At 58.7% G+C, this 57,671-nt stretch carries 49 protein-coding genes and 2 tRNA genes (1 of these 51 running past the window's edge); 22 read left to right on the plus strand and 29 right to left on the minus strand.

The annotated features are described in order from the left end of the window. The 6 genes from OXE05_13590 to OXE05_13615 all read right to left on the minus strand — a co-directional run. A partial coding sequence (locus tag OXE05_13590) for a Uma2 family endonuclease (GenBank protein ID MCY4438349.1) occupies positions 1–461 on the minus strand: 461 nt, incomplete at its 3' end. Between the two features lie 104 nt (positions 462–565). Then, positions 566–1,315, minus strand: a complete 750-nt coding sequence (locus OXE05_13595) for a regulatory protein RecX (GenBank protein ID MCY4438350.1) — start codon at positions 1,313–1,315, stop codon at positions 566–568. Positions 1,316–1,340: 25 nt separating this feature from the next. Then, positions 1,341–1,967: a glycerol-3-phosphate 1-O-acyltransferase PlsY gene (gene plsY, locus OXE05_13600; protein MCY4438351.1), complete on the minus strand. Its 627-nt coding sequence runs from the start codon at positions 1,965–1,967 to the stop codon at positions 1,341–1,343. After that, positions 1,960–3,318 carry a ribosome biogenesis GTPase Der gene (gene der / locus OXE05_13605; GenBank protein MCY4438352.1) on the minus strand — a complete coding sequence of 453 codons (1,359 nt, stop codon included), beginning with the start codon at positions 3,316–3,318 and terminating at the stop codon, positions 1,960–1,962. The genes plsY and der overlap by 8 nt, the downstream gene beginning before the upstream one ends. Positions 3,319–3,652: 334 nt before the next feature. Further along, positions 3,653–4,513, minus strand: a complete 861-nt coding sequence (gene ispH / locus OXE05_13610; GenBank protein ID MCY4438353.1) for a 4-hydroxy-3-methylbut-2-enyl diphosphate reductase — start codon at positions 4,511–4,513, stop codon at positions 3,653–3,655. A 320-nt stretch (positions 4,514–4,833) separates the two neighbouring features. Then, complete coding sequence (locus OXE05_13615) at positions 4,834–5,553, minus strand: lysophospholipid acyltransferase family protein (GenBank protein MCY4438354.1); 720 nt, start codon at positions 5,551–5,553, stop codon at positions 4,834–4,836. Positions 5,554–6,033: 480 nt separating this feature from the next. Here OXE05_13615 and OXE05_13620 point away from each other — a divergent pair, with 480 nt between their 5' ends. The 3 genes from OXE05_13620 (at position 6,034) to OXE05_13630 (ending at position 7,105) form a co-directional block, all read left to right on the plus strand. Then, on the plus strand, positions 6,034–6,333 hold the full coding sequence (locus OXE05_13620) for an iron-sulfur cluster assembly accessory protein (GenBank protein MCY4438355.1): 300 nt from the start codon (positions 6,034–6,036) through the stop codon (positions 6,331–6,333). Positions 6,334–6,473: 140 nt separating this feature from the next. Continuing rightward, positions 6,474–6,556, plus strand: a tRNA-Ser gene (locus OXE05_13625). 455 nt (positions 6,557–7,011) lie between these two features. After that, positions 7,012–7,105 (plus strand) — tRNA-Ser (locus OXE05_13630). Positions 7,106–7,602: 497 nt separating this feature from the next. Here the strand turns inward: OXE05_13630 and OXE05_13635 are convergent. Further along, positions 7,603–9,033 carry an extracellular solute-binding protein gene (locus OXE05_13635; GenBank protein ID MCY4438356.1) on the minus strand — a complete coding sequence of 477 codons (1,431 nt, stop codon included), beginning with the start codon at positions 9,031–9,033 and terminating at the stop codon, positions 7,603–7,605. 268 nt (positions 9,034–9,301) lie between these two features. Between OXE05_13635 and OXE05_13640 the strand changes: the two genes are divergently transcribed. The 3 genes from OXE05_13640 (at position 9,302) to OXE05_13650 (ending at position 13,739) form a co-directional block, all read left to right on the plus strand. Next, positions 9,302–10,921, plus strand: coding sequence for a molybdopterin-dependent oxidoreductase (locus OXE05_13640; protein ID MCY4438357.1), 1,620 nt, complete (start codon positions 9,302–9,304; stop codon positions 10,919–10,921). 635 nt (positions 10,922–11,556) lie between these two features. Further along, positions 11,557–12,798: a site-specific DNA-methyltransferase gene (locus OXE05_13645; protein ID MCY4438358.1), complete on the plus strand. Its 1,242-nt coding sequence runs from the start codon at positions 11,557–11,559 to the stop codon at positions 12,796–12,798. Between the two features lie 35 nt (positions 12,799–12,833). Next, positions 12,834–13,739, plus strand: coding sequence for an XcyI family restriction endonuclease (locus OXE05_13650; protein ID MCY4438359.1), 906 nt, complete (start codon positions 12,834–12,836; stop codon positions 13,737–13,739). Between the two features lie 110 nt (positions 13,740–13,849). On the opposite strand, the gene OXE05_13655 is transcribed toward OXE05_13650, so the two are convergent. The 6 genes from OXE05_13655 to OXE05_13680 all read right to left on the minus strand — a co-directional run bounded on the left by OXE05_13655 (position 13,850) and on the right by OXE05_13680 (position 19,971). Next, entirely contained in the window at positions 13,850–14,911 is a 1,062-nt protein-coding gene (locus tag OXE05_13655; protein MCY4438360.1) for an Ldh family oxidoreductase, read from the minus strand. A gap of 265 nt (positions 14,912–15,176) precedes the next feature. Then, positions 15,177–16,235: a sulfite exporter TauE/SafE family protein gene (locus OXE05_13660; GenBank protein MCY4438361.1), complete on the minus strand. Its 1,059-nt coding sequence runs from the start codon at positions 16,233–16,235 to the stop codon at positions 15,177–15,179. Positions 16,236–16,237: 2 nt separating this feature from the next. Further along, entirely contained in the window at positions 16,238–16,441 is a 204-nt protein-coding gene (locus tag OXE05_13665; GenBank protein MCY4438362.1) for a hypothetical protein, read from the minus strand. 23 nt (positions 16,442–16,464) lie between these two features. Beyond that, positions 16,465–17,628: a transporter substrate-binding domain-containing protein gene (locus tag OXE05_13670; protein ID MCY4438363.1), complete on the minus strand. Its 1,164-nt coding sequence runs from the start codon at positions 17,626–17,628 to the stop codon at positions 16,465–16,467. Positions 17,629–17,732: 104 nt separating this feature from the next. Beyond that, on the minus strand, positions 17,733–18,929 hold the full coding sequence (locus tag OXE05_13675; protein MCY4438364.1) for a DNA recombination protein RmuC: 1,197 nt from the start codon (positions 18,927–18,929) through the stop codon (positions 17,733–17,735). Between the two features lie 247 nt (positions 18,930–19,176). Continuing rightward, positions 19,177–19,971, minus strand: coding sequence for an SDR family oxidoreductase (locus tag OXE05_13680; GenBank protein ID MCY4438365.1), 795 nt, complete (start codon positions 19,969–19,971; stop codon positions 19,177–19,179). A 423-nt stretch (positions 19,972–20,394) separates the two neighbouring features. Here OXE05_13680 and OXE05_13685 point away from each other — a divergent pair, with 423 nt between their 5' ends. The 4 genes from OXE05_13685 (at position 20,395) to OXE05_13700 (ending at position 25,428) form a co-directional block, all read left to right on the plus strand. Further along, positions 20,395–22,335 (plus strand): efflux RND transporter periplasmic adaptor subunit, encoded by a 1,941-nt coding sequence (locus tag OXE05_13685; protein MCY4438366.1) that lies wholly within the window; start codon positions 20,395–20,397, stop codon positions 22,333–22,335. 221 nt (positions 22,336–22,556) lie between these two features. Then, a complete protein-coding gene (locus tag OXE05_13690) occupies positions 22,557–23,465 on the plus strand; it encodes an ABC transporter ATP-binding protein (GenBank protein ID MCY4438367.1) in 909 nt (302 codons plus the stop codon). Beyond that, positions 23,462–24,718 (plus strand): ABC transporter permease, encoded by a 1,257-nt coding sequence (locus OXE05_13695; protein ID MCY4438368.1) that lies wholly within the window; start codon positions 23,462–23,464, stop codon positions 24,716–24,718. Before OXE05_13690 ends, OXE05_13695 begins: the two co-directional genes overlap by 4 nt. 98 nt (positions 24,719–24,816) lie before the next feature. Continuing rightward, positions 24,817–25,428, plus strand: coding sequence for a methyltransferase domain-containing protein (locus OXE05_13700; GenBank protein MCY4438369.1), 612 nt, complete (start codon positions 24,817–24,819; stop codon positions 25,426–25,428). Between the two features lie 98 nt (positions 25,429–25,526). Here OXE05_13700 and OXE05_13705 read toward each other — a convergent pair whose 3' ends face one another. The 3 genes from OXE05_13705 to OXE05_13715 all read right to left on the minus strand — a co-directional run bounded on the left by OXE05_13705 (position 25,527) and on the right by OXE05_13715 (position 28,315). Beyond that, a complete protein-coding gene (locus tag OXE05_13705) occupies positions 25,527–26,369 on the minus strand; it encodes an ABC transporter permease (protein ID MCY4438370.1) in 843 nt (280 codons plus the stop codon). A 240-nt stretch (positions 26,370–26,609) separates the two neighbouring features. After that, on the minus strand, positions 26,610–27,524 hold the full coding sequence (locus OXE05_13710; protein MCY4438371.1) for an ABC transporter ATP-binding protein: 915 nt from the start codon (positions 27,522–27,524) through the stop codon (positions 26,610–26,612). A gap of 14 nt (positions 27,525–27,538) precedes the next feature. Beyond that, on the minus strand, positions 27,539–28,315 hold the full coding sequence (locus tag OXE05_13715; GenBank protein MCY4438372.1) for an amidohydrolase family protein: 777 nt from the start codon (positions 28,313–28,315) through the stop codon (positions 27,539–27,541). Between the two features lie 444 nt (positions 28,316–28,759). Here OXE05_13715 and rlmB point away from each other — a divergent pair, with 444 nt between their 5' ends. After that, a complete protein-coding gene (rlmB, locus tag OXE05_13720; GenBank protein ID MCY4438373.1) occupies positions 28,760–29,506 on the plus strand; it encodes a 23S rRNA (guanosine(2251)-2'-O)-methyltransferase RlmB in 747 nt (248 codons plus the stop codon). A gap of 323 nt (positions 29,507–29,829) precedes the next feature. On the opposite strand, the gene OXE05_13725 is transcribed toward rlmB, so the two are convergent. The 3 genes from OXE05_13725 to OXE05_13735 all read right to left on the minus strand — a co-directional run bounded on the left by OXE05_13725 (position 29,830) and on the right by OXE05_13735 (position 35,789). After that, the gene (locus OXE05_13725) at positions 29,830–31,116 is read right to left on the minus strand and encodes an extracellular solute-binding protein (protein MCY4438374.1); all 1,287 of its coding nucleotides are present in this window, start codon (positions 31,114–31,116) and stop codon (positions 29,830–29,832) included. A gap of 646 nt (positions 31,117–31,762) precedes the next feature. Continuing rightward, entirely contained in the window at positions 31,763–34,885 is a 3,123-nt protein-coding gene (locus tag OXE05_13730; GenBank protein MCY4438375.1) for a YfhO family protein, read from the minus strand. A 283-nt stretch (positions 34,886–35,168) separates the two neighbouring features. Further along, positions 35,169–35,789: a response regulator gene (locus tag OXE05_13735; GenBank protein ID MCY4438376.1), complete on the minus strand. Its 621-nt coding sequence runs from the start codon at positions 35,787–35,789 to the stop codon at positions 35,169–35,171. A gap of 318 nt (positions 35,790–36,107) precedes the next feature. On the opposite strand from OXE05_13735, the gene dprA reads away from it, so the two are divergent. The 4 genes from dprA to OXE05_13755 all read left to right on the plus strand — a co-directional run bounded on the left by dprA (position 36,108) and on the right by OXE05_13755 (position 39,364). Further along, a complete protein-coding gene (dprA, locus tag OXE05_13740) occupies positions 36,108–37,208 on the plus strand; it encodes a DNA-processing protein DprA (protein ID MCY4438377.1) in 1,101 nt (366 codons plus the stop codon). A gap of 3 nt (positions 37,209–37,211) precedes the next feature. After that, positions 37,212–37,523 carry a hypothetical protein gene (locus OXE05_13745; protein ID MCY4438378.1) on the plus strand — a complete coding sequence of 104 codons (312 nt, stop codon included), beginning with the start codon at positions 37,212–37,214 and terminating at the stop codon, positions 37,521–37,523. Between the two features lie 132 nt (positions 37,524–37,655). Continuing rightward, complete coding sequence (locus OXE05_13750; protein ID MCY4438379.1) at positions 37,656–37,904, plus strand: hypothetical protein; 249 nt, start codon at positions 37,656–37,658, stop codon at positions 37,902–37,904. A 452-nt stretch (positions 37,905–38,356) separates the two neighbouring features. Beyond that, positions 38,357–39,364 carry a zinc-binding alcohol dehydrogenase gene (locus tag OXE05_13755; protein MCY4438380.1) on the plus strand — a complete coding sequence of 336 codons (1,008 nt, stop codon included), beginning with the start codon at positions 38,357–38,359 and terminating at the stop codon, positions 39,362–39,364. Positions 39,365–39,394: 30 nt separating this feature from the next. Here OXE05_13755 and OXE05_13760 read toward each other — a convergent pair whose 3' ends face one another. Further along, positions 39,395–40,402 (minus strand): zinc-binding alcohol dehydrogenase, encoded by a 1,008-nt coding sequence (locus tag OXE05_13760; GenBank protein ID MCY4438381.1) that lies wholly within the window; start codon positions 40,400–40,402, stop codon positions 39,395–39,397. Between the two features lie 140 nt (positions 40,403–40,542). After that, complete coding sequence (gene proB, locus OXE05_13765; GenBank protein MCY4438382.1) at positions 40,543–41,655, minus strand: glutamate 5-kinase; 1,113 nt, start codon at positions 41,653–41,655, stop codon at positions 40,543–40,545. A gap of 173 nt (positions 41,656–41,828) precedes the next feature. On the opposite strand from proB, the gene OXE05_13770 reads away from it, so the two are divergent. Continuing rightward, complete coding sequence (locus OXE05_13770; GenBank protein MCY4438383.1) at positions 41,829–42,521, plus strand: glycerol-3-phosphate acyltransferase; 693 nt, start codon at positions 41,829–41,831, stop codon at positions 42,519–42,521. A gap of 24 nt (positions 42,522–42,545) precedes the next feature. On the opposite strand, the gene ggt is transcribed toward OXE05_13770, so the two are convergent. Then, positions 42,546–44,267 (minus strand): gamma-glutamyltransferase, encoded by a 1,722-nt coding sequence (ggt, locus tag OXE05_13775; GenBank protein ID MCY4438384.1) that lies wholly within the window; start codon positions 44,265–44,267, stop codon positions 42,546–42,548. A 231-nt stretch (positions 44,268–44,498) separates the two neighbouring features. Then, positions 44,499–44,786, minus strand: coding sequence for a hypothetical protein (locus OXE05_13780; protein ID MCY4438385.1), 288 nt, complete (start codon positions 44,784–44,786; stop codon positions 44,499–44,501). Between the two features lie 268 nt (positions 44,787–45,054). On the opposite strand from OXE05_13780, the gene OXE05_13785 reads away from it, so the two are divergent. Then, positions 45,055–45,834 (plus strand): enoyl-ACP reductase, encoded by a 780-nt coding sequence (locus tag OXE05_13785; protein MCY4438386.1) that lies wholly within the window; start codon positions 45,055–45,057, stop codon positions 45,832–45,834. Between the two features lie 87 nt (positions 45,835–45,921). Here the strand turns inward: OXE05_13785 and OXE05_13790 are convergent, their stop codons facing one another. The 3 genes from OXE05_13790 to OXE05_13800 all read right to left on the minus strand — a co-directional run bounded on the left by OXE05_13790 (position 45,922) and on the right by OXE05_13800 (position 47,854). After that, positions 45,922–46,314 (minus strand): hypothetical protein, encoded by a 393-nt coding sequence (locus tag OXE05_13790; GenBank protein MCY4438387.1) that lies wholly within the window; start codon positions 46,312–46,314, stop codon positions 45,922–45,924. Positions 46,315–46,460: 146 nt separating this feature from the next. Further along, entirely contained in the window at positions 46,461–47,018 is a 558-nt protein-coding gene (locus OXE05_13795; GenBank protein MCY4438388.1) for a YIP1 family protein, read from the minus strand. A gap of 251 nt (positions 47,019–47,269) precedes the next feature. Continuing rightward, positions 47,270–47,854 carry a YIP1 family protein gene (locus OXE05_13800; protein ID MCY4438389.1) on the minus strand — a complete coding sequence of 195 codons (585 nt, stop codon included), beginning with the start codon at positions 47,852–47,854 and terminating at the stop codon, positions 47,270–47,272. 479 nt (positions 47,855–48,333) lie between these two features. On the opposite strand from OXE05_13800, the gene OXE05_13805 reads away from it, so the two are divergent. The 5 genes from OXE05_13805 (at position 48,334) to OXE05_13825 (ending at position 54,156) form a co-directional block, all read left to right on the plus strand. After that, complete coding sequence (locus OXE05_13805) at positions 48,334–49,173, plus strand: phytanoyl-CoA dioxygenase family protein (GenBank protein ID MCY4438390.1); 840 nt, start codon at positions 48,334–48,336, stop codon at positions 49,171–49,173. 241 nt (positions 49,174–49,414) lie between these two features. Continuing rightward, positions 49,415–50,185: a sugar phosphate isomerase/epimerase gene (locus OXE05_13810; GenBank protein MCY4438391.1), complete on the plus strand. Its 771-nt coding sequence runs from the start codon at positions 49,415–49,417 to the stop codon at positions 50,183–50,185. Between the two features lie 221 nt (positions 50,186–50,406). Next, positions 50,407–51,246 (plus strand): mechanosensitive ion channel family protein, encoded by an 840-nt coding sequence (locus OXE05_13815; protein MCY4438392.1) that lies wholly within the window; start codon positions 50,407–50,409, stop codon positions 51,244–51,246. Beyond that, on the plus strand, positions 51,219–52,685 hold the full coding sequence (locus OXE05_13820) for an ATPase, T2SS/T4P/T4SS family (protein MCY4438393.1): 1,467 nt from the start codon (positions 51,219–51,221) through the stop codon (positions 52,683–52,685). The genes OXE05_13815 and OXE05_13820 overlap by 28 nt, the downstream gene beginning before the upstream one ends. Before the next feature lie 157 nt (positions 52,686–52,842). Further along, on the plus strand, positions 52,843–54,156 hold the full coding sequence (locus OXE05_13825; protein ID MCY4438394.1) for an MFS transporter: 1,314 nt from the start codon (positions 52,843–52,845) through the stop codon (positions 54,154–54,156). Between the two features lie 223 nt (positions 54,157–54,379). On the opposite strand, the gene OXE05_13830 is transcribed toward OXE05_13825, so the two are convergent. The 3 genes from OXE05_13830 to OXE05_13840 all read right to left on the minus strand — a co-directional run. Beyond that, positions 54,380–55,267, minus strand: coding sequence for an aldo/keto reductase (locus OXE05_13830; protein MCY4438395.1), 888 nt, complete (start codon positions 55,265–55,267; stop codon positions 54,380–54,382). 496 nt (positions 55,268–55,763) lie between these two features. Then, a complete protein-coding gene (locus tag OXE05_13835; GenBank protein MCY4438396.1) occupies positions 55,764–56,717 on the minus strand; it encodes a hypothetical protein in 954 nt (317 codons plus the stop codon). Positions 56,718–57,161: 444 nt separating this feature from the next. Further along, positions 57,162–57,671, minus strand: the 3' portion of a protein-coding gene (locus OXE05_13840) for an amidohydrolase family protein (GenBank protein MCY4438397.1). The gene runs 375 nt beyond the window's last position; only the last 510 of its 885 coding nucleotides appear in the window; the start codon falls outside the window, past its right edge — the gene reads right to left on this strand; its stop codon occupies positions 57,162–57,164.

Here is a 57,671-nt window from a genome sequence, read left to right on the forward strand (position 1 = left end):
AAGCCTTGGGGATTCCGCAGGAGGACCGTCACCGTCTTGGCATCGGTGTCCACCAGCCAGTATTCCTTCACGCCGTGTTTGGCGTAAAGCGAGCGTTTGAAGGTCTGGTCTCGCTCTGCTGTGGAAGGAGAGAGGATTTCAACAACCAAGTCGGGCGCGCCTTGGATGTTCTCGTCAGTAATGATGTGTTCCCGCTCGTTGGAGATGAACAGCAAATCGGGCTGGACTACATCTGTGTCTGAGAGCACTACGTCGAAAGGAGCAGCATAGACGTGGCCAACACCGGTACGTTCAACCGACAGCCCTAGCAGCATGGTAAGTTTTCTGGAAGTCCTTTGGTGGGCCTCTCCGGGCGCTGGCGCCATAACTAAGTCTCCATCCAACAACTCGTAGCGCTTATCATCCGGCGTGTTGCGGTAGTCTTGGTACGTGAATTTGAATGTGGGTGTAGAGCTGGCCATGATTGCTCTCCTGGTTGAATCCGTTCGTGGTGAGCCTGTCGAACCATGAACGGATTCCTGTCTTGCATCCCCTGTTGTATACATCATAAGCCGCTGCGCAGTCATCATTCAACCGGTTCCGACCAACGAGATTCAGCGATACCCGGTTCTTCCCAGAGTTCATCCACAACCTGCTCGATCACCTCGTAGCTGAAACCCCGGCGGGCAAGAAACGCGCCAAGCTGCTGGCGAAACTTGCCGGGATCGGCGGTCTTGAGTGTGGCTGCGCGCTTGCGTGCGGCCTGGCGCGCCAAAGTCGCCTCGTCGCTCCCAAATCGCGCCAGAGCGTCTTCAATGACTTCCTCAGCAACGCCCTTCTTTCGCAGTTCCCATGCGAGCGCCCTTCTCCCCCTGGGGCGATGCGTGTCACGGCTCTCTATCCAGAAGCGGGCGAATGCCGTGTCGTCCAGGTACCCCAATTCTTGCAGGCGGCTGATTGCGTGTTCGCGCGCCGGCCCATCGAATGACTTCTTGCGCAAGTGGTCGGCCACCTCTTTGGAGCTGCGAGGGCGATAGGAGACGAAGTTCAAGCTGGCTTCCACGGCGCGACGGTTACTGTCATCACGTTGCCAGGCAAGAATGGCAGCGGGATCGACGAAGTCGCCAACGCTTAGTCCGCGTGATGCAACGGTCTCCGAGCGCAATCGCAGGCGCTCGCCGCTGCTCAGTTCTACCTTGATGTAGGCTTGCTTAGCTCCCTGGGGACGGAGAGCGGTGATGGAAACGACTGGAGCGGACTCTCGATTCGCATCGGACGCGCGGTCAAACTCGTGCGGGACTTCGCCGGGATCGTCTACTGATAGCACGGATTGCATTCCTGAACGCCTGTGGGCGCTGGGGTCATGAGCCCCGGCGTCCCAGTGAGATGCGGCGCTCGGTGCCTGCGAGCAACCGCGCTATATTGTCACGGTGCTGCACGATGATGACGATGCCGCCAATGATTGCGTAGACCAAATACACCACGGGTACGTGGAACCATTGCATTGCAATTGCGATAAGAATCGGAGCGGCGGCAACTGTTGTAAGAGAAGCGAGGGAGACATGCCGGCTTATCAACATGACCGGCAAGAACACCACCCAAAGTAACGCCACAATTAGCGGCACCATGAAGGCAAGGCCCGCGGCTCCCGGCACGATGCCCCTGCCGCCGCGAAAACCGATGAACAGGGGCCAATTGTGCCCGATGATTGCCGCGAAGGCGACTATGGCTTCGCCTTCCGAATTGCCTTCGAAGAGTAAGCGGATGGCGACCAGCGGCAATATCACCTTGAGCGTATCGCCAAGCAAAGACACAATTCCCGCGGCTACGCCGAACGTGCGCCACACGTTGGTAGAACCTGTGCGCCCGCTGCCGTGCTCACGAATGTCCGTTTCGTGAAAGAGGCGGGCAACGAGCCACCCGCTGGGGATAGACCCGGCGAGGTAGCCAACAATGAAGTAGAGGGCGTATGAAAGGAGGTCAGCCATGATGGTCGTGAAAGACAAGCCGCAATGGCGTCCCGTCGAAACCAAAGTGCCGCCGGATTCTGTTTTCCAAGAACCGGCGGTGCGAGAAGTGAGCGAGAGTAGGATCGTTTACGGAGAAGATGAACGTCGGTGGATGTGTACTCGCTTGGGTCACATAGTAGATACTAAGTCGCCGTCTTTTCGATGAGAGGGTACGGTTGGCCAACCACTCGCGCAAGGCGCGGTTGAGTGTGCCGGTCGTGATGCGTTTGCCGCGTTCGATAAAGACCCGCATGGCAGCCGGCAGCACACGGTTAAGATGATAGCCGGTCTTGGCAGACAAGACTACTAGCGGCGCGTGCGGCATCCAGCGCAACCGGCTCTGTACCATTCGTTTCACTTCTCCGGCATCGGCGTCAACAAGGTCCCATTTGTTAATTAGCACGACCAGACCCTTGTAGGCTTCATTGACATAACCAGCAATATGCAAATCCTGCGCAGTCAGTCCTTCAGCGGCGTCAATGAGAAGGAGTGCGACGTTGCAGCGCTCCAGAGCGCGCAGTGTGCGGAGCACACTATGGGATTCTACGCCGTGCTGCACCTTGCCCCGCCGCCGTATACCGGCGGTATCGATGAGTACCGCCGTATCGTCGCCGTAGTTGACAACGCTGTCGATGGCGTCGCGGGTGGTGCCGGGCACATCGCTGACGATCGTGCGCTCGTGTCCGAGCAGCGCGTTGAGCAGCGCCGATTTTCCCACGTTCGGCCGCCCCACTATTGCGAACCGGGGAAGCATTAGATCAGATTCTTCTGCCTCGTCTTTGGGAAGATGTGAGCAGACCGCATCCAGCAGGTCACCCGTGCCAAGTCCGTGCAGCGCCGAGAGCGAAATCACGTCACCTATCCCTAAAGAGTAGAACTCATACGTTTGCAGATGGGTGTTTTCGTTGTCGGCTTTGTTCGCGGCAATCACAACGGGCTTCTTCGTGGTGCGCAGGAGCGCGGCGATTTCATGGTCCTGTGGTGTGATGCCGGCCGGTGAATCCACGACGAAGATGATGACGGAAGCCTCTTCTATGGCTGCCTGCACCTGCTCGTACACGGACTCAGCGAGCTTATCACGCTCTTCGGCTATGCCCCCGGTGTCGGTGACGGTGAAAGCGCGGTCTTGCCATTGCACTACGCCGTAGACGCGGTCGCGGGTCGTACCGGGTATGTCTTCAACGACGGCCTGTCGTTGCCCGAGGAGCCGATTGAAGATGCTGGACTTGCCCACGTTCGGGCGTCCTATGAGTGCGACGATTCCGCTTGGGGCGGTAGTGGCACCTGCAAATGGAGTCTCAAAGTCAGCTTGATTTGTTGTCGCGCTCATAGTGACGATCCGCCGAAATGTGACAGGGCACACATTGTGCCCCTTTTGCATTGATAGGTGAAGATCCCGTGTTTGATGGCACGCGTGCTCGCTTCCAATGTGCGGGATTTCCAGGAAGCTAAGCAAATTATACACCAGTTAGACGGTGCAAATTGCCGCCACTGCGTACCGCTCGGGCGGTGAAGAAAGTAGGTGGAGGCGCCACAGACTCATGGTACAGGGGGTCGCCACGCAGAATTGCAACTCAAATGGAGCGGCTGCGCCTGTCTTAATCACTTTGGGCTTGGGCATTGCTCACCCGAGGGACAGCGCGCAAGCCGGTTACAGGCTCCGGCTAGGACGCAACTGCGTCAAGCTCTTTGAGCCAGGCCACGACTTCCTGCACCGACCAATCCGGTGTCGAAGCGCCTGCGGTGATGCCCACGCTCTCCATGTGCTTAAACCAGGCAGGATCGAGTTCGGCCGCTGATTCAATGTGGTAGGTGGGCGTTTCTTCCTCGCGGGAGATCTCCGCAAGGTGGGTGGTATTGGCACTATTGCGGCCGCCGACTACGACCATCACGTCCACCTGGGGGAGAATGTCGCGTGCGGCTGCCTGTTGCTTGGTGGTTGCGAAGCAGAGCGTGTTGACGACATGCACTTCAAGCGCGTCTTCAAGCGCCAGGTCCATGAGACGACGGGCGACTGCTTGAAACCGCTCTACCGTCTGTGTGGTTTGAGAGACCAAACAGATTTTGCGGCGCAAGCGCACGGAGTCCAGCGCCTCGGCGCTCGCCACGGCTTCTCCGCGGCCATCCGACCAGCCGAGAATGCCGCGCACTTCCTTATGGGTGGGGTCGCCGAAGATGAGAATTTGATAGCCGCGCTCGGCATGCTCCTGCACGATGCGGTGCACTTTCGAAACGATGGGACAGGTAGCATCCAAGAGCTCGAGATTGTGTTCCGCTATTTGAGCGGTGACCGCTTTGCCGGTGCCATGGGCAGTGATGGTGGCGATGCCGTCCTGCGGAATAGCCTCCATGTCGCCAACGACGTTAATGCCATCATCTTGAAGTTTCTCTATCACTGAGGGGTTGTGGACAAGCTGCCCCAGCGTATGAATCTCGCCCTTCTCTTTCGCTACGGCCTGGGTCATCTCGATGGCCCGCTTGACGCCGTAGCAAAACCCCATTTCTTTTGCCAGGATGATGTTCATAGAGTGCTTTCTGCTATCCGCATGCCTGCTCTCATTGTACCGGAGAAGAGTCGGCTGAAACAATCATCTGCTTCTGCCGGCCGAGTGGGAGTAACGCGCGTAGACTTTGGCTTGTGAATGGAATGCTTCCATGTGGCGAGTTATAAAATCTGCGGCGCTTAAACATTTGCGTGACCGCTCGATGTGAGCTTGGCCGTATCGCGGTCTTCAACCTGCGCTCCCAAGACCTTCCGTCAAGACGATATGGCGCTAATATTCTGCAATCTCGTCCACGGCTTCAGCAACCGTGGCAAAGAATTCCAATATAAAGTCGACTTGCATTAGGCGGGCACACGCTCATCAAGCAATGCAATGAGCCGCTGCCGCAGAGACTCGGCAACGGCGTCTGCCTCGTCTCCCGTGAGTTTCTTGCCATAGTGCTCGTCGAGTTCAAGCGGCTCAGCGAACGTCACGGTAACGCCCACCCGTGGGATGGGGTACCGGCTGCCCCTCGGCAACGCCTTTTCGGTGTTCCGAATAGCGGCGAGGACTATGGGCACCCGCTGGCGCACCGCAATGCGCACAAAGCCGGAGTTGAACGGTCCGACCTCGCCGGTGCGGCTGCGCGTGCCTTCCGGGAAGAGTACGACGGCTTCGTCTTGTTTGAGCAATTGCATGAGAATACGCACGCTGCGCACGTCATTGGTTTGGCGGATGATTGGATATGTTCCCCAACGGGGCAGCATGAAGCGCAATATTGAGTTGCGGAAGAGCTCCACCTTGGCCATGAATGTGAGCGCGCGGTGGGGACACGCTACGCCCATGGCAAACGGGTCAAGGTTGTTCCGGTGGTTGCAGATGATGAGCAGCGGCCCTGATCGCGGCGGCTGGCGCCCGCTGACGCGCAGTCCCAAATAGAGATGGAAGAGCGGCAAGAGGATAAGGCCGCCGACAATGAAGTACCAGAACCAGTTGCGCATGTTCTGATGATTACGCTGGTACTCGATGTCGGCCTCGGTGATCTGAGAGCGATCAAAGCGCGGTTCTATGTCGGTGCTCATTGCGTCTTTCCCAACTCGCGGCAGACTGCTGGCTGACCCGGCACTTCACAATTCGATGCGCAGCGGATAGCGTATGCGAGGCTTTGGGCTCGCGCAACACCATTGCCCGAGAGCCTTTTCGTCTATACCTGTAAAGAATACCTAAGCGCAAGGCCATGTGCCACTACCGGGTGCCTGCCATCGCAACGGCGGGGGTACTCACTCGCGGACGAGTCGGTGCTCGGGGGCGCTCGACCGGAAGCGGCCCGGTATTCTGCGTTCCTCGATGAGTTTTCCAGCTTGCCGTCTGCTCCTGGAATTGCGTTCCAGGTCATTGCTTAGAGCTACTTCGCTGGTTAGCCGGCCGGTTGAAGCAAGCCAACCCTAACGCTCACGCGCGGATGGGACATTGTCTATCGCATTTACGGCGTATCAGCCGCGTGCTACGCTTTAGCCTGAATTCGAAAGCCACCACAGAATCCCACACCTGGGAGAGGATGTATGTTCACGATTACGGAAGCTGCGGCGCAACTCATCAAGTCGCAAATGGAATCGGAAGGCGAGGGCGAAATGTACCTGCGGGTGTTCATACGCCCTGGCGCGGACGGCATGCAATTCGGCATGTCGAGCGAGGAGAATCCCGGCAAGAATGACGAGGTCAGCGAACAGCACGGCCTGAAGGTGTTGGTCGATAAGCTAAGTATGCGCACTCTCGACGGCGTGGTTCTGAGTTTCACGGAAGCAGGCGGCTTCAACCTCGGCAAACCGGCGGACGCAGAAGAGGAAACTGCTGAGGCGTGACAGATTTCATCGTTCTTGGTTGTCATCGGATCGTCACGTATCCCTCCATGCACATGCTGTTCGCCATGCTCTTGCGCAGTGGCATCGAGACCTCATTTGGATGGATGATTCTGCGGTATAATTCAATAGAACCATGACTTGGAGGGGTGTCCGAGTGGTTTATGGAGATGGTCTTGAAAACCATTGACCGAAAGGTCCGGGGGTTCGAATCCCTCCCCCTCCGCCGTTGATGTTGAGCTACCGCAATGGTTTGAGACGGCGCAAGAGCCGAGTCGTCAGTCCCACAATAAGCCTAAGATTGGAATCGTCATTCCGGCGAAAGCCGGAATCCAGGGGAGTGTGGGCGGTCCACTGTTGCCGGATGTCGAGGCATGCTTGGTTCTGATCTTCTTTCACCACTTAGCAAGGTGGGAAGGGGAAGCGCGACTGATTCCAAGAACCAGAGTTCAGCGGCTAGGCTTCAAGTAAGATTTGCGATAACCGCCCCAATTCCTTGCCCCTGGCCTGCAATATAGGAATCAAAGCCAAAGCTCCCATGAACTGCTCGCGACGCCGTGCTGTCGAAAGAGCCGGCATTGACGGTCGATGGGCAAGTTGCCCGATAGGCTATAATGAGAGTAGCTCCGCGCAACTTCGGGGACCGACCTTAAGGTCTTCGGATTACGCACAGGAGCGCATGGAGGGGTCGCATAGTTGGTCTAGTGCGGTCGCCTGCTAAGCGACAGTGGGGTTAATAGCTCCACCGAGGGTTCGAATCCCTCCCCCTCCGCCAAGCGACAAACTAAAGAGAGCAGCGTCCACCAGAGTGTTGACGCTGCTCTCTTTGTATTACACATGCCGCGCTGCTGTGTTGGTATGCTCAGCCGGACCGACGGAGGGATGGTGGTGGCTGTGACACGCGGCGGCTTCTTGCCAGAAGCCGGTGCCAAAGTGGATCAACACTATTGTGACGTTGGGCAATTGCTCGTTTAACCTTGTTCGGCAAGGCAACAAGCGGACGCAGGTTGCGTGCACGTCTCTGTGCGGACCTACGCTACCGGAAGGTACACGGCTGCGCGCAGATCCCGTGCAAACCTACGATACCGGCAGGCGCAGGTTGCAAACCTACGCTACCGGATCATACACGGCAGCGGGCACAGGTCGCGCGCATGTCTCCGAGCGAGCCTACGCTACTGGCGCCCATGCACGGCAAGGTAAGAAGCAGACGCAGGTTGCGAACCTGCGCTACCGGCAGTCCTTCTCGTCAATGCAGACTTCTCGAACCGCTTGCTACGAGACTGCCGTGCGCACGGCTCGTTCGATCGCAGGCATGGCATCCGCGACGGACACCTGACCGGAGATTGCTTGGCGCAGCGGCAGGGCCAGATTGCGCCCCAGGGCTTGGCGGCCCTGCACCGGCGAGGGGCTTTCCTGATCGAGCAGGTCCAGGTACTCCGTATAGGTGGGCGTAAAGTTTGTCACCAGCTTGGCCATGGGATATTTCCACTGGGGTTTGAACGGCAGGGTCATGCTGGTGTTGCCCAGGTAGTCCTGGAGCGTTTCTCTGGTATAGAGGAACGTCAGGAGGTCCCACCCGGACGTTGGATTGCCGGCGACTTCCGGAATGGCAATCTGGTGCGACCACACCTGAGTCGCGCCCGCGCTGCCACTCGGACCCTTGGGCAGCGGCAGCCAGTGGAATTGCAATTCCGGATCGTCGGATTGTTCTTCCGACTGCACACGCACCGCGTGATTGATCGCGTCCGCATTCACCACCGCCATCGAGGTGCGCCCGCGCACGAAAAGGTTTGCCGTGTCCACGAATGGCGACGGATCGCCGCTGACCTTATCCTCAGAGACCATGTCAGCCAGGAACTGAAGCGCTGCTTGCGCATCGGCATTGTTCACCACCACCGACCCGCCATCGGCGTTATTCTGGAAGAACCCGGTGTTATTGCTGTAGAGCCAGGTCAGGACTTGGAGCCAGTTGGAGCTCACGTGCATCCCAGGACGCGTGACGGTGTCGCCTTGCCGCTGGGTAAGCTGTGCGGCAGCTTCCCGCAGGTTTCCCCAACCCCACTGCTTGAAGGCTTCCACGTCTACGGTCATGCCGGCATCTTCCAGGTGCTTCACGTTTAGCGCCAGTCCGATAGCCTGGGGATCATCGTAGGGGACAGCGTACACACTGCCGTTCACAGTAGCGTACGGGAGCACGCCTTTCACGAATTGCTGCAGGTTTACGGTGCGCGGCCACTCGAGGTAAGGGGTGAGGTCTCGCACCAGCGATGCCTCCGCCCAGCTTGGAAGCGCTCCCATGGGCACGTGCACAGCGTCCGGACCGCCTGTGCCCGCTGCCGTAGCTTGTGCAAGCCTATTCTCCACCTCGCGTTGGCTACCGAGAAATACCGGCTCGAGTGTGTTGCCCGTGCGGGCAGCAAACAGGTTGTGTACGTCAGTGAGCCACTGCTGGGTGGGTCCTGTGGCCCAGGTCCAAAATGTCACCAGCCCCGGACTGCGGATGATGGGTTTGGGACCTTCCACCGGAGTCGGCGTGATTGGGATAAACGGCGTAGGCGTGGGAACGCACGGGCCGTCGCAGCGGCGGCGGTTTATGCCGGAGCACGCAGAGAAGAGCGTTGCCGCGCCGCCAAGGCCAAATGCGCCCAGCGTGCGTAGCACAGTTCGACGCGAGTGTTCAGATGGGACCAATCCATTCTTCATGAGGCGGTTACCTCCGTCCTGCGGGCGCCTGCAAGCGTTTTGCGAATCAAGTATGCGCTGCAATGAGCGCATGACTACTTTAGCGAATAGCATACTCTACCTATTCCTCACAAGTCTACGCTGTTTGTCACCGTTTTGCCACCCGGCGGCTATTCTTCTTAAAAGGAGCTTTTCTTAAGAACTTCTTAAGTGGGAGGGATGCTTGCCCAATATCGCTATGCTACGATGAAGTCAAGGCATCCGAACGTAGGAGTTGAGGAGGACATCCATGCAGTCTACCGTACCGTGGCGCAGAGAGTTTCTGTCCGGCGCCATAGCCACAGTAGCCTTACTCGCGGTCTATTTTGTCGCACGCTTCATCTGGCAGATTCCGGCCTTGCCGGAGGCGGTGATTGAAAGCATTCTTAGCTTTATTCCGCCTGCCCTTTTTGAGGCGGTGATTCAGATATTTGGCTCATTGGCCAAGACCCTGAATTTCTACGCGATACTCATTGGAATGGTTGGCGTGGGTGGCCTATTTGGGCTACTTTATGGCCGGCTGCTGGCTCTACTTGGTGCAAAAGATAGCAGTGGCGGAACGCCGACGGCGTTGCTGTACGGCCTCGGCATCGGCGGGTTGCTGTGGCTAGTCCACTCAGTCACGATTTCGCCATTCGTGGAGCGCGGCTTCTTCGGCATGGATGCATCCTCACCGGCCATTGCTGCCGTTGCCATCGACATCATTGCCTACCTGGCTTTTGGGTTTGTGCTTGCGTACGTCCGGCAACCCTTTGTCGTTGAGGATTCTGAAACAGCCTCTGAGGGCGTGTTGTCCCGTCGGTCGCTGGCGCCGTTGGCTGTTTCCGGGCTGGCTTTAGGCGGCGCCTATGCGCTCAAGCGATCGTTTGCTGCACAAGCGCAGGCCATTTTCAATGAACCATCAAAAGAAACTACAGTTTCCGACAGCGGCGAGACGCTCCCCATATTCCAGCAAGGCTTTGAGGGACTGGAACCCTTGGTCACGCCCAACGACCAGTTCTACGTAATCTCCAAGAACAACATCGATCCTACCGTTGACGTGAAGGACTGGAGTCTCACCATCACCGGTATGGTGGACAACAAGATGATTCTGGACTACGATGCGCTGACGGCCATGCCCAGCCAGCAGCAATACGCGACACTGCAGTGCATCAGCAACGCGGTCGGTGGAGACCTCATCGGCTGTGCGCTGTGGGAAGGCGTATCACTGTGGGATCTGCTGGTCCAAGCGGGCATCCAACCGGGCGTGAAGGACATCGTCTTGCACGCGGCAGACGGGTACCAGGAGAGCATCCCTCTGGAAAAGGCGCAAGATCCCGAGGTACTTCTGGCGTACCGCATGAATGGTGCGATACTGCCGAACAACCACGGTTTTCCAGCGCGCTTGATTGTGCCCAACATCTACGGCATGAAGAACGTGAAGTGGCTGACGCGGATCGAACCGGTGGACCACGACTTCAAGGGCTTCTGGCAGCAGCGGGGCTGGAGCGATGAAGCCATTTACAAGACAATGTCTCGCATCGATGCGCCGCGTAACGGTGCTACAGTAAGCGCCAAAGTAGACCGAGAAGTGTTGATCGGAGGCATCGCCTTTGCCGGCAACCGCGGCATTAGCAAGGTGGAAGTCCGCATCGACGAGAGCGACTGGATAGAAGCGGAGCTCGGCAAGGTGCTCAGCCAGTTGTCATGGGTGCAGTGGAAGATCACGTGGGAACCGCCGGTTGCGGCCGGCTATACAATTCGGGTGCGCGCCACCGACGGCACCGGCGAGCTACAGGATGAAACGGAGCTGGAGCCCGCGCCCAATGGCGCTTCCGGCTGGCACACCATTAGTTCACGCATTAGCGGCATCAGTGACGGGCAAAACTAGGAGAACTGAGAGTTTACGCCTATGGCTGTTGCTTAAAGACGCGGGGCGCACTATGACACTCGTAGAAGAGGCGTGCGTGCAGGAGCGACTGCTCACCACCGTGGTCCCTACCCTATAAAGTACGCACACTTTTTCGAGGTTGCTTCTGGGTCACACATACCCTGTGTCCCAGAAGCTTCGCGTTAAGGGTATCTTTGTATCATTGCGTCGGTGTCTCTTTCCAAAGCGCCAATTTGGGTTCCGCTCAATTTGTGAGGTCTTAGTGCTCTTGGGACCGCAGTTGAGCCCAATCCGGAATGGAATTCCAAAGACTTGAAGGCTGGCTTGACCGAATTCACCGAGCCTAACTATCATGAAACTGATTTAGTTGATGCCGCATCTCACTGAGAAATCTTCGATAGTTGTGTTGAGGTTTAATTGCACCTTCATTTTCAATTCCTTACCGATTTCCGCGATGTCCTTCCAATTGGCAGGAGACGAAACTAGTGGAACCTGTGCAGTCTCCGAATGGTGGAAGTGTAAAGGGACGTAGGACGCTTTACGAGCGATTCAGGAGCCGCATCTCTGTAAACTCAGATTTCACGCGCAAAGCAGTCTCATTTCAAGGAAATCGCAAAGTCCCTGGATTTCGTTGGATGAAGTACAAAGAGGGCTTCTCCCGCGGGCTTGTTGAGCGGTTTGTCGAAAAGCACAGACCAACGTCCGTACTTGATCCATTTGCAGGCATTGGAACCACACCCCTGATTGCCGGGAGCAAGGGGATTATGGCGACAGGCATAGAGATTATGCCTGTGGGCGTCTCGGTAGGCAAAGCAATCACCCATGCTGCCAATGGCGTTACGAAGCCAGCACTCGAAGCTGCAAGTGTCGACTTAGTTGGACGTGTGGCTTCCAGTGAGCTTGCCCCGTCTCAATTCGCATTTCCACATGTTGACATTACCAAAGCAGCTTTTCCACAAGAGACGGAGATCGCAATTGCCAAAGCTCGACAGTTTATTTCTAAAGTAGACGACAGCGCCCTTCGAGCCCTGCTAAACGTGGCATGTATGACGGTCTTGGAAGACGTTAGCTTTACCCGAAAAGATGGTCAATACCTAAGGTGGGATTATCGATCGGGTAGAACGCTTAGAGCGAAAATGCACAAAGGGCCAATCCCTACGTTTAAGCAGGCGGTGGAAGCGCGGCTATTCGAGATGATTCAGGATATGGAGATACTCAAGCAAGAGTATGGGGGCAGTGCACCTAAGTTGGTTGTCGGATCATGTTTGGACTCAATGCAGCAGCTAGAGGATGCAAGCTTTGATATGGCGATAACGTCGCCGCCTTATGCCAATAGGTATGACTACACCCGCACCTACGCCCTAGAACTTGCTTGGCTTGGGTATGACCAAGCGAAATTCGTAGACCTGAGACAGCAGATGTTGTCCGCGACCGTTGAGAATAGGACGAAACTCTTGTGGCTACGCCAAGTGTACGACCGTTCGCCTAGTCTGTTGAACGATGCTATCGGAATGTACCAGGATCAGGAAGCTCTTCATGAGGTTCTCACTATTCTCAATCGGCACGTTGGTGAGTTGAGCAATAGGCATGTGATTAGGCTGCTGGAAGGGTACTTCCAGGAGATGGCAATTGTCGTGGCAGAGTTGGGTCGACTAATCCAGCCAGGTGGAACTGTGATCATGGTAAATGACAATGTCCAATATCATGGCGAAGAAGTGCCGGTAGATCTCATTTTGTCAGACTTCGCTGAGCAGTCAGGATTCTCTTGTGAAAACATCTGGAAGCTGCCCCGTGGCAAGGGAAACTCAAGTCAGCAGATGGGTCGGTTCGGTAGGCGTGAAATCAGAAAGTGCGTGTATAGGTGGGTGCGCAAGTGACAAGTCTGGAGGATGCACTCATACGATCAACCCTGATGTCGGAGAGAATCCGGCAGCGAACAGATCAGGTACTGAGAAAGCTGGTTGAGAGCTTTGCTGCAAGCTTGGTTTTCTCTCCATTCGAAGAGCTTATGATTAGTGAGCAAGCCTGGAAACTCATAACTGATTCAGAAATTGATCCCAAGCTCGTATTCGCCCATCCTAAACTTCTCCAGGAGTATCCACAGACATCACAGTACTACCGCGGGATAGCATTGCTGCCGCAGAAAAGAGTTGCCGACATCGCAGTGCCAATCGCTTCTTGGGAAGATGGGACTCGCAAAACTCCTATTGGAGACGAACAGAGCTTGAAAGTAGCTCGGCTCTATAACGCGGCTATCTCCTCGATCATCGAAGGTACGACCAATTGGACCTTGGAGGACGGTTATAGGAACATAATCGCCAATATGGGCATTGGGCTAGATGGGACGTTTCGCAACATCATCGGTCAGGATGCTGAGAAACTGGTGAAAACCCGGATCAAGAACTGGCTCAAGAGTGAAGGACTGATTCTGAAAGAAGATGATTCTGGGACACAATTCGAACTACCACGTGGCTATGGGATGCGTTTCGGTTCCGAGCCCGACGTTCTGTTCCGATTTAGGACCGAGAAACAAAGTGAAGATGTCGCAACGATAGAGATCAAGGGAGGCAAGGATCCTGCGGGAGCGCTGGAACGGCTGGGTGCAATGCAGAAGAGCTTTGAGGCAACCCCTGCTAACTGCGTCAATTTTCTCGTTGTAGGCGTAGTAACTGAGGAAATGAGATCCAGACTGAATGCCAAGGGCATTGTAAAGGTATTCTTGCTTGACGAATTGGCGCACGATGGCGAGCCCTGGACTCGCTTCCTTAACGAGGTCTTTCACTATACAGTACGAATCACCGACTCGATCGTACCCTAACGGCTCCTGGTGGGCCATAGGTTAAGCCTTCAACGCTACGTGTTAGTGGTGCTGGCGAAATAAGTGCATGTCGTGGCTCACCATAGGTTCGCAGGCCACTGCTCAGATATTTAGAGGCGCGTCGCTAGTGTGGAAATGCCAAGGGCTTCTGCCATGGCATCCAGGTCTTCCACGATTTGAGTTGCAAAGGCTATACCGTCGCGCAAGAAGTGCTCTTTGCGCTCCAATTCAATCTCGCCGGGCAGGTAAACGCGGTCGACGCCTTTGGCCTTATCGGAATCGCGCATTTGGCGGATTTGGACGTCCATACGCTGCTTGAATTCCTCCACGGGCATCATGTGGCCGATGTCGAGCGCCATGAAGAGTTGGCCCATGGCCTGCGGCGTATTGGGAATGCCGCCCCGGCGCACGTCCTGACCGAAGAGCGCGCCCGTGAGCACGCCGCACAGCGCGTCGAGCACCACCGCCAGGCCGTAGCCCTTGGGACCGCCCACCGGCGCCATGAGCGTGGCGATGCTGGGATCCGTAGTGGGAACGCCCTCGTCAGTCAGGGCCCAGTCGGGAGGAATTGACTCGCCCTTGCGCTTCGCCAATGCCACTTTACCGGCTGCCACGACGCTCACCGCCATGTCGAGCATGAGCGGGCGCTCCTTGTGGGCCGGTATGGCGTAGGCGATGGGCGTATTGCTCAAGCTGGGCGTGACGCCGCCGTAGGGCGCCATGACCTGAATGCCGTTTGTTGAACAGAAGCCGATGGCGTCGTGGTCGATGGCGCGCATGGTGTAGTACGCGGCTGCGCCAAAGTGATTACTCTCCCGCACACCCACGGCGCCAATGCCGAACTGCTTGGCTTTCTCAATTGCCAGGTCCATCGCTTGAACTCCCGCCACCTGCCCCATAGCATTGCGCGCGCTGATGACGGCCGTGGCGCCGTTGTCTGACACGACTTCAGGCGAAGCCGTCGGGTCAATCGATCCAACTTGGATCCAGTTGGTGTACAACGGCAGAAAGTTGCTGCCGTGGGTAAAGACGCCTGTGAGATCGGCGTGCACCAGCGACTGCGCCACGAGTGATGCTTCCCCCGGCAGCATGCCGACTTTGCAGAATGCTTCCGTGTCGAACTCTTCCATAGTTGTGGCCGGTACGCGGACAATTCCAATTTCAGCGGGCATGAATCGGTCTCCCCAGATTGTGTGAATCTCTTGCGTTGCTGCGTTTCTCGGCAAACAGCAAGTTCAAAGTGCGTCTTGCTGGGCACCTACAGTCGCGGCTAACAGACGGTCAAGTGCGAGAGGACAGAAGACAATGCGAGCGAACTTAAGTATAGCATTCATGTCGACGGAAAGAGGATGCAAGAAATGACGGCAGCTACCTCTATTACGATTCTCCCGCGACCCGTCAGCAGGTACTGGCTCTACGCAAGAGAGTGCGGTCGAATCAGGCGCTCACCTCATCGGGAGCCGGCTTCTTGCGAGCCGCCCGCAGCAGCAACCCGGCAATCACCAAGCAGATGGCCCCGGAGACGCCCAGCAGCAGCACCGCCGCCACCGTGTCCAGAAAGTGCAGGCGGCTCACGCTTTCGGAAAGCTCCTTCAGTGCCACCGCCACGCCGCCGCTGAGCACCGTCACGCCAAATAACCCGCGTATCCGCCCGGGCTCGACGAAGCGGGTTGCCGTGGCCCCGACCTGCGCTCCCGCCGAGGCGGCGGCCAGCATGATGATCGCCATGAGCAAGTCCACGTGGTTGCCCAGGGCGTAGATAAAGGTACCCACCGAGCCGGTGATAATGATTTGGAAGAGATCAGTGCCGATGGCCATGACGGTGGGGACGCCCACCACGTAGACTAGCAGGGGCATCAGGATGAAGCCGCCGCCCGCCCCTAGTAGCCCGGCCATGAAGCCCACGCCAAAGCCAATGCTGAAGGGCACGAATACCGAGATGCTCTGAATCCCAGATAGAGGCAAGGCTACCCGGGTTGGCGTGATCCCCCGCCCCGGCAGCCAGATGGCATGGGGCGGAATTTGCAGCGCTTGCACCTTGCGCGCCAGGCTTGCCGTGGACACCGCGTCGCCGGCCGCCCCGCTGCTGCGGCGCACCTTGAAGTAGTCGTAGACGATGAACGATCCCAGGGCGCCCAGGAAGATGACGTAGACGTACCGGATCACCGGGCCGATGATACCCGCCTCGAGCAAGGCCACGTTCAGTCGCTCGGCCAGAATCTCGCCGGGCACGGTGCCGCAGACCATCAGCAGTCCCAGCCTAAAGTCCACGTGGCCCAGGCCCTTGTGCTTTAGCATGTTGATGATGGAGGAACCCATCACCAAGGTGAGCCCGGTGCCCACCGCGAAGATGGGCGGCACCCCAAAGACCAGCAGTCCCCCAGTAATCAGGAACCCACCCCCTACACCAAAGAAGCCGCCAAGGGTGCCGACAATCAGACCCAGCAACACGAGGAGCACCGGGTCAACCGTCACGCCGGCGTTGGGGAATAGCATGCTTACCCTCGCCCGCTGGCCCTGGACCGGCTGCCGGCCCACGCAGATATGGCCCACCGCAGGACCAGTTCCCAGAGGGCGTAGAGGCTCAGTGCCGTGCTTGCCACCATTGCCATGACCAGCAAGGCCCACAACAGTGGATACTGGCTGCTAAATTCTTGCAAGAATTCCGTTAGCGCTTCGTACATGCCTCTCAGTATATCCAACTGTACCACGCCCGCGCGCCGGATCAGCGCGCTCCCTCATTCCACATCTGAGCGCGGCGCATGAAGACCAGCGGATCGCTCACCCACTCCGCGTAGCCGATGCGCCGGTTATCCGTCAGCCAGTTGATCTTTTCGTCAAGGCAGGCGGCGAGTGGGGCATCCTCCACGGCGAGCGTAAAGCCGCCATGTTCAACGTCCGCATCGAGGGCCGTCACCACCAAGGCGCCGTCAGCGGTGTGCGCGGTGTCGCGGTTGCCAATCTCGCCCCGGGCTAAGGCGTCTATCTCGCCGGCGCGGAGGGCCGCGATGAGTTCCACTTCGCCCAATTCATCCCCCAGATAGACCACCTGCGGCATGGTCTCGTCAGGCGGGTAGAGATGCTGCCTGCCGATCAGGTTTTCCGTCGCGCCCGCGGCGGTGATAACGTAGTCCGGGGTACCGTCGGCAACCACCGTGCCCTGGGGTGTTTCCACGCGCGCGCCTGCGGCCAGCACGCCGTTCGCATCAACCAGGCCGGTCAGTTCCAGCAGGCGAAACTCGCCCGTGGTGCCGGCCAGCACGCCCACGCGTACATCACCGGTCAGGTCGGCGTGGCTGGCGAGACGTTCCGCGTCCGGAGCGCGCACCAGCAACGACTGGCGAAAGGCGACGTGCCCGTTGCTGAAGACACCCGCCTGCCGGCCCGCCGCATCACGCGTGCGCGAGTCGAGTATCGTGATGCCGCCGCCAATGATGTCATACTCCGGCCCGGCGGATAGCAGCCAAATGCCGTCCCAATGCGCGATACCCCGGCGGGAGAAGGCCAGCCCCGCGCCCGCCATGGCTTCCAGCGCGCTGAGCAGATCCGCCTCATAGCCGCGATGCGTGTTGAAACCGGCGGCATTCGGATCTTCATCAGCACTGTAACTGACGGGCGCAAAGTAGGCGTAGAAGCCCGCGTTCAACACCCGCCCGTCAGCCGTGCAGGCCCCACCTCGGTCCACGCCCGTGCCGCTTCTTGCTTCACTCTCGGCTCGATCGACGCGCTCAACGCTGCGAACACCCACCCCACAGGCGGCAAGCCATACCAGCAATACGCCCGGTACCAGGACTTTCAAGAGGTTCTCGCAAACGCCGCTACCCGTCCAGTCCCGTACGCCTTTCCACATAGCGAATTCAACCCTCTTACGTGTTGCATGCCATGCCATTATAGCACTCGCATGCTGGGGCATAGCGTGACGCAACAGACTGGAGAAGCTGTACAATGGCGAGTAGCAATCCTGAGGAAGAACGCGCCGGGCCGGGGGCGAATTCATTGCGTTGCCGCTTCGTCTTGTTCATCGTCCTCTTGGGCGGTACGCAGGTTTTCCAGCTTCAGGAGTTGCCGTTCCATGGCGCGGCGGCGGGTGCCGGTGAGGGTGTCGAAGTCGTTGGACAGACGTTGGAAGTCGTTCTCCAATTTCTCCAGCGCATCAGCGTAGCGCGACCATTCCTTCGAAAACGCGGCCAGCAAAGTGAGCATTTCGCCCGCAGTCTGCTGCATGGAGAACGACTCACTAGCCTGGCGAATGACGCTGAGCACGCCAAAGAGGCTGAAGGGCGAGCACAAGACGACGCGGCTCTCCAGGCTGTTCTCCAAGAGCGTGCTATCGCGTTGGAGGATGAAACCGTACACCTGTTCCAGCGGAATGAAGAGCAGAGCACACTCCACCGTGCTGGCTTCCGGGTCGATGTATTCGCGGGAGGCAACGGCTTTCACGTGGCCGCGCACGTCGCGGAGAAATTGCTGCTCAAACTGCTCCCGTTCAGTATCGCCCTCAGTCTCAAGTGATCGCAGATAGTTGTCCAACGGGAACTTGACGTCCATATTGAGGTAGAGGTCCTTCGGCAGCTTGAAGGTGAAGTCGGGACGTGTCCCCGCCGCGGTCGTCGTCTGCTTGGTGTAGTGGATATTGGGGAGCAGGCCGGCGGCCCTGAGCACGTCCTCCGCCATGCGCTCGCCCCAGGCGCCGCGGGCGCGGCTGTTGGCCAGCGTTTCCCGCAGCGAATTTGTCGTCTCCGTAAGCTGCTTCGTCTGATCGGCGGTATTGCGGATTTCCGTTGTCAGAGCGCTCAGCCGCTCGCCGCTCTGCGCCTGCATGTCCGTCATCAACGTGCGCACCTGACCCAGGGTCGCACTCATTTGATTGAGTTGCTGGTCGATGAGGTGCTTCTTGCTGTCAAGCTCTTGCGTGGACTGCGTCTGCTGCGCGCCGAGCTGGCTCTTGGCAAGCTGCACTAGTTGGCTCGTGCTCTGATTGAGCGCCTGCAAAGAAAGGCTGCTGAACTGGTCGGCCATGTGATTGAGGAGCGTCTGCACTTGCTCTTGCTGGGCGCGCTCGGTCTGCGCGCGCAGGCGCTCGCCGATCACCTCAGCAGTGCGCTTGCGCCACAGGCCAAAGAGCGCAGCAAGGGCAATGCCGAGAAACAGTCCCGCCGCCCCGCCAACAAAGAGAGAAGTGGTATCCATGCTTACACTGCCGAGCGTGCCAATTGCTTCAAATTCGATCTGGGCATGTGGTCGCACACCCAACGGAGAATCTTGCGAAACTTTGAGGGACACGAGCAACTGGGCCGAATTGAAAGGAGTCTCCCCTCCCCCCGGTCCTCTCTCCAGGGAGAAGGTGTTTTCACGCCAGCCGGTCTGGGATGTGCTGGCCTGGGTTGTGCAGAGGATTCCAACAAAACAGCGCCGTGAAAACGCTTGGTTTCAATCTTCACGCCAGACCTCGGCGCGCGCCGGCATCAATGTCGATAGACGTACCGGTGATCATGGCCGCCTGATCTGAGACGAGGAATGTCACCAGGTTGGCTACGTCTGCCGGGAGCGTCACGCGACCCAAGGGGTTGGGCGCGCGCATCTCGGCTGCCGCTTGTTGCGCCGGTATGCCCCGTAACTGTTCGGCCTGCCGGGCCATGTCATCGATGAGGCCGGTTTCCGTGAGGCCCGGATTGACCATAACGATGCGGATACGGTCCTTGGCAACTTCATCGGCAAAGGTCTTGGTAAATGCCAGGAGACCGGCGTTCATCACACTGGCGATGGCAAGTCGAGTCGACGGATCGTGTGCGGAGCCGCCGCCAACGAGCACAATAGCGCCGCCGCCGCTCTGCCGCATGTAGGGGACTGCCTCACGCGCAGCGCGAATGTATCCAAGCAGCTTGAGGCGAATTTGCTCTTCCCAGGCAGCGTCCGGCACGTCCAAGGTGCCGCCAACGGTACCGCCGCCCGCACATGCAACCAGAATGTCCAGCCGACCGAACTCATTGTCGGCCGTCTGTAGGGCCTCTTGAATGGCGCTGCGCGTCGTTACGTCCGCGGCAATGCCGATTGCTTGGCGACCCGAGTCTTGAGAGATCGCGCGGGCCGCCGCGTCCAGGTCGGTAGACGTACGCGCCACAAGGGTCACGTTTGCGCCTTGACCGGCCAGAGCGAAACCAATCGCTCTCCCTATCCCACGACTACCGCCGGTCACTATGGCTGCGCGACCTTCAAGAGTTTGCAAACCCATGCTTCCTCTCCCGGTTCCTCACTTTTGCTTCAAGCTGCAACGTATGTTGACTGCCTGCAACGTATGTTGACTGCGCCGTACAAAATTACTATGTTGTAATTGTCTAAGATAGTTGGTGCCAAGTGCCACAATAATAAAGATGAACTTGCACATATTCAAGTTACATCTTATACTCGTTAATAGTGTACTCACACACCGTGCACGATTCGAATAGGGGAATCGTATGATGGCGTGTCGTGCGGTAGCTCGCAGGTGCCTCGAGCAGTCCTGGCAACCGCTCATGTGAGATTGATACAATGAGTTTAGCGTAGCATATTCTCCTCAGTGGTTCTTGGCTGCTAGGATGTGCATTGCACCGGGCGAAGCCACACGAATCTGAGATTCCAAGTAATCTATTCAGCGTGAATGCATGGAGAGAATTCAGTGGCCAGATGGCAGAAAATCGCTCTGCTGATCGTTATCGTGGCAGCGCTCATCATTGTTGGCAGGTTCGTCGTAGTGCCACGCCTCACCGACTCTAACGGCGCTGACGTTGAAAGCGCCGAGACGGAATTCGTGGTGGTGAGCCGTGGGACGATTATGACCACGGTCAACGCCTCCGGTAGCATTGTGTACCCGGAGCAAGTGGGACTCGGATTCTCCACGTCGGCAGACCTGCGTGAGATATTCGTCGCTGTTGGGGATGAGGTGGCGGCAGACGCCCCGCTGGCCTCCATAGACGACACCGACCTCCGGGTGGCAGTGCAGGAAAAAGAAGCGGATTTGCGCACTGCCGAGGTGAACCTGGAGAGGCTGGAGAGAGCACGGCCGGAAGATATCCGGACGGCGGAAATTGCGGTTGTGGACGCTGAGGCCAAACTGGCCGAGCTGCTGGATGGCCCGTTGCAATCCGAAATCAACGATGCGGAAGCAGCCGTGATTGGCGCTGAAGTTGCCTACGATAGAGCCGTGAAGGCGCTTGCAGCCCTGCGCAATCCCGAGGAAAGCGACATCGCGGCAGCCCGCAACGATGTCAATAGCGCGGAATCAGCCCTGGCGGCAGCGCAGGAAAATCTGGATGCGCTGCGCGCCGGCGGCAGCGAGGCCAGGATGCAAGCGGCCGCCAACGCACTCCTCATCGCAAGAAACCGATACCACGATGAGCGGGAGCGCATAAAGGACGAGATTACGAGGCTCCTCGATGAGTTGGAGGATGCAGAAGAGGCCCTGGATGAAGCCAAAGAAGATGATGAAGAATTCGATAGCGCCTTCACCGAGGAGGCGCTGGAGGACGCACAAGAGAAGTACGATGAGGCAAAAGAGGATGTGGATGTAGAGATCCCTAAACTGACGGATCAACTCCTGCCCAACCCGCCGTCGGGCACGAAGGCGGGAGAACTCTTGGGCGCGGTGAGAGAGGCGCAGCTTTCGTACGATAGTGCAAGTGTATCGGTCACGGATGACGAGCATGCGGCCCAGCGCAGTGTGGACAGCGCCATGCGGACGCTTACGGCCGCGCAGGATAGGCTTGATGCCTTGCTCAATCCCTCAGCGGAAGACATCACGGTTGCGGAAAGAGAAGTGCAGAGCGCCCGGCTGAACCTGGATAACGCCCAGCGCAGGCGGACAGAACTCCTGGAGGGGCCGAAGAGCGAGGACGTGGCCAAGGCGCGCAATGAACTGGAGCTCAAGCGCCTGGACCTGCAGGATAAGCGCACCGGCGCCAGCGCCCAAGACCTTGAATTGGAGCGGCTAAAGGTCGAGCGAGCACAGCGAAGCTTGGAAACGGCCCACCAAGACCTGGCGGACGCCACCTTGCGGGCGCCGTTTGCCGGGGTAGTGGCGACAGTGGAGGGCAACATCGGACAAAAGCCGGAAGCCGTCGTCGTTACGCTGGTGCGCACGGAGCGGGTCGAAATGCACGCCCGGGTAGACGAGGCGGACGTGGAGTCCGTGGCGAAGGGCCAGCCGGTGGTTGTCAATACGTATGCATCGCCTGACGTCAAGATTACCGGCGTGTTGGAAACCATCTCGCCAATATCCACCTCGGAGCAGGGCGTCGTGCTCTTCCCCATTACCATCCGTCTGGAGCCGGGCGGCCAACGCTTGCGGGGCGGTCTCTCTGCCAACGCGATGATTGAGGTATCGAGCCGCGAGAACGTCCTCCTCGTGCCAAATAGAGCCATACGGCGTGAGGGTGACGAGCGGGTGGTCTATGTTCGACGCGATGGCGATGAGCTGGAACGCCGCGTAGTTGAAATTGGCGTGCGCGATAGCGAAGTGTCGGAGATTGTGAGCGGCGTCAGTGAAGGGGAGGAGGTCGCCGTGCCGTCGCGGGCGGGCGGCAGCATTGACGGCGGCCCCGTGGACATCCGTACGCGGTAGCGCGACGTGCAATCACGACACAGATCGACGTGCCAACTTGTGCTTCGACAAGCTCAGCACGAACGGTTTTATGCCTTTTCCGTTCGTCCTGAGCCTGTCGAAGGGCAAATCTACACAGAGCGATGTATTTATGAGATGAGTTCTAGGTATGCATCGATAAGATGGGGTACTGCATGCGCGAGAGCGTGATTGAAACAAGAGACCTCAGGAAGACCTACGTGATGGGCGATTCTGAGATTCATGCCCTCGACGGTGTTTCGCTACACGTTGAGCGGGGGGATTTGCTGGCGATCACGGGTCCTTCCGGTTCCGGCAAGTCCACGCTCATGAATATCCTCGGCTGCTTGGACCGGCCGGATGCCGGGGATTACCTGTTGGACGGCGAAGACGTCGCCACACTTGATGACAATCGCTTGGCTGAGATACGCAACCGCAAGATTGGGTTCGTCTTCCAGTCTTTCAATTTGCTGCCGCGCGTGAGCGCGTTGGAGCAGGTAGAGCTTCCGTTGCTCTACGGGGGCGGCAATAAGCGGAGCGACTCCGCGAAGCGGTCTCTGCAAGGAGCCGAGTCAACACTTCACTCAGGCAACCAGACGCCCGAACTATCCGGGGCCCAGCAGCGGGTTGCAGTCGCGCGGGACTTGCTGCTCCAAAGAGGCGGCGCCGAGTGGCGTAACCGCGCGCGGGAGGCACTCGTTGCCGTGGGCTTGGAAGACCGCATGTCACACAAGCCGACGGAGCTTTCCGGCGGCCAGCAACAGCGTGTCGCCATCGCGCGCGCGCTCGTGACCGATCCCGCGATCATTTTGGCGGACGAGCCGACCGGTAACTTGGATTCGCGCACCAGCGAGGAGCTTATGGCGCTGCTCCTGCGGCTCAATGCCGACCGCGGGATCACGGTAGTCTTCATTACCCACGAAGAGGACATCGCGCGCCGCACGAATCGTATCGTGCGCATGCGCGACGGTCGCATTGACGCTGAGGAGCGCGGGGAGATGGGCGGCAGTACCCCCGTCCCGGGCAGGGCAGAAGCGGATCACGCACCCAGGGGTGATCCGAATCGCGACGTGCCAACGTCCAACCAGCAAGCGGCGCGGCAATCATCGCGTCCTGGTGAGGTAAGGCCGTGAATTTCGCGACATTGAAAGTAGCAATCACCGCGCTGGCTGCCAACAAACTGCGCACGAGTTTGACCCTGCTGGGCATGATCATCGGTGTGGCGTCGGTCACGGCGCTCATGTCCATCGGGCGGGGGGTGGAGCGGCAAATCACGACCGAGTTGCAGGCGGCCGGCACAAATGTCCTCTTCATTTTCAGCGGCCGGCCGGGCGGTTCCGATAGCGACGATCCGATTGTGCCGCTGACGTACGAAGATGCGCTCGCGCTTGAAGAGTTGAAATGGGATGGAACAGTAATTGAGATCGCCGTAGAAGGAAGCAGCCGCGGCATGGCTGTTGTGGCCCAGGGCAGGAACTCCCAAGCCTCAATTCGCGGTGTGACCGCAAGTTACATCTCAGTGAACAATTATGAATTAGCTTACGGCCAACCTCTTTCTGAAACAGACTTGAACTCCCGGGCGTTAGTTGCCGTATTGGGCTCGAATGTCGCCGCAGACTTGTTTCCAATCGATGATCCGATCGATCAGACAATTCGCGCCGATAACCTGCGGCTGCGCGTGATTGGCGTGCTGGTAGAACAGGGCAGCGGCGCTTTCGGACAAAGTGCCGACGACATGGTGCTGATACCCATCACGACCGCCCACGCCCGCCTGAGCAGATTTGTTACCGCGCGCGGCGGACAGCCCATCAACACGATCAGCGTTGAGTTGCCAGATGAGCGGGAAGAGACAATCGACGTAGGGGCAGCCGGCATCCGGCAGATCCTGCGCGAACGTCATGAAATCCCGGAAGAAGAGGACGACGACTTCATCATCATGAGTCCCAAGGACCTCATCGAGGCGGTGAGCGCGGCCTTGGGTGTCTTTACGCTCTTCTTGGGCGCGATTGCCGGCATCTCCTTGCTGGTGGGCGGCATTGGGATCATGAATATCATGCTCGTCTCCGTAACCGAACGCACTCGCGAGATCGGCATCCGCAAGGCGGTGGGCGCAAAACGACGGGACATTCTGATCCAGTTTCTCGTCGAGAGCGTGGTGGTGAGCGTGCTCGGGGGCCTGCTGGGCATACTGCTCGGCGCGCTGATCTCATTCGGCATCGCGCAGATTCCGCTGGGTGACGATGGAGAAGGGTTGCAGACGGCGGTCACCCTGGACATTGTCCTGCTCGCAGTCGGTGTTGCAGCGTCGGTGGGCATCTTCTTCGGCATCTATCCCGCCAATCGCGCCGCCCGCCTCGATCCCATCCAGGCCCTACGCTACGAGTAAGAGTGCGCAAAGCCCTTCCTCAGCTCAACGGGAGAGTGGACGCAGCGTTCTGCCAGTCCGAGAAGGTTCCCGCTGGAAATACGACAGGAAAAGCCGGTATGAAACCAGAATCATCTTACGATGAGCGATACGGCGCCCAGGAATTTCACTGGGGCACGAAGCCGTCCGCCATATGTCAGCGAGTGTTGCGACTAGTGCCGCCTGACCGACCGGTCTCGTTGCTCGATATCGGCTGTGGGGAGGGCAGGAATGCGGTCTTCTTTGCGCATAGCGGGTATGAAGTTACGGCGTTCGATCTTTCGGCGGCAGGTGTAGCAAAGACAGAACGCCTTGCGGAAGCAGCCAACGCTACGCTTAGGGTCTTTCAGGCGAACATGAATGAGCATAGGTTGGAAGAGAATTTCGATGTCCTATTCTCTACGGGGGTGTTCCATCTCATTCCTCGAAGGCTGCGACGGGACATCTTCTTGCACTACAAAAAACAGACTCTTACAGGCGGCCTCAACGTGTTCTCTGTCTTTGTCCGCAAGCCCTTCATCGGCAAAGCGCCGGATAGTGATCCGGGCGCGGAACCCTGGCTATCGGGCGAACTCCTCACGCTCTACCATGACTGGAAGATTGAGTACAGCACTGAAGAGATCTTCGACTGCATGTCAGGCGGCGTTCCGCATCAGCACGCGATGAGTCGGATGATTGCGCGAAAGGTTTAGGGTTCGCGTTTCGCGTATCGCCCGAATCTCTTGCTCCTCATACTTCACCCATTTGCCATCTGCTCATTCTGGACTCGTATCGCAATCGCGTACGCAGCCTAGAGATCTTTGCGCGCGAACACTCCCATACCCAGCAGCACGGCGAAAGTGATATACAAGAGCGCCCAGACAAGCATAATTGCTGAAGGTTGACTGAAGCCCTCAAACGGCCCGCCGGCGAGGATGGCAAGTTCCTGCACGTTCAACCGTTGTGCAGCCATGCGCCACAGCGCGTCAGAGGGCAGGAGCAAGCTGGATATAATGCCGATGTTCTGCATTACCTGGTTATCCAGCAGCACTCCCAGTTGTTCCACCATGCCGCCGACCATCGCGAGACCGTAGAGCATGATGACGGTCACGCCCGCCGTGAGCGTCGAGAGCAGCGTACTGGCGCACACAGTAACGCACGTGAGTAGGACCGCCAGCAAGCCGAGCAAGAGCGCCGACTGCAATCCCGACCATGAATAGAAACCGGCAAACGCCCAGGTAAGGAGGAGCAAGGCCACCGTCGTCGCAATCGCGAACGCGGCGGACATGGCCCCTAAGCCGCAACACTTGCCGACTAGCACCTGCCAGCGCATGAGCGGCTTCGGGATGATCGCGTGGAGGGTGTTTTGCTCTACCTCAGTGGCGATAGCGCCTGCTGAGGTGAAAATCGCCACCAGTGCCGTCAGCATGCCGGCCACGTTGAGCGCCGCCGCCAGGAGTTGGCCCGAGACGGCATCGCGAAATACATCCGGATCTATAAAACGATCGGGTACCGCCAGGTCGCGCATGACAAAGTACATGCCCAGGCCGTATAACGTGAGAAATGCGGTGGCCAGGAGCACGCCGCCCAGCACGGCTTTCTTGCGCACGCCTTCCTGCAGCGTAATCTTAGCTATGACGAAAATCGGCAGCATTGCAATGTCTTTTTCCTTGGCAACGGCGGTGCCGTTTTTAATGAGGCCCCTCTTACTAACTCTGCAAAACATTGGAATCAGGCTGGGATTCCGCCTGCTCTCCCCTCTCCCCCAGGAGAGGGAGTGCCCTTGCTTGAAAGTGGGGTTATGCAAAGGTCTCCTCAGGGAGAGGGAGATCCTCTCACCCGCTGGCACGGGTAGCGTATAGTCCTCCTAGTGCGAGATTCTTCCAATAGATAATCACGCGCCGGTGTCTTCCACGGTCCGCACAAATAGGTCTTCTAAGCTCTCTTGGCGCAATGCCACGTGATGGACGGCAGCGCCCGCAGTAACGAGGAGAGAGACAACCTGTGGAACGTCGGCGGGGTCGGTCAAGGCCAGCGTAAGGCGATCGTCCTCGTACGCCGTAATCTTCCACCGCGCCTTCACGCGCTCCAACACGTCCTCACGTATGCCCTGGGCCTGCACGTCCAACAGGCGCTGCGTGGCAAGTAGCTCGTCCAAGGTGCCGTCGCGCACGACCTCGCCACGTTGGATTATTGCCACCCGGTCGCACACTGCCTCTACCTCAGAGAGCAGGTGCGAATTTAGGAAGACGGTCTTCTTCTCGGCCTTGAGTTGGCGGATGATATCCCGTACCAGGCGGCGGCCGATGGGATCGAGGGCGCTGGTGGGTTCATCGAGGAAGACCAGTTCCGGATCGTGGAGCAAGGCCTGGGCGATGCCAATGCGCTGGAGCATGCCTTTCGAGAAGGTGCGCAGTTGCTGAGCGGCGGCGCGCTCCAAATTCACGAGCGCGAGCACATCGGAGATTCTCTGCTTGCGAAGTTTGCCGCTCATGCCGTAGAGCTGGCCGTGAAAATTCAGGAACTCGCGCGCGGTGAACCATTCGTGGAAGCGAAACTGCTCCGGCAGAAAGCCTATCTTGGCTTTGATGCGGTGATCGCCCAAAGAGGCGCCGAGGAGCGTCCCGTCGCCCCCCGTAGGGAAGACGAGACCCAGCAGCATCTTCACACAGGTACTCTTGCCGGCGCCGTTCGGCCCCAGAAAGCCGAATATCTCCCCGGTTGGCACCGCAAGATCCAGGCTCGCCACTGCCGGGGTTGTGCCATAGACTTTGCGTAGTTGGCGGGTTGTGACTGCAAGTTCGGGCATGGTAGGGGAGTCGATTATGCCAAGAGTGTGTGACTGTGAGGCTGCTGCGCGAAGGCGGCTTGCGCATTCTCGTAGAGTATCTGATCTTTCTGCCCTGCAGAGATATCTGCTCCATATACTTTCGCCAGTTGCGAGGTAAACGAGCGGCCGGTGCCGTCACTGCCTTGAACGATGTGATCGGCGCCGACGTACCTGACGAGCATCTCCGTGTAGCCGTTGGTTGCCTCGCAGCCGCCGATGTCCAGGTAGATGTTCGGCAGTCCGCAGGCCAGTTTGACCGTATACTCCACGTCGCCGCTGGCGTGACCCCAGAAGAAGCTCACGTTCGGGTGACGCAAGGCGGCGGCGCGCATGTCAAAGGGATCGGTCTCGCCTGGGAGATTGCCCGTAACTTCCATCCACGAATGCTGCAACACCGGCAGCCGGTAGGCGGCGCACACGGCAAAGATAGGATCAACGCGGGGGTCGTTCGCCTTGACCGCCGTCCAGAGTTTCACTCCCTGAGGGCCGCGATGTTCTGCCACCCGCCGCTCCAGTTCGTCAACGGCAAACCGGCCGTGAGCAGGATTTAGATACCACATGGGGATAACACGGTCGGGGTTTGCGGCAGCAACCTGGGCGGTACGGTCGTTGCAATCAGACACAAACTGCCGTGAAGGAGAATTCGGCGAACTGCTGCCTTCCAGGTTGATGCTGTTGAGGCACAGAATCATGTCGAGCTGTTCAGCCTGACGCAACGCGCGCTCCAGCATCGGCATGGAGCGAATGTGCACATGGACGTCAATTATCATGAAGTTTCCCGCTGTCCATTCCGCCTGGTTTTTTCGCGCAGACGAGTTCCAACGGATCTATCCGCTGACCGTGTCTCGTAGCATTTCACTGCACCGATTCCGACCACCCCGCAGCGTCTCGAATTGCTGAATCGAGTACGGGGCAGGCTCTGAGCATGTCGATGGGTGGAGAGGAAGAGATTATCGTTGCTAAGGACGAACGGTCTTCTGAGTTCTTGCGCTTCGACCCTTCGTCAAGCCTGTGCTGAGCTTGTCGAAGTGCTCAGGACAGGCAGGCTCAGCGCGAACGGTTTTAGCACATTGCAACAAGCGCATGTCCAGCATGAACGAGCGCGGATTCCAGGCTGCGTCGTTCAAGACGCACGGTCAGCCACATAGTCGCATTCCTTCTCTCATTCTATACTAAGCCGTAGCATAAGAATGAGAATCAGCTAAGGACGTGTTGTGGAATTACTGTTTGGCTTTCACCCGGTGCGGGAAGCATTGCGCGCGGGGCGCGTGCCCGAAGCGGTATGGGTTGTAGCAGGGGCGAAGGGTCTGGGTGAGATTGTCGCCCTGGCTGGGACGAGCGGCGTGAATGCCCGGCAGGTTACGCGGCAGGACTTAGGAAATCTCTGCCACAGCAGTCACCACCAAAACGTCGCCGCGCGCTTTCCCGAGCGCACGTTGCACTCTCTGGACTATCCACTGGCCATTGCTGAGCGACGCGGCCAGATGCCATTTATCTTGGCCCTCGACCATCTGCAAGACCCGCAGAATCTCGGATCGTTGCTGCGTACGGCGGAGGCCGTGGGCGTGCATGGCGTGGCATTGCCCAAAGACCGCAGTGTTGCGGCAAGCACGACCGTAGCACGCGCATCCAGTGGCGCCGTAGAACACCTGGCGCTGTGCTCAGTTACGAACCTCATGCGCACACTGGCGTGGTACAAAGAACGAGGCGTGTGGATTGTGGGCCTCGACCCCGCCGGAGAAACTCAGTACGATGCGCTGGACTACGATTGGCCGGTAGTAGTCGTGGTGGGCAGCGAGGACAAGGGGCTGCGCCCGCTGATCAGACGCGCGTGCGACTACCGCGTGCATATTCCTATGACAGGTCGGGTGGCGTCCCTCAATGCCGCCGTGGCCGGTTCAATCTTGCTCTACCATGTCTGGCGCGCACGCGAGCTCGCCAGCGCGCGCGAGGGGCAATGAGCATGGGTTTGGCGCGTCTGTGCGCCTCGTTGGCTTTGCCAATGGCCTAGTGTGGGCGGCTGTGGGAGGCAGGGGCGCTTGGGATGAAATTGTCGAATTAGCAAGGTCCCGACGCAAACGCGGCTCTCTAGTCGCAATAGTAGGGGCACGGCATGCCGTGCCCCTACGCGAGCATGACCCAGTCAAATGCTTCTCCCAGGGCAGCGCCAGCGAGCGCCCCTATGGCAGATGTTAGAGCCCTAGTGGCAGGGGCGATTGAATGGCGAAGGTTGTTTCTTGCTAACTGTGGGCACTGACGAGAAGCATCAGCAGCGCCGCACCGTTCACTCGCGAACATTGCCTCCCGTCCGTTGGTATTCGCTAACTCGGGAGCACCCCTCATTGACGATAGTGGCGACGTCGTCGCCGCGTATAAGCATTTTCCACACTTCGTGCATAGCATAAATTGCAGCGCCAGACCTGGAGTGCCATTCGCGTCCGTGTGCCATGGACTGCTGATATGCCTCGACTTCATCCGGTCTAAGCTCTGGCCGCAACTCTCCAATCCGCGCCACCGCTTCCTTCTGCGCAGGCACATACACGCGCGACTGCATTACTTCAACGAGAGCCTTCAGAGCCGTATACGCTGCCTCCGGGTGTTTCGTCCGGGAGGCAATGCCAATGCCCATGCTCGACCAGGTTGGCACAGCCTGCACCTTGCCGCTGGGTAGCGCAGCCACGCTGTATCTGTTTTGAAGTAGATGCATCGGGTGGTAGTTATACACCATGGCAGGCGCCTGTCCTAGCGGCTGATAAACTAGCTTCCACAGGTCTTCTCCCACAGTTGGCGTGACGCGATGCGTATGCAGAAGGTCGTGGATGAACTGCAGGGCCTCGACCGCGGCCGGTTCCTGCAGCCGACACACCTGTGTTTCCGGATCAACCGCCACGGCCCCGTTCTGCCAGAGTGCCCACCAAAGACCATTGAAGTGCGGGATCACCCCCCAGCGCGCAACGGTGCCATCATCCTTGCGGTGCGTGAGTTGCGCCGCACTTTCCACCAAGTCGTCCCAGTCCCAGCTACCGTCCGGCGGAAGCGGCTCTTCCATGAAGTACGGAGCGTGGTAATTGAGCATGAGAGGCAAGGCATCCAAGGGCAGGGCATAGAGCGCTCCCCGCCGGTACTGCTCCAGCACAACAGGGTAGAACGACTGGATAAGGGACGGTCCATCAGCGCCGGTAAACTGGTCCAAAGGCAATAGAATACCTTCCTCTCCCAAGCCTTGGGCAACCCACTGGTCCACGGTCAAGAGGTCTACCTCGTTGCTTTCCATCCAGGTCACAAGGTCCTCCTGCGAAAGGAGTTCCACCTGGTACTTCATGTTTAGCGTGTACCGCCCGCGCTTCGGTCCTAAGGGGTTCTCCTCGTCTTCAGTTAGGGTTGCCACGGCCTGACGTAGATACGTTTCTGGGTTTACGCCAACTGGACGATTGAGCCCGGCGGCAATGCGTACTGCCCAGTTTACTTCCGGTTCGCTGACGATGCCTGGCGCGGAGAAGGAACACCCTACGCCGCTGATTCCGGCAGCAAGCGCCGCTGTGCCGCCTATGAGTGATCTGCGTGTAAGCATCGTGCTGCTCCTTTCCGTGAGATGGGATCTCACTTCAGGTGCACATGCGGACCCTGTACGCAATGCATGTGCAGTGTCATACCTGTAACCATTACACCGCAACATAGCCTGTCAAGCATTAGAAACACATAAGAAATGAGAAGAAGCCCCCGGGGATCGATCCTGCACGTTTTCTCTATTCATTACTGCCAAGCAGGAAACGGGACTGTCAAGGGCGCTCGAACTGTCCGTTACCTGGGCCCAACGCAGCGGGGTTGGGGACGGGAACTAATGTTGTCGCATTAAAGCATGATGGCGACAAACACCGCGCCTCACATCCCCGGTAGCGCAGGTTTGCAACCTGCGTTGCTATGAGGTCAATACTTTGCGCGTCTGTTTCTCTTTGCTCCGGCGGGGGACAAGCCCCCGCGCTACTCTAACGTGACACCATTGGGGATGGGAACCCACGATACGCACTGGAGTGGAACTGGGCATCTCTCCCTGATCGAGAATCCCAACTATGCAAGTGCAGGGCAGTCCTGTACTGGGAGAGACAAAACCCTCAGGTTTGCAAAGTATGCGAGTGAGTAGGCAGCAGAGGCGAAATACCGTTTGTCAGTATGGAGTACGTGAAAGCTCTATCGCCACCAAGCCGAAAGGATGTTCCTCACATCCAGCCTAGACGCCTGATGACAGAAGGCAGAAACCAGATAACGGCTAGCAGTGGCAGCGCGATGAGGGCGATCGCAATGCCGAGACGGAAGGCCACCGGCTGGTAGCGGAAGACGATCTCATGTGCGCCTGCAGGGACCAAGACTGCTTGGTAGTAGGCGTTCGCCCGCCAAATTTCAAGTGGTTGTCCGTCAAGCGTGGCTTCCCAGCCGGGGATAAAGGTCTCTGAAAACACGAGCATGCGTGGGGTTGGAGAGTCGTACCGCACGATTAGGTGTTCTGGTTGGGGTCGTACCGTTTCAAGTGTGACTGTTGCGGAATCCGCCCCAAGCACAACGTGTGTCATTTCCAATTCACGAGACTCAGAGCCGACGCCAAAGCGGGTTTCGTGATGGGGGAGCACAACGCCGAACGGCGGCCCGCCGCCCACGAGGTCCAGACGCTGGAGCCAATGCTTGAGTGGCCTCAGAAACCCGGTCAACGCATTGCGCGGCGGCAACTCGAGGAAGTCCGTCTCCCGTTCCAGGACAACGTCTTGTCCGACGCGGAATGCAGGGTTACCGAGAGCGATGCGAGCCAGATCGGTGCTCGCCGCAAGGTAGACTGTACTCGCTGCATACACGAGGCCAAGTGCATGATCGCGCTGGTAGAGCTTCACGTCTCCGCTGAATAGGAGCGACAATGGCTCGGTGGTGAGGATGAATGGTGCGTGAGCCTCGGGCCCAACTGCGCTCATGGCAACCAGATGCAGCGTGCCGTTGGCAGCTTGGTATTCTACAGCGGCTTCTTTGATGGATACGGTCTCGCCGAGATCTACGACTGCGTGATAATGGCGGCCTTGCGGGTTATCCCGCCAGGCGCCAGCAACCCGCACCTCTTGGTGCGCCGGAGTTGATTTTTCAAACTCGCCCTCGGCGGTATGCACGCCGGCCTGCAAGGGTCGTTCGATAACCCGGTTATCAGTGGTTGTGATACGGAGCGTGGCGACTGCCTGCCCCTGTGGGAGAGTGGCCGCATCGGTAAGGTACGAGATGATCCCGATGCGGTCGGCGGCAACTTGCGGCACACTGGCAAGGGTAACCGCCGGGCTTTCCGCGTTGACGGCTTGCGTAAAGGTTGTGTCGTAGTACACGTCGTCAACCCACGGGTCGCGTATCTTGTCATCGAGCAGATAGGCAACGCCAAAGAGGTCGAGGATGCGAGGCGGCGGCACGGCTTTGAGCTGGTCGCGGAGGATTGCGTCCGGTAGCGCCGACGCGCCGGGCTGCAGCACCTCCTTCATGCGCACGTAGCCATCCAGAGGCAGCACACCGCCGTCGTAGCCGTCTATGGTCGCGATTTGGAAACCTTGCGGCACGTTCGGGGTCATGACTTCAAAGTATTTCTGCGTGACGAGCAGATTGTACGTGCTGCCGTCTCCCAAGTGAGCGAACTGCTCCCGCAGTTGCGGTTCTACGCCGGGAGCGTAGGCAGTACCGGCAAGACTGAGGATGCGCCCGCCCTGATACACGTCGCGCAGTGTAGCAGTTACAGGTCCCGGGTCGGTATAGGCGATGGGAGGCGGCGCTTGGTTGTACTCCAGATGTCGCGAGGCCCAGAAGAGCTCCAACGCCAAGAAAAGCGGCAAGAGTAAGAGAAGGGACGGAACGCGCAGCACGACGAGAATAAGCCCAACGCTCGCAATCGCAAAACCGAGCCAAATGAGGGGCAGTTCAGATGAGAATGATTGCTGGAGCGGCGCGAGCGCAGCGAGAACCAACGCTAAGAGGACAACTCCCACCCCAAATCGCAGAATCGTTTGGCGTGGTCTCCCATGATTGCGGGCAGTGTTGGCTAACCAGTCAATACCAATGCCGACAAGCACACTGGCGCTGAACGTGTAGAGCAACAGCCAACGGGCGGGGACTCGAAAGAGGTCTAATCCCGGCAGGACCTCAAAGAGGGCCGGATAGACCGGATTATACTTGCCAAGTGCCAGGAAAAGGCCTACGAAGGCAAGGCCGGCAAAGCCCCACGTGGCAGGCCGGCGGTAAGCTGCGACCAATGCAAGCAGCGCCAGTGCAATGGCGAGGATGCCGATAAAGCCGAAGAACTCATCCGTGCTTACGAAACCGTCCGGAGTGGGCAGCATGCCGGCGAGAAACTCACGTGGGGACAGCGAGAATGAAGAGGCTTCGTCATAGCTCAGGCCCCCCTGACGGATGGAGTGGCGGGTGAGCTGGAGCATGGGCAGCACTTGCGGAGCGGTAAGCGCCGCCGTGCTCGCGAACGCGCCGCCAAGCAGGACCAGAGCTACGACGGGGCGCCATAGAATTTGCGTGTACCGGTCCCGCAGGTAGGTGAACCAAGGAGGCGCTGGCGGCAGTCCCAACGTAGGCGCGCTCTGCTCCGTGACAGGCCCCTCCGCTGTCGTAAGAAAGGCGGGTCGATTAGCAGTGACGCCGAGCAAGTCCCACGCGGTATGTCCCAGCCAAGAGAACATCACCGCGACCAGGGTCATGTATGAAGGTTGAGCATGTCCGGCAAGGAACTGCACCGCAAGGAGGAAGCTTAGCGCTACCGCCCACCGCACGCTGCGCCCGCGATACACGTAGTGCGCGGCGAGGAGGGCCCACGGCAACCACACTGCGGCGTTCACTTGATTGACGTGCCCGACCTGAGCGCCTAAGAACCCACTTAGACCAAACGTTATGGCAGCCCCTATCGCCGCAGGCCAGACGAGGTTCGTGGTCATTCGGGTGAAAACGTAAACTCCTAGGGCGCCCCAAAGCAGGTGCAGCGCGATGGAGAGTGCCAGACCCGTCTCGGCAGAAAAGAAGAGGTAGAGTAGATTCGGTGGGTAGAACACCGCAGTCTGTTGGTTGGCAAGGAATGGGGCGCCCTGGAAAAGATAGGGATTCCACAACGGCAGGTTGCCTTGCCGCAGCGCTGCCGCAGCGTATTGGCGGTACGGGTAGAAATACGTCGACAGATCGTAGCCCGCGAGCACCCGGTCGGTGAGAAGCGCTTTCCAAAAGAAGGCGGTTACAAGCGCCGCAAGGAGAAAGGTAGCACCCAGCCATGGCCCATGACGTCGGAGGAATGCATTGGAGGAAAGTGCTTGAGACGAAGATGTCATATGTGAAGATTGTGCCCGATTCGCTCCCTGCTGCTTGTGTTAAATGATAGGAGAGGATTGGCGCGTGAGCAAATGAGCGTGGCTCTTTTGGGGTAACGCATATGACGATGAAGATTGATCTAATTCCTGGGACACTCATCTTCCCAGGGCCACAGGCATGCTCATTGGGTATATTGGCAGCGTCTCGGCGGAACTGCCAATATAAGAAGTCGGTTTCGCCAGAGCGGTGGAAACAAGATTAGGTGCGGTACACAGTGGTGGGTAATGCCGGCGTACCGTGTGGTTACGTGATCTCGTTCGCCAGGATTATGGCCTCGGCAATTTCTCTCATCGGTTTGCGGCGGTCCATAGCAAGCTTTTGGATGCGGCGGAAGGCTGCGCCTTCGGAGAGGCCTTGCGCATCCATCAGCATCCCTTTTGCCCGCTCTACCAGTCGCCGCGTTGCCAGCGTCTCCTTAAGGTCCACGTTTTCCAGCTCGATTGCCTTCAACTCCGCGAAGCGGGCAATGGCGACTTCGAGTGTCGGCACGAGGTCGGCTTCACGGAACGGTTTGGAGATGTAGCCTAGCACGCCTGCCTCTCGTGCATCCTCGACGAGTCCGCGCTCACTGAAGGCCGTGAGGAGCACTATCGGCGCAATCCGCTCTTCCAAGAGGACGCGCGCAGCAGTTATGCCATCCATCTTTGGCATCTTGATGTCCATGAGCACCAGGTCAGGCCGCAAGCGCCGCGTCAGGGACACTGCCATGTGCCCATCTGCCGCTTCGCCAACTACCGTGTAACCCAGGTCGGTCAGCCGCTCTCGTAAGTCCAAGCGGATGATCGACTCATCATCCACGACAAGTATCCGCGTTTGCGGGGTCTCTTGTTCAGTTGCAGTGATCTCTGCACTTTCGATATTCATAGTTTCGATGATCCAAAGAGGTGCATGTAGCGGACGTGACTTGGGAGAAAATACTAGGCTTTCAAGAGTGGTATTGAATTCAAGAATGAGGTCCAAGCCGGCCGATTTTGCTTCGATTGGTCTCAGACCAGCCTTGCTGTACATGATACACTACCTACCGACGGAGAAGAACGATTCCTTGCTTTCTCCTACGCTGGTTGCGCGACTTTCACGCACGCACTTTGCATGCGTGGGTGAAGCAGTTGTGACTAGCGCCTCAGCAATTCTCGTGCGAGACGGCAGTCTCTCCACGCACTGGCCGCATGTGGAGCACCATTCATGACGCCTGATGAAGATCGTGCATTCTATGTAGCGCTGAGTATGGCGCCGGATATTGGGCCGGGTCGGATGCACCGCCTCTTGCGGCACTTTGGCACAATGGGCGCGGCTTGGAGCGCTTCTCCTGCCGCATGGCGGGATGCCGGCCTGGAGCCGGCCGTTGCCGCCAACCTGGAACGCGCGCGCGGCAAGATTGACCCGACGAAGGAACTGGCCCGGCTTGCGAAAGCGCAGATTGAGGCGCTGACGTGGGCCGATGCCGCATTTCCTCCGCTCCTCAGGCAGATTCCCAGTCCTCCCATTTGCCTTTACGTACGTGGCAGTGTGGCGGCGAGCGACGCGTTGGGCGTGGCAATAGTGGGTACGCGCAATGCAACTTCCTATGGGCGCAGTGTCACCCGCCGCTTAGCTACAGACCTCGCCGCCAATGGCGTGACGGTGGTTAGCGGGTTGGCTCGCGGCATAGACGCCGTGGCACATCGCGCTGCCCTCGAGTCCGGAGGGCGTACGCTCGCAGTCTTTGGTTGCGGACTGGACATCATCTACCCGGCCGAGCACCGGCGGCTGGCTGAGGAGATCGCGGTACAGGGGGCGCTCATTTCCGAATACCCATTGGGACGACAGCCTGCAGCGGATCAATTTCCCGTGCGCAATCGACTCATAAGCGGTCTTTCGCTTGGCGTTGTAATCACCGAGTCCCGCGAACGGAGCGGCGCGCTCATTACTGCTGAATTTGCGGGCCAACAAGGGCGCGATGTCTTCGCGGTGCCCGGCAGCATCATGACGCGGTCCAGCGCTGGGCCGCACCGTTTAATCCAGGACGGCGCCAAGCTCGTCATGAACGTAGAAGACATTCTCGGCGAACTCAACATCCACATGACCGGGAGGCAGGCTGAACTGGCTACCGCTATCCCCATGAGTGCGGAAGAAGGGCGCATCTTTGAGGTGCTGGATGGCGATCCGGTGCACGTGGACGAAATCAGTGCCCAAACTGCTATCCCAGTGCAAGAGGTAAGCAGTTTGCTGACGCTGATGGAGGTGCGGGGCGTTGTTCATGCGGTTGGTGCCCTCACGTATGCGCGCGGCAGGCAAAGAGACTGACAGATGAGCCCGGATCCCCGCGTACTCTATGAACGGTTGGCGCAAGCAACTGCCGAAGAACAGGCTTTGGTGTTGAGTTTTCTTTTTGGTAAGCGCACCGTGGAAGGGGGGCGCGCTAATCCACAACTCGACCTCTTCCTGGGGGTGCTGCAGGTTGAATTGCCGGGCGCCATTGAACTGCTTGGCGACCTCCGCTTCCATCTGGGGGACAAGCTACATGGAGAGGTCTTGCAATGGGCGCAAGGTGAGACGGAGGCTGGCCCACTGTACGCACGTGTCTTGAGTAGATACCAGGCGCTATTCTGCGGTGGCTAGACCGACATATACTACCTGTCCTGGTTGGCTCACCTAACGCTTGAGGGTGTATCGAGATTGCACCCGCCGCAGTTGCGAGTAGCTAACTGACGTGCCATAATGGGTGCGAGCAAACACTATGCGAGGAATGCGATGCCAAAATTTGATATCTTCTTTCAGGTAGGGCCATTCATTGAATGGGGATACTCTTCCGCGCAGTTTTTGAGTGCTGTGGCGATCACCTCGAACTATGCGGTCTTTGGCGCGGTGATGCTGGGCACACTCGTCATCTTGCTTGCGGCGCTTGACTTCTGGGTTTTTCAATTTCGTCGCAAGAAGCTGTGGATCGATTGGGACAAGCCTGAGGAACCGTTCAAACCCCAACCCTACGACGGTCCCTAGTCGCCCCCCAGTAAAGGCTCTTGCCAAAGGAGCCCAGGAAGTCAGAGTCTACCGTTTCTGTTGCGGGCTGAGTTTGTTGTACTACGGGCGAGGCCTCTTCTTTCAGCATTGGTAGATTGCAAAGACAATCTCGTCTCGAGTCCTGCTTCGTTGCCGCCTTGATGAAGTCTTTCTGTCCCGATCCTATGCGATTGTCGGTAGCGCATCAAGGTCCCTTGCCTACGGTCCTGAGCATTGCCCGGTAGTTCATTGCGGCCCGTGATGCTACCATCCTCAAATGGGCAACCTAGAGGGTCTGCTGCATTAGAGTAATCTACTCTGCAATAGCTTTTTGCGCCCCTTCTTGAGTTCTTTTCGAAGCCAGTCAGCCTTGCACTTTCCCTGGAATAAGCGGGGATGAATTGGAATTCTCGCAGCCCACCGATCAGGTTCAAAGGAAGTGAGAGGGACACGTGAAGTCGAATAGCCGCCGGCTGGTGTTCCCGGGACCGCAAGAGGTCGCCTGGGAAGAGCATCACGTGCCGCTGCCCCAATGCGGTGAACTATCGATAGAGACCCGCCGTTCCTTGATCAGCATAGGCACCGAATTGGCTTTCTTCTCCGGTCGGCAATGGACGAATCCGGGGACGGGTATACTGCCGAAATATCCAACGTATGCCGGGTACTCTAATGCCGGTATCGTGGTAGCAACCGGCGAAGCTACGGCGCCGTGGAAAGTGGGCGACCGTATTGCCAGCGGCGCCCGTCACGCCACCCTTCAAGTTGTGCGCAATCTCGACGGGGCCGTTTCGATTCCCAAATCGGTTTCGGATGAAGAAGCAACGTTCTGCACATTGGGGGCTACCGTGCTCAACGCCTACCGTCGCGGGACGCCGCAGCTTGGCGAGTGCGCAGTAGTCGTGGGACAGGGAATCCTCGGCCAGCTCGCGGTCCAGTTTCTTCGTCTTGGGGGTTGCGAGCCGGTCATCGCCGTTGATCTTGAACCAAGTCGGCTAGCTCTTACTCAGAAGGTAGGGGCTGCTACCCATCTGCTAAATCCCAGTGTAGACGACGTGGTGGGAGTGGTTTACGACCTTACCGCAGGCCGCGGCGCCGATATCGTCTTCGAGGCAACCGGTCTTACTGAGACGTATGACCTGACGTTTGCTCTGACGAGGCCCCACGGACGGGTGGTAGGACTTGGCTCGCCGCGCTATCCCGCGCCGGTGGATATGCAGCAGGTGCACATCAAGCCTCTCCAGGTCATTGGCGCCATCGGCAATCACCCGAGCGGAGAGTCAAAGGAAAATCGCTGGACGCGCGGCGCTCACGCCGCTTACTTCATGGACCTTCTGGAGCATGACCGCGTCAACGTGCGTGACCTCATCACGCACCGGACCCCCGCGGCAGACGCCCCAAATCTATATCCGAAGCTACTCGCGGACCGTACGTCCTACCTTGGCGTAGTCTTGGAGTGGTAGCGAACCGACCCCTCCGGAGACGGTAAGCAGCTAGCGCCAGTCGAACAGCACTCCGAGAGAGTTCTCCCCGCCTGAGGCGAGCATGGCGTAAGTGGCGGCAGCATCTGTCGGCAACGCGACGTGGGTGATCAGGTGCTCAGCCTGTACGGCGCCACTTTCAAGCATGGTGAGATAGAGTTGGCGGTGGCGCTGCTGAGTCCACGGTGCCTGCGGTGTGGCCTCCGTCGGCGTCAGCGGTTGGAAGACGCCCATGAGCGTGAGGTCGCGCCGGAAGAAGTCTGCGTAGAGGTTCAGTTCCGCCTTGCCCATGGGGCCGCCAAGCATCACGATGATGCCGCGTGTCGCCGCCACACGCAGGCTTGTCGGCAGCGCGTCGGGCACCGGTGTGGCATCGTAGACCCGTTCGACGCCGTTGCCGCCGGTCACGTCCATGACGGCGGCGTACACATCTTCTTGGGCGGCGTTCAGGGCCAAATCGGCGCCGCTGCGCTGCGCTCGTTCCAGCCGGAAATCTGCCACGTCGGTCGCGATGACGGGCCGACACCCGGCCGCTTTCAAGAATTGGACAACCATCTGGCCGACAACACCCTGCCCGGCTACCAGAGCCGCCTGTCCGACTTCCGGCGGCGCGCGCCGCACACCCGCTAAGGCCACCTGCGCGAGTACCGCAAGCGCGGCGCCATCAGACGGTACATTGGGCGGTAGGCGATCGATCGCGTCCGTCTCTACCGTTCGCAGGTAGTGACTGGTGTGGTTCGCCATGGTGAGGACGCGCTCGCCCGGCTGGTACGCCGTCACATCCGCGCCGACTTCCGCCACGATTCCCACGTTCGCATATCCCGGCCGCACTGGGAACGGACGCTGCGGCACGCCGGAGTCGGCATACACATTCATATAGCGCTTGCGTTCAGTGCCCGCGCTAATGCAACTGTACTCGGACTGCACCAAGACTTGCCCAGGGCCCGGGGGCTCGATGGAGAAGTCTTCGAGTTCGGCTGCAAACTCATGTGGGAAGACGACGACTCTGCCAGTCGGCACGGGAAAACTCCTTCGCTGATTCAAAGGGTCTGGCTAGCAGATTTACACTGCTATATGACAAGACTCCTGCCCCCTGAAGTCTACCTATTATGAATCTGACCCTCGGCACGACAATGCGAGAGCAACTGGGATCCTCGTCACTACAGGAATACCATGTTGTTACGGTGCACGGCTTCATCGCCGAAAGATTCAGGTAAGAGTTTGGTGATTTCGCTCGACTTCCTCCCCATGATCTTCCGCAGTTCGTCGGAAGGATAGTTCACCAGGCCGCAGGCAAAAGCATCTCCGCCGTCGGCGCGAATTTCCACGGTATCCCCTCGACTAAATGTGCCCTCTACGGCGATTATGCCGGCAGGCAGGAGGCTGCGTCCGTTCTTCAAGAGCGCATTTGCCGCGCCGGCGTCGACGATGATGCGATGGCCGCGCGCGAGGTCCGAGGCCATCCAGGCATCGCGCAGACTCTTCGTGCGGCTGACCTTGCTCGCGAACCGCGTTCCTATCTCTTCCCCCGCGGCTACGGCCAGCATCGCGTCAGGAAGCGTGCCCCGGCAGATAACGACATCGGTGCCTGCAGCGGTAGCCATGCGGGCGGCTTTGATCTTGGTTGCCATACCGCCCACACTGCTGGCGGAACCGGCGCCGCCCGCCATAGCTTCGACTTCGCGGGTAATGCTTGCCACCATTGGCACATGGGTGGCGGACGTATCGCTGCGCGGGTCCGCTGTGTAGAGACCCTTGATGTCGGTCAAGATTGCAAGGAGATCGGCATCCACCAGATTTGCAACGAGGGCAGAGAGCGTATCATTGTCGCCGATCTGCTGGAGTTCGGCCACGGCAACTACATCGTTCTCGTTGCAGATCGGCAGCACGCCGGTTTCCAGTAGGCCGAGGAGCGTATTGCGCGCGTTCAGGTAGCCGTCGCGTTCCAATTCAGTCCGCGTAAAGAGAGCTTGGGCCACCGCTACGCCATAGGGGGCGAAGAGTTCCGCATACGTCCGCATGAGAAGCGGCTGACCGATGGCGGCCAGTATCTGCCGGACCGGAATGCCCTTGCCGCTGGGGGATGGCACACCGGCGTTTCTGCCGGCTGCTACGGCGCCAGAGGAGACGAGCACCACCTGTTTTCCTTGATCTCGCAGGAGGGCGATCTGGCGCGCATAGTCGGCCATGCGTTCACGGTTAAGTTGCATCCCAGCCTGCGTGAGCAAGTTTGTGCCAACTTTGATGACAATGCGATGCAGTGGTGAAGACATGTCTTGCTTGCCGTAAACTAAAGGGGAAACGGTGCCGCTACATCAACAGGATACCAAGCCCGCTATGTTGCAGGAAAGCGGCCTGTGTGGGCAAGATATCGCTAGCGTGGTAATCTCTGGCATAGACCGCGCGTGAAGCCGGCGACGGAGTGTGGGGGTTAGAGAAGTAGACTATGGCATTTCAAGTTATCGGTCTCATGCTTGCTGCCTACTTATTGGGTGCAGTTCCGTTTGTCTACCTGTTGGGGCGCATTGCCGGTGTAGACTTGCGGGATGAAGGCAGCCGTAATGTTGGTGGCACCAATTTGTGGCGCACAGTGGGGCCGTTCACGGGTATTCTCGGCGCGGTTCTGGATATTGGCAAAGGCGTGGCGCCAGTGCTTGTGGCGCGAGCGCTCGATCTCAATGACAGCGTGATTGGGCTGGCGGCAATTGCGGCAGTGGCCGGGCAGTGCTGGCCCGTCTTTCTCCGCTTTCAAGGAGGGCGCGGCATCTCAGTGGTGGCCGGCGTCGTGATTGCTCTATCGCCAATGACCTTCTTCTGGGCTGTCATGCCGGCTGGCGCCGGTCTTGCGGCACATGTAGTCATGGGACGCCGCAAGCAGCAGACTACGGCCGCAGTCCTAGGTAAAGAGAGCAAGGACAGTCGCACCGTACCCCTCTTCATGATGATCTCGATTGTAATCCTACCCTTCGCGGCCGTGGCGCTTGGTGATTCACCCGCCACGGTACTAACGTTTGCGGTGCTTTCTCTCATCCTTATATTTCGCCGTCTCACCGCCGGACTGCGCCAAGACCGCGGTTCTCCACTAGCGCTCTCTGCCCGCTTGCGCAACCGGTTTCTCTATGACCGCGCTCAGGCGTAAGGACAATTGAGGTTCTATCCCCCTCTAATATCCCATTGCTGCCGAGGTTGGGTAATACGGGTCGGCAGCGCCGATCAGTGACCCGTCTTGCCGCTGAATCGCGACTGGGCTCGCAAAGTAACGCGGCAGGAATGCTTCCTCCGCCACGATGATGTTGTGGCCCCTTTGCCTGAGTTCCGCGCAGACGGCAGGGTCAATGCGAATGCTCACAATTGGATTCAAGGTGCTGCAATCCATGCGCGGGGCGTTGATCGCGGCTTGAATGTCCAAATCGAAGTCGACTAAATTGATGGCAAGCTGAGCAACCGTGTTGATAATGCGCCGCCCGCCGGACGCGCCCAATGCTGCGAGTGCCTGGCCGTCACGCTCGAGGACGATCGGGCACATGTTGTTGAGCGGCTTCTTACCGCCTTCCGTCGAGTTGCTCGTGCCCGGCTCCGGGTTGTACCACATCATGCCGTTATTCATGAGTACGCCGGCGCCCGGCACGACCACCCGCGAACCCCACGCGGAGAGCAGCGTCTGCGTGAGTGCCACGGCGTTGCCCGCGCCGTCCATAGCGGCGAGATGCGTGGTCGATTCTGCAGACGAACTGGGCAGCGGGCTTGAATCCGCAGCCCCGCTGCCGGACTGATACTGCCACGGATCGCCATGCGTGCGCTCCGCTTGCGCCTTTTGAAGATCAATCGTCCGGGCCATGGCGGCGGCGTATTCCTTGGAGAGGAGGCCGTCCAGGGGCACCGGCACACGCGTCGGATCGGCCATGTAGGCAAAACGGTCGGCAAACGCCTGGCCGGAAGCTTCAATGAAAGCGTGCAGGTAGTCGGCTGAGTTGTGGCCTAATGCTCGGACGTCGAAGTTATCCAGGATGTTGAGAATCTCCATTACGGTGGGCGCGCCCGTGCCGCCCCGCATGCCGATGACGTTTGCATCGCGGTATGTGCCCAGGACTGACTGCGCATGGACTGTAGCCTCATACTGGGCAAAGTCTTCTGCGGAGAGGATCCCACCGTTTTCCTGAACGTGACGGGCAATCTGTTCCCCAACCCGTCCGCCGTAGAGCACCGAAGGGCCGTCCTCTGCAAGGGCGCGCAGCGTAACGCCTAGTTCCGGCTGACGCAGCATGCCCGCTGCTCCCGGCTCTGTAAGAAACGGCAGCCGATGCGGATAGCCGTTGCTAAGGAAGGTGTCGGCAGTGGCGGGAAACCGGTTGAGCAGGGCAAGGTCTTGCGCTTGCCACATGGTCTCGAACCACGATAGCGCAAAGCCCTCTTCAGCCAGGCGAATAGCCGGTGCTACGGCACTATCCAGACCGATTGTGCCGAATTCCTCCAGCGCTGCCGCCATGCCGGCCACCATACCCGGTATGGCAATCGACGAGTAGCCGTAGATGTTGGCATTGTCCTTGACCAAGCGCCAGCCAAACAGCTCGTTATCGTAGCCCTCTACCAACTCCCACATGTCCGGGGATGCCGCCTGAGGCGCTTGCATGGGAAAAGCCACGACTACACGCTGTTGTGATTCCTTTAGGAAGATGGACATATAGCCGCCTCCGCCGACGCCGCTCATGGGTGGCTCCACCACGCCGGCGGCGAAGGCCGTCGCGACTGCGGCGTCTACTGCGTTCCCGCCGGCTTGCAGCACTTCCAAACCGGCTTGAGCGGCGAGGCGGTGTTTCGCCGCCACCATGCCTGCGGGCGCCGTGGCTGCTTGCACGTGTGCTTCCCATTGCGTTTCCGTGGTCATGCTTTTCTCCCATCGCTCACGACGATTGTGTTCTGCTTGCAGTTCACCAGTGGAAAAGACCTGTGCGCCAATAGATTCTCGTGGCACACTTGCCAGACAGCGCGCAGCCTAGAGAACCGGTACGGGAGCATCAAGTCTCCGCCGCCCTAGAGTGGCTGTACAGGCGCTTGCGCCGGATCCATTAAGTACAAGGTTTGTGACGTGGTTGCAGACTGCTCTCTCCAGAGTTGGTTAGCCAATCCCAATGTTTACGTAGCCAAGTTCCCGCAGGATATATACTCCCGCGGCGGCGGCAATCGCGAGAAAGGCGAGTATCTGCACTAGTCTCACGATCGGTCGCAGCAGGGCGCTTACTATGTGCGAGATGATCGAGAAGACCACCAGGACGCCAATCGCGAGGATGACCCAAATGCCCCAGTCGGGAACTTGATCCAACTCCGCCGGTCCAATGCTCCGCAACCACTGCGTGGCAGTGTCAAGCACCTCTTCGACGGCAGGCAGCCAATTCTCCGTATCCATGCTCTCATCCTTTCTTGCGACCGCTTCACTTCATTGTCGAAGCGGCTCTGCCACTCTGTCAACACATAGGCCAGGTAGCGGTCGGTGGCATAGCATAGCCCGCGTACCGAGGGCTGCATTGGGGTATCATGAAGTTCGGCTGATGATTAGTTAACGGTGAAAGAGGCAAGGTCAGTCATAGCGAGTGGTTCGTGTTTGCAGGTGTAGATTTGAGCGGCCTTGGAATCGAGCAGACGGCAATGAGAGCTTCACTTTAGGGAGTAATGGAATGTACACGATTGACTTGCGCGGCAAGCATGCACTTGTCATGGGAGTAGCCAACAAAGAGAGCGCGGCCTGGGCCATCGTGCAGGCGCTGGCCGGCGCCGGGGCGCGCATTGCTTTAAACTACCAAGTGGAACGCTTGGCCACGCGCGTGCAGGACCTCGCCGCTACACTTGATAACCCGTTGGTAGCGCCCTGCGACGTGACGCATCCTGACGAGGTTGAGGCGCTCTTTGCGCTCGTCGAGCAAGAGTTCGGCTCGCTGGATATTCTGGTGCACAGTCTTGCGTTCGCCAACCGGGACGAATTCGCGAAAGAGTTTGTGGATACGTCCCGCGACGGTTTTCTGCAGGCGATAGAAATCAGCGCACACTCATTGATTACGCTTTCGCGAGCCGCGCTGCCGCTCATGCAGAAGGCCGGTGGCGGCAGCATTATGGCGCTGACGTATCTGGGCGGCGAGCGTGTGGTGGCGGGCTATAAGCTCATGGGCCCGGCCAAGGCCACGCTAGATGCCAACATGCGCTACCTGGCCGAGAATCTCGGGCCCCATAACATTCGGGTGAACGCCATCTCCGCCGGCGCCATGCGCACCCTCTCTTTGGCAGGCATTCCCGGCGGGCGCAACTTCCTGCTCGATTTGCCGGAGCGTACGCCTCTGCGCCGCAACATCACCCAAGCGGAAGTCGGCGATACCGCTCTCTACCTGGCCTCCTCACTATCGTCCGGCGTTACCGGCGAGACCATCCACGTGGACGCGGGCTACCACATCATCGGTCTATAAGCTGTATCTGCAAGTGATCGCTTTGGAAACCCGCTCACAGCCTATGTACCGAGCCGTGCAGACGGGGCTATCGGGACAGTCTCACGGTCACTCGCCGCCTAAATCACGTTCGAGCTTTTCGATCTTGCGATCAGAAACTGTGATGGAAACTTCGTGAGCGAGGGTAGCCGCTTCCCTGCGGTACTTACGAGGAATCTTCAACCGGACTCTGCCCTGTTTGGCGTTGGGAACATCTTCCACGAGCTCCATACTATTCATCTGGATAGCGATGTCTGTTCTCAGGAAGTTTGTCCGGAACTCAACGTCATCAATCTGCTCGAAGGGCAGAACGACCTTCTTTAAATCTGATTTGAAAGCGCCGGTAAAGATATCCTTGATCTGATACTCGAGCACTATGGCATTGGAAGTGAGGACCAGGAGGCCTTCGGCTTCCGCAAGCCCTTCATAGACTTCAGGGAAATGGAACGGAAGAGAACTCATTGACTCTAGCGACTACCCACAGATTCTATTGCTGTATCCGACTCAAGTGTAAATTATTCAGGGAATTGGCCCGAAACAGCCAGGCTCTACGCTTTACCGCATCTAGCCAGTCACGACTCTGAGACTAAAAGGACGCCGCCAAACTGCTACGCTGTTGGAGCTGGAACGCCGATGCCAAACACAGAAGCTACTATGGTGACTAGGATTGCCATCACAACCCAACCGATGATTGCCGTTAGGATAGCCTTGCCGGTACCCACGTCGAGGGCTTGACGGATAGCGATGAGGCCGGCGAGGAGAACCCAGATAAGCAGGGCGAGCCGCAGCAAGCCGCCGATCAAGGGGATAGCTCCCAGCACGCCCATGAAGACTAGGAGCACGTTTGGCGACTGGGCAAAGCCGAGCGTGCGCAGCATCTCCCCGTATGTGGCCGTGCCGCCAAGCAATTTGGCGCCAATGATGTAGGTAACGAGGGCCCAGGTCAGCCAGCCGAGTACTGCGACAAGAATGCCGCCCACGAGGCCTGATACGGCATCGATTGGATTCAAGGTTAGGAGTTTCCATAACGCGCCACCGATACCGCTGGCAAGAGCGACGATGAGTACCACTTGCACAGCTTGACTGGTAGCGTTGCGGTCGTGCTCCACCTCCTCATACAGCCGAGGATCGAGCATGGCAGCTCGAATCATGCGGTTAACGAGCATGGCTTCTTCCTTTCTTTGTGCTTCTCAGACGAATGTGGATGCTCCACCACCCAGAACTGGAAATTAGAACTCCAGTTATTGCCAAATTCTAGCATATTGAATTAGAACCTGCAAGCTTAGTATGCGAATTATTGAATCCTAGCGGATTTCCTCCCCGGTCATGGGACAATGCCGTGCGAGAATCTCCCGGCTGCAACCTACGCCGGTCGCGCGCCGCCCATTGTCGTCAATTGAGCGCTACGCAAGTTCCTTCACACGTTATCGATTTGGAAGTTCTCAGGAAAGAGCGCAAACGATACGGCTGAGAATATTACGATCATGGCGACTGCAATGGAAACCGTAATGATCGTGGCCTTGCCGGTACTAATCCCCAGGGTCTGTCGCGTTGCGATGACGTCTACTATGAGGACCCAAAGTGCCGCCGCAAGCCCCAAGAGACCGCCCAGGACTGCCCCGGCAGCCGGAATGAAGACCAATGGCACGGAGAGTATGGAAATGACCGACGGCGATTGGGCAAAACCAATCGCGCGGAGCATTTGCAGGTAGCTGGCTGTGCCGCCAAAGACACCGGTTCCCAGCAGGTAGGCAAGGAACGCCCACAGCAGCCAGCCAAGGACTGCAGTGGCAACAGATGTGGCTATGTTGGTGGAAACACTATCCTCTACCCCAGACTCCGCCGGGGTATTGAGCAACTGCACGAGACTGCTGATGACGCCGATAACACCAACGATGATAACGACCTGCACTGCTTGGGTCAATGCATTGCGGTCTTCTTTGATCTCGTCGAACACCAGCGGATCGAGCATGGCGGCACGGAACATGCGGTCGGCAAGCATGGCAGATCCTTCTTCGTCCTTACTCCGGGAACCGTTTATGTCGCGCTGCGATTGCTCCACGAGAACACAGAAAACGACGTGCGACCGATTAGCGGGAACTTGCGCTCCGCCTGGTGGCAGGAATGTCTTCTTAGCTAAGCTGGCACGACGATAGAAGACTGAATTGAACGCTCTCCACATGCGCCGGAAAGCCGGTCCCAATCAGGGAGCAGCGCAGAGGCGACACAGGTTGCACGGAAGGCAGGCTGGATGTGGATTTGCGCTTCTCGCGCTCTATATTGAAGCGGCTGCGCTTATTTGTCAATTGTTGGCCTGCAGGTACAATTCGAGTTGTGTATTGCCCACGCAATTTGTGATTGAATGCTTGCGCGCCTTGACAAGATGTTGGCGCCGCAGCAGCATAGCAACTAGCACGTTTCGACAGACGCGATTCGCTACTTTCGTATTCAATTCAGTCTAACCGAGAGGAGTCTGAAGTGATGAGTGTTGCCGTTGCAGAATCAGGAAAACTTTCCGTAGACGATGTGGAATTCTTTAACGAACACGGCTACCTGCGGCTGAAGCAGGTCTTCAGTCCGGACGAAGTCGGGGCGCTCAGCGAGGAGCTCGACCACATTATCCAGTACTTTGCCACCCACGGCAAAGGCTGGAGCGGCCCGTGGCGCAAGCAACTGATGGAAGAGGACGCGGACGCCAAGAGCCTCTTGGTGACCATCCACGAGCTGCAGAGCTACAGCGAGGCCTGGGCGCGGGCGTTCGTGCAGGAGCGGTTGGTGCAGTCAATCGCCGACATCATCGGGCCGGACCTGGAGTTCCACCACAGCACGCTCCACGCCAAAGGCCCGGACACCGGCACGCCCTTCCCCATGCACCAGGACTACCCCTTCTATCCCCACCAGGACGGGCGCTACATCGATGCCATCGTGCACGTGGACGGCGCCGACGAGACCAGCGGCTGCTTGAAGTTCCTGGAAGGCAGCCACAAGCTGGGGCCGTTGGAGCACAGCCGCGAGGGCTCGCCGCACCTCGATCAGAACGTGTACCGCCTGCAAGATGCCGTCTCCGTGCCGGCAGACCCGGGCGACGTGGTGCTCTTCAGCATCTGGACCATCCACGGCTCCGCGCTGAACGAGCAGCCCCGCTGGCGGCGCGTGGTGCGCTTCGGCTACCGCAACCCGCGCAACCTCCAGGTGAGCGGCCAGGCCATGGGCCGCCCCGGCATCATGGTGCGCAGCGTCCGCCCCAAGCTGGAAAACCAGACCATCGAGGTCTACGGCAACTGGGGCCCGCAAGCCGTCGCGCCAAGAGACGACGACTAAAAGCAATCTCATAAATCGGTTCGATAGCCGATTCGTGCTGAGTGTTGCGCGAAGTCCTTGTCGAAGCACGAACGGATTCTTGCCGTTCCGTTCGTCCTGAGCCTGTCGAAGGGCGGTTCTAACAGAGCGATGCATCAATGAGATAAGCTCTAATTATTGGCTACTTGCGCTGGTGCAAAGGCGCGTTGCGCATGCGCCCTGGTTCAGTCTGACATTGAGTATTCTTGCAGTTGGAGGCACTATGATACGCTTTGGCTATCGCACACCGGGGTTGAAGGCGTTTTCGTTTCGGCAAAAGGTACAGCTTGCGTCGGCACTAGATTTGCCTGCTATCGAGGTGGCGCGGACGGAGTTTGCGTCGTTGGCGGACTGCAATGAACTGAAGGAGGCGTGCGCCGCATTGGGTGTAGAGGTGACATCCATGGGTGGCGCAATGGGCCTTTGTGACCCGACTCTCCGGGAAGAGGTCCTGGAACAGCTCGACTTCGCGCTCGACGCGTGCGAGGTGTTGGACGTGGACATCTTCTTCACCCGCGTCATGTCGCAGGCGCCGGGCGTGCCCCAGGCCGATACGTGGGAGGCGTGCGCGGACATCACGCGTGCGGTCTGCGAGCGGTCTGCGGAGCGCGGCATCCGCTTTGCGCTGGAGGCCGATCCGCCGTGTTTCGTGCACACGTTGGAGCGGGTCGAGCGACTCATGGAACTGGTCGACCACCCGAACTTCTGGCTGAACTACGATCCCACCAACTACTACGTTGTCGGCAGCGATCCGCTGCTGGTTATCGAGCGTTACGCCGACCGCATCATCAACGGCCACGTGAAGGACGCCGTCTACCGCACCGACGCGAAGGAAGAGCGTCCAGTGGGTGAGGGCGAGGTGCCGTACGCGGAGATCTTTCGCGCGATGCTCGACCGGGGCCTCGACGTCGCCATGCACATTGAGCACTGCAACAGTGTTGAATGCGTGACCGAGGCGGCGGCCCACGTGAAGAAGGTGATGGCCACGCTGTAAACCTCGGCACGTGAAAGTCGCGTGTCCAATGGTCGCTTTGCTGTTTGAGTGAGTCCACCAAATGACTTGTGGCGTTTTCGCACACCTTTCCCGCCGGTTACATATCTGGAATCACGGTCCCTGCTTGGGCACCGGGTATACTAGAGTCCGAATCGTGGTCGGATGCACGCAGGCGTTTCCGCCAGCAACTCATCTGCGGACAGTATTTGGGAAATTGAGCTGTGACAATTCTCAATGAGTTTCTTCTCTACCTCCGAGACTACCTACCTTCATTGGTGGGGGCGTTGGTCATTGCCCTCGTTGGCTGGTTCGGCTCTTACTGGGTCAAGCGCAGCGTGGACGGTCTGGTTACTCGAGTGGGATGGGATGAGATCACGTGGGGCTATGTGAGCACGCTTGCCCGGTACTTCTTCCTGGCAATCATGCTTACGGCAGCGCTGAAGCAGATTGGGTTTCCCATTGAGTCGTTCCTGGTGTCGGTCGGCATTACCGGGATCATCATCGGCATGGGCGCTCGGCGGTCCATTGCGAATTACTTCGCCGGACTGATGATGCTGGGAGCCAAGCCCTTCGGCAAGGGCGACCTTATCGAGTTTGGTCCGCCGCAGCAAATCGGCTTCGTAACGCACGTGAACCTCAGCTACACTGGGCTGCTTACCCTGGATAATGCGCGCATCGTTGTGCCGAACGGTGTGCTTTGGCGAAATAAGATAATCAACCACTCGAGTTATGACATGCGCGTGCTGCAAATTCCCCTGGCCGCCTCCTACGAGGTGGACCTGGATTGGGTGAAAGACATCGCATTGGACAAGCTGCAGAACCACCCCGCAATCCTGGACGATCCGGCACCGCGTTTCAAGATGCTCGAGGTGTCGGCAGACGAAGAACGGGCCCAACTGCTTGGCTGGACAGCTTCGAAGTCCGTAAACCTTTACGGTGAACTCATCACCGAACTGCGCCAAGAGTTCGCCGACGCCGGCCTGACGGTAACGATACCAGCTAAAGATGTGAGCCTCACGGGCGAGGAATACCAATGGCTAAAGAGGTACAGCACTCCCTAGAGCACTCGACAGAGCAAACTGCTGCCAAGAGTCGGCGGGCAGCAGCAACTATGGGCGTTGAGAACGTAATGGCGCGGCTCTCACTGAGCCGTTCTCGCGTCTATCGCCTCATCAAAGATGGCGTGCTTAAGGCGAACAAGAGTGATGCGGTGCTGACGTTTCAGGAAGATGACGTTGCGGCGGCCGCCGGCGAGCTTGCGGGTAGGCGCCAGAATGCGGAAACCCTTGTCCGTATCTTCACGGATCGCCTTGCCGAGCATGGCATTGTCGATCTGCCCGAGATTGACATTGCAGACGACGAAGCCGGCTCAAAGGAAGCGGTGAAGAGGCTGTTGCTCGATTGCATGGCGGCGCAAGCGAGCGACTTCTATGTGAACCTGACAGCAAGCGGTGACAAGCTCTTAGTGCGCACTTTGGGTCGCATCCACGAAGTTGCGCGCGTGGAATGCGAGCTTGGTGACCGCCTGAAGACAGAACTCAAGGCGCTTGCATCACTCCCCAATGATGGCGCCGGCGTCTCCAGTGTAGCTATCTTCAGGCACGCGGACGAGAATTATTCGGCGCAGATACGACTGAGCGTCGTGCCAAGTCATGCCGGCGAACGGCTCCACCTCCAATTCTTCCATGTCGGTGCGGCGCAGACCCTTGCGGATATTGGCTATACAGCAGAGCAGTGCAAGGCCTTGCGCCGCTTGCTGGTGGGGAAGCCCGGCCTATTCGTGCTTACGGGTAGCCACTATCGCGTAGTGCAAGAGCATCGTCTGGCCCTGGCACAATACTTGGAATTACAGGGGAAGCTCGTGGCATCCATTGATGGATTTTCCAACTACCAGTCCGAAAACACCGTGCACATTAATAGCAGAGAGGCCGAAAACACTGACGATGCCGGCCCATGGCAGATGGCCATGGGCCTATGCCCGGATGTAATCTTGCTGGATGACGTCCAAGACTCCACTGAGATGGAATCTGTTGAGGCCGCGTTGTCCGCTGGCATTACAGTCTTCGTCCAGGTGCAGAGAGCTTCAATTCGAGCTGCCCTTGAATACCTTGCAGGGCTTGGCTTGGAGCAATGCGAACGCTCTCCTTATTTTCTTGCCGCCAGCGAGTTCATTGTCTTGCCAAGGTTATGTCCGGACTGCCGGGAGCCGCGTGCCATGGCATCAGACGAGGTTGAACTCCTGCGTGCCTCTGCCGGGGCGCAGCTTTACAGGGCGGCTGGTTGCAACAAGTGCGAAGGAGGATATCGGGGCAGCCGCACCGTCTGGGGACTGCTCTCCGGCGATAGTGCGCGCGATACAGGCTCGCACCCTGGAGACCCCCTACAGTCCAAGGAAGGTAGTAAAATTCCTCCGTGCGACACTCTACTGCCCACAGCACTGCGCAGCGCAGTACTGGCGGGGGAAGTGGCGTTCGAGCACGTCAACCTTCACCTCAAGTAGAAGGCCGAGCGGGCGCCGTTGCCAATTGTGCCTCGTCTGAGCAGCACTGCGACTAAGCGTATCGCCGCACTCGCGTGGTACCATACCCCCTGCACACGGCTGGAAAGCGCGCCGTTTTGAACGCGGCGCGATTTCGTTTGTAGAGGGCGGGAACCACGTGCAGACGACCCAAGACGCGATGGCGGTGACCGGCTATTTCCAGGCGTTGCGGCTCTTCAACCGCAACGTGCGGATCTTCATTCTCAGCGCGCTGCTCCTCGGGTTCGCCTTCTTCGGCATCTATGCCGTGCTCCTCAATCTCTACCTGCTCCGCCTCGGGTATGGGCCTACGGTCGTTGGGTTGATAAACGGCATGGGCTTTGTAGCGTACGCCGTGTTCAGCATACCGGCGGGCGCTTTAGGGGCGCGCTTTGGCACGCGGCGCATGCTGCAGGTGGGTTTCGTGCTCGCCGCCTTGGGCACGGGCTTGCTCCCCGCCGCGCAATTCCTGGAAGGTACTCTGCAGGTGGCGTGGATTGCCGTCACGTATACTGTCACCTCCATGGGGCTCGACGCCTATTTCGTGAACAGCAATCCGTTCATGCTGCAGTCCACGACTCCCCGCGAGCGCATGTACCTTTATTCTCTGCGGGTCGGCATGAGCCCTATAGCAGCTTTTGTCGGTGCTCTGGTCGGTGGCTTTCTGCCGGGGACGTTGGCGAGACTGCTGCCCATCACCGACACGGCCTCATTCGCGTTGGCGTTGCTGGTGGCGGCGGTCGCCTTGCTCGTCGGCGTCGTAGCGCTCTTAAATACCACCGCGACTGCGTCACTCACTCAAGACCCAGAGCCGCCAGTGCGCACGAGCAGGTCCGCGTCGGGTCTGCCGATTCTCATCATCACGATGATGGGCTTGGTCATCATGCTGCGTATCGCATCTGAGGGAGCCCAGCGCACGTTTTTCAACGTCTATCTAGATGAGATCTTGGCGATGCCCACGGCGCAGATCGGGATGTTGGCCGCGGTCGGGCAGCTTGTAGGCGGCTTTGCTGCTCTCATGTCACCCTTTCTTGCGCGGCGGTGGGGTCTTGAGCCAGTAATCGTGTGGGCTAGCCTGGGCATGGCGCTGAGCACCGTGGCATTTGCGCTCACCCCGCATTGGGCCGGCGCGGCGGTAGGCTACGCGGGGCTGGTCAGCTTTACGTACATTCAGCGCCCGTGCAGCTTGCGCCACACGATGGAAGTCGTGCCCGCGCGCTGGCGGGAGACTGCCGCCGGTGTCGCCAACATGGTGGCGGGAATCGGCTGGGGCACCATGGGGTTCGCCGGCGGCTACCTGGTAGGCATCTACGGCTATCAGAGCTTCTTTTTGGCGAGCGCGGCTCTGACCGGCGTTAGCGCTGTAATCTTCTTATGGTATTTTGGCTTGCCGAGCCGTGCTCAATCGAGAAGGCAGGGCGCCGGTGCGCGAGAGAATAACTCAAATGGGTGATAGGGCACTGTCATCCGCTCGCTCCTGAACCAAGTACGGGGCAGGCTCTGAGCTTGTCGAAGAGCCCGCTCGAGGGAGCAGGAATTGCGGTTCGCAACACCGTGCGTGCTTCGACACGGGTTTCGCAAGGCCCCCTCAGCACGATCGGTAGCCAACTAACTACGCATGGACCTTGGATGACGAACTACTGTTTATTGAATTCCGCGAAGGCGCAGAAATTCATTTACATTAGCTGCGACCAGTCTTGACCGTGTTCTCTAAATTGCTCTCTCAATGACGTTAGTACGGACGAGGGCAGCGGCCCGGCCGCGACCTGCTTGATATTGCTGCGCAATTGGTCAAGACTGTCGATGCCGACGATGGCCGTATCGATGTAGTCGAATGAGTGGCAGAAGCGTAGCGCCAGCGCCACACCGTCTGCCGGCGCGCCGTCCGGCAGCGTGAAGCGCTGCGCGCGCTGCCAGTAATCGTCGGCGTAGCTGTACGGTGAGGCAGGCCGGTTGAACGCGGCGTTGGCGATAGGGCGCTTGGCAATGATGCCCATGCCGGCGGCTTCAGCAGCGGGCAGAACCTCATCCAACCCACTCTGGTCGACCACATTGAACGACGTGAGCAGCGTGGCAAAGACGCCCATGCCGATGGCTTCCACCGCCACCTCGTTGTCGCCGCTAAAGCCGATGTAGCGGGTCTTGCCGGCTGCTTGGGCGTCCTGCAGGGCGCGCAGCACGTCCCCCTGGCGCAGCACGTCGCTCTCGCAGGTGTGGATGTGGACGAGGTCAAGGTAATCGGTCTGCATGCGGCGCAGGGATTGGTCAATGCCCTGTGTCACCGCTTCAGCCGTCCACTCCGGCGCGGTGATGTCACCGGCGACGTGCCCGCACTTGGTGGTGAGCCAGTACTCGTCGCGGCGGTGGCTGATGAATTTGCCGAGGGTCTCTTCGCTTGCACCGTAGCACTCCGCGGTGTCGATGTAGTTGACGCCGTTGTCCAGAAGCGTGTTCAGCAGTTCTTCGGCCTCTGCGGGTGAGCCGGTGTCTGTGGCGATACGAGCCGCGCCAAAGCCCAGCCAACTTACGTCCATATCGGTTTGGCCCAATCTGCGTCGTTCCATGCTCAAACTCCTACGTTGCATTGATGTATTAATCTGCCAGTGCCGTGTGACGTTGCCTTGCGGCGATCATACTGGGTACGCCTAATGCCCTCTTGGCTCCCTGCACTGCGAAATCTTGTCCGCTCAGTGGACGGTACGGCTGACAGGGGTATGTAAATGTCATTCCGAGCGCAGCGTCGAACAGGGTTCGCTGACTTCGTCAAAGACGCGGAATCTAAAGATGCTGGCTTTGCGGGGATGTGCTTTAGATTCCGCGCTCTGAGCGACACTCCGCTGCGCTCCGTTCGGAATGACATGTGAAGTCGATTATAGAATACATACCCCTGTCAGGTGGATGGCACGGAGAAGATCGACCCCAGCCACGGCTCGACGCGGTTCACGGCACGCCGTCCAGCGCGCTTGTCATGCCCAGCGGCTTAGGCTTTCTCGCCTTCAATGCAGGTAATGCTTCTTCCCTTGCGGCGACAGAACCGTGAGGCGATACGAGTTGTAATCCTTATACTCGTCCTTGAGAACGTTGAAGGGCCGACCCTAAGAAGCCGCAACGCTGCTCTGGCAGCCACCGCAGGGAATGCCTCTTCCCTTGCGGTGACAGAACCGTGACACTATACGAGGTGTAACACGCTAACTCGTCCTTGGGAACGTTGATGGGCCGGCCCCAGGTAGACGCAACGGTGTACTCCCAGCCACCGGTACGGAAGATGTAGACGGATTGGGAAACGAGTCCTGTGATGGCACTAGCCCAAATGAACCCGCGGCTCTCGCGTGCATTGGCCGCTTGCGCTATATTCTGAGCGGCGATGCTGCGCTCGCCACGCCACGTTGTCCAGGCGCTATCCTTGCTTGCGAGCGCGCGGGCAAGTTCCGCGAGGCTGCCTACACCCTCGCCCCAGAGTGTAGCTGCTGCCCTGACCTCCGCGAGGATCGGCCCTCGGTACGCCAACTCCGGTTCTTTGCCTGGGACACCAAAGGTGTAGACCAGCGTATCCTCGTCCTCGCGGTATACGGTCACCTGCTTACCGTTCTCCAACCGAAAACTGACGAGCACGTCCTGTTCCGCCACGATGGTCGATTCTGGACTGGGCGTGGGCAATGGCGTAGGTGTCGGAGTGGGCGTGCCGTCCGGAGCGTAGTCAGGTTCCCACGGGAAGCGCTCGGTATTGAGACGCCGCTCGAGTCCGTTCGGTCCGTTGATCCAGGTGCGGTAGCCGTTGGTGAAGGCGGTCCGGTTGTCGGCCTTGCGCCAGACCAGCAGGCCGCCCGTAGTTTGCTGATTGCTATCGCCAATGGCGTTGTAGCGCTCGTTCTCCAGACATGCGCCGACGATGTTGTGGCCGATGAGGTCGCGGAGTGTCGCAAAGCCGAGCACAAACCGGCACTCTGCCGCCGCGACGGAGGTCGGCAGAAGCAGGAACAGGGCAAAGGCGAGGAGCACAGCGAGACGTTTCATCAGTGTCTCTCTTTGCTCTTTAAAAGAAATCGGAGGTGGAGCGGTTGTTGTTCTATTCTACAGCACGATGGAAAACGCAGAGAACAGGCGCGGTTTGCACACCCGGACGCGCGGACGGGTGTAGCCAAGCATCTGGACTCGGTTGATGTTGCGTTGTCGGTGTACGAGCAAGTCGTAGCGCGGTGGCTTGTCCCCAATGGTGTCGCGTTAACTTTCCTGGCAAGGAGCATGGCGCTCTTCAGTGTCCCGCAACTCCGGTAGCGCAGGTTACGCGCACGGAACGTGCGAACCTGCGTCTGCTGCTGACTTGGTCGCAGGTCCAATTGCCTTGGCGGGGGACAAGCCCCCGCGCTACGTTAATGCGACACCATTGGGGTTTGTCCCCCGCCTCTTGGCGCACTACGTTAGCTCCATCTATGAGCTGTACTGCTTTTCCTTATTCTTTCATTCTGCGGAAGGCGCCTCTTGGGGAATGGCGTGCGGGTAGTGGCCGCCCTGATCGTCAAAGGGCCGGTGCTTTTCGGAGAGTTCGTAGCTCAAGATCTTTTCCATGGTGTTACCCCATACGCCCTGCTGGATGTCGGGCGGTACGCCGAGCACGTCCATGCAGTTGCGGTAGTCATTCATCACGTCTTCCATGAGGAAATACGGCACGTCGGTGCCAAAGATGATCTTTTCCCAGGCGTCGCGTCCCCAGGGATCGCGATACTGGCTGTCGCGGCGCCACCATAGGATCTTGCCCACGTCTTCCGGGTCCAGCATTTTCAGCGTCGAGCCGGTGATGTCCATGTAGAGGTTGGGATTCCAACGCAGCACCATGCCGCCCTCATACCACCAGGGGTTTCCAAGATGGGCGCCGATCATGACGAGTTCAGGAACCTGGCGGGCGATGTAGTCCAGATGCACCGGCATCATGCGACCGGAGTGAACGTCGTTCTCTATGTCATTGGCGTG

It is taken from the genome of Chloroflexota bacterium, from assembly GCA_026710945.1.
GTDB lineage: Bacteria > Chloroflexota > UBA11872 > VXOZ01 > VXOZ01 > VXOZ01.

Coding starts and splice junctions, on each gene's coding strand:
- OXE05_13595 (MCY4438350.1), bottom strand. CDS start 1,315: ATGCAATCCGTGCTATCAGTAGACGATCCCGGCGAAGTCCCGCACGAG.
- plsY (MCY4438351.1), bottom strand. CDS start 1,967: ATGGCTGACCTCCTTTCATACGCCCTCTACTTCATTGTTGGCTACCTC.
- der (MCY4438352.1), bottom strand. CDS start 3,318: ATGAGCGCGACAACAAATCAAGCTGACTTTGAGACTCCATTTGCAGGT.
- ispH (MCY4438353.1), bottom strand. CDS start 4,513: ATGAACATCATCCTGGCAAAAGAAATGGGGTTTTGCTACGGCGTCAAG.
- OXE05_13615 (MCY4438354.1), bottom strand. CDS start 5,553: ATGAGCACCGACATAGAACCGCGCTTTGATCGCTCTCAGATCACCGAG.
- OXE05_13620 (MCY4438355.1), top strand. CDS start 6,034: ATGTTCACGATTACGGAAGCTGCGGCGCAACTCATCAAGTCGCAAATG.
- OXE05_13635 (MCY4438356.1), bottom strand. CDS start 9,033: ATGAAGAATGGATTGGTCCCATCTGAACACTCGCGTCGAACTGTGCTA.
- OXE05_13640 (MCY4438357.1), top strand. CDS start 9,302: ATGCAGTCTACCGTACCGTGGCGCAGAGAGTTTCTGTCCGGCGCCATA.
- OXE05_13645 (MCY4438358.1), top strand. CDS start 11,557: ATGAAGTACAAAGAGGGCTTCTCCCGCGGGCTTGTTGAGCGGTTTGTC.
- OXE05_13650 (MCY4438359.1), top strand. CDS start 12,834: ATGTCGGAGAGAATCCGGCAGCGAACAGATCAGGTACTGAGAAAGCTG.
- OXE05_13655 (MCY4438360.1), bottom strand. CDS start 14,911: ATGCCCGCTGAAATTGGAATTGTCCGCGTACCGGCCACAACTATGGAA.
- OXE05_13660 (MCY4438361.1), bottom strand. CDS start 16,235: ATGCTATTCCCCAACGCCGGCGTGACGGTTGACCCGGTGCTCCTCGTG.
- OXE05_13670 (MCY4438363.1), bottom strand. CDS start 17,628: ATGGCATGGCATGCAACACGTAAGAGGGTTGAATTCGCTATGTGGAAA.
- OXE05_13675 (MCY4438364.1), bottom strand. CDS start 18,929: ATGGATACCACTTCTCTCTTTGTTGGCGGGGCGGCGGGACTGTTTCTC.
- OXE05_13680 (MCY4438365.1), bottom strand. CDS start 19,971: ATGGGTTTGCAAACTCTTGAAGGTCGCGCAGCCATAGTGACCGGCGGT.
- OXE05_13690 (MCY4438367.1), top strand. CDS start 22,557: ATGGGCGATTCTGAGATTCATGCCCTCGACGGTGTTTCGCTACACGTT.
- OXE05_13700 (MCY4438369.1), top strand. CDS start 24,817: ATGAAACCAGAATCATCTTACGATGAGCGATACGGCGCCCAGGAATTT.
- OXE05_13705 (MCY4438370.1), bottom strand. CDS start 26,369: ATGCTGCCGATTTTCGTCATAGCTAAGATTACGCTGCAGGAAGGCGTG.
- OXE05_13710 (MCY4438371.1), bottom strand. CDS start 27,524: ATGCCCGAACTTGCAGTCACAACCCGCCAACTACGCAAAGTCTATGGC.
- OXE05_13715 (MCY4438372.1), bottom strand. CDS start 28,315: ATGATAATTGACGTCCATGTGCACATTCGCTCCATGCCGATGCTGGAG.
- OXE05_13725 (MCY4438374.1), bottom strand. CDS start 31,116: ATGCTTACACGCAGATCACTCATAGGCGGCACAGCGGCGCTTGCTGCC.
- OXE05_13730 (MCY4438375.1), bottom strand. CDS start 34,885: ATGACATCTTCGTCTCAAGCACTTTCCTCCAATGCATTCCTCCGACGT.
- OXE05_13735 (MCY4438376.1), bottom strand. CDS start 35,789: ATGAATATCGAAAGTGCAGAGATCACTGCAACTGAACAAGAGACCCCG.
- dprA (MCY4438377.1), top strand. CDS start 36,108: ATGACGCCTGATGAAGATCGTGCATTCTATGTAGCGCTGAGTATGGCG.
- OXE05_13745 (MCY4438378.1), top strand. CDS start 37,212: ATGAGCCCGGATCCCCGCGTACTCTATGAACGGTTGGCGCAAGCAACT.
- OXE05_13750 (MCY4438379.1), top strand. CDS start 37,656: ATGCCAAAATTTGATATCTTCTTTCAGGTAGGGCCATTCATTGAATGG.
- proB (MCY4438382.1), bottom strand. CDS start 41,655: ATGTCTTCACCACTGCATCGCATTGTCATCAAAGTTGGCACAAACTTG.
- OXE05_13770 (MCY4438383.1), top strand. CDS start 41,829: ATGGCATTTCAAGTTATCGGTCTCATGCTTGCTGCCTACTTATTGGGT.
- ggt (MCY4438384.1), bottom strand. CDS start 44,267: ATGACCACGGAAACGCAATGGGAAGCACACGTGCAAGCAGCCACGGCG.
- OXE05_13780 (MCY4438385.1), bottom strand. CDS start 44,786: ATGGATACGGAGAATTGGCTGCCTGCCGTCGAAGAGGTGCTTGACACT.
- OXE05_13785 (MCY4438386.1), top strand. CDS start 45,055: ATGTACACGATTGACTTGCGCGGCAAGCATGCACTTGTCATGGGAGTA.
- OXE05_13790 (MCY4438387.1), bottom strand. CDS start 46,314: ATGAGTTCTCTTCCGTTCCATTTCCCTGAAGTCTATGAAGGGCTTGCG.
- OXE05_13795 (MCY4438388.1), bottom strand. CDS start 47,018: ATGCTCGTTAACCGCATGATTCGAGCTGCCATGCTCGATCCTCGGCTG.
- OXE05_13800 (MCY4438389.1), bottom strand. CDS start 47,854: ATGCTTGCCGACCGCATGTTCCGTGCCGCCATGCTCGATCCGCTGGTG.
- OXE05_13805 (MCY4438390.1), top strand. CDS start 48,334: ATGAGTGTTGCCGTTGCAGAATCAGGAAAACTTTCCGTAGACGATGTG.
- OXE05_13810 (MCY4438391.1), top strand. CDS start 49,415: ATGATACGCTTTGGCTATCGCACACCGGGGTTGAAGGCGTTTTCGTTT.
- OXE05_13820 (MCY4438393.1), top strand. CDS start 51,219: ATGGCTAAAGAGGTACAGCACTCCCTAGAGCACTCGACAGAGCAAACT.
- OXE05_13830 (MCY4438395.1), bottom strand. CDS start 55,267: ATGGAACGACGCAGATTGGGCCAAACCGATATGGACGTAAGTTGGCTG.
- OXE05_13835 (MCY4438396.1), bottom strand. CDS start 56,717: ATGAAACGTCTCGCTGTGCTCCTCGCCTTTGCCCTGTTCCTGCTTCTG.